The 57,671-nt window shown below is 68.6% G+C and carries 57 protein-coding genes and 1 pseudogene (1 of these 58 running past the window's edge); 46 read left to right on the forward strand and 12 right to left on the reverse strand.

What is annotated here, in order from left to right:
• From ON30_RS41900 to ON30_RS33040, 5 genes are all read right to left on the reverse strand, one after another.
• Positions 1-2,623: caspase family protein (locus ON30_RS41900; RefSeq protein ID WP_174387632.1), on the reverse strand; the 2,623-nt coding region annotated here is incomplete at its 3' end.
• Complete coding sequence (locus tag ON30_RS33025; RefSeq protein ID WP_245554327.1) at positions 2,613-3,506, reverse strand: lipase family protein; 894 nt, start codon at positions 3,504-3,506, stop codon at positions 2,613-2,615. The genes ON30_RS41900 and ON30_RS33025, both read right to left, overlap by 11 nt.
• A 72-nt stretch (positions 3,507-3,578) precedes the next feature.
• Entirely contained in the window at positions 3,579-4,250 is a 672-nt protein-coding gene (locus tag ON30_RS33030) for an 8-oxoguanine DNA glycosylase OGG fold protein (protein ID WP_040714233.1), read from the reverse strand.
• A 206-nt stretch (positions 4,251-4,456) separates the two neighbouring features.
• Positions 4,457-5,428 (reverse strand): hypothetical protein, encoded by a 972-nt coding sequence (locus ON30_RS33035; RefSeq protein WP_040714141.1) that lies wholly within the window; start codon positions 5,426-5,428, stop codon positions 4,457-4,459.
• Positions 5,425-6,498 carry a hypothetical protein gene (locus ON30_RS33040; protein WP_040714143.1) on the reverse strand — a complete coding sequence of 358 codons (1,074 nt, stop codon included), beginning with the start codon at positions 6,496-6,498 and terminating at the stop codon, positions 5,425-5,427. Before ON30_RS33040 ends, ON30_RS33035 begins: the two co-directional genes overlap by 4 nt.
• 82 nt (positions 6,499-6,580) lie before the next feature.
• Between ON30_RS33040 and ON30_RS42470 the strand changes: the two genes are divergently transcribed.
• Positions 6,581-6,661 (forward strand): hypothetical protein, encoded by an 81-nt coding sequence (locus ON30_RS42470; RefSeq protein WP_373282670.1) that lies wholly within the window; start codon positions 6,581-6,583, stop codon positions 6,659-6,661.
• A gap of 265 nt (positions 6,662-6,926) precedes the next feature.
• On the opposite strand, the gene ON30_RS33045 is transcribed toward ON30_RS42470, so the two are convergent.
• Positions 6,927-7,385: a hypothetical protein gene (locus tag ON30_RS33045; RefSeq protein WP_040714145.1), complete on the reverse strand. Its 459-nt coding sequence runs from the start codon at positions 7,383-7,385 to the stop codon at positions 6,927-6,929.
• Positions 7,386-7,856: 471 nt separating this feature from the next.
• Between ON30_RS33045 and ON30_RS33050 the strand changes: the two genes are divergently transcribed.
• The 4 genes from ON30_RS33050 (at position 7,857) to ON30_RS33065 (ending at position 10,899) form a co-directional block, all read left to right on the forward strand.
• Complete coding sequence (locus ON30_RS33050) at positions 7,857-8,246, forward strand: hypothetical protein (protein ID WP_051030332.1); 390 nt, start codon at positions 7,857-7,859, stop codon at positions 8,244-8,246.
• A gap of 366 nt (positions 8,247-8,612) precedes the next feature.
• Entirely contained in the window at positions 8,613-9,347 is a 735-nt protein-coding gene (locus ON30_RS33055) for an SDR family oxidoreductase (RefSeq protein WP_083911881.1), read from the forward strand.
• Positions 9,348-9,358: 11 nt separating this feature from the next.
• Positions 9,359-10,462, forward strand: coding sequence for a hypothetical protein (locus ON30_RS33060; RefSeq protein ID WP_040714148.1), 1,104 nt, complete (start codon positions 9,359-9,361; stop codon positions 10,460-10,462).
• A gap of 227 nt (positions 10,463-10,689) precedes the next feature.
• Positions 10,690-10,899, forward strand: coding sequence for a hypothetical protein (locus ON30_RS33065; protein ID WP_157184033.1), 210 nt, complete (start codon positions 10,690-10,692; stop codon positions 10,897-10,899).
• Between the two features lie 139 nt (positions 10,900-11,038).
• Here ON30_RS33065 and ON30_RS33070 read toward each other — a convergent pair whose 3' ends face one another.
• Together ON30_RS33070 and ON30_RS39880 are read right to left on the reverse strand one after the other, a co-directional pair.
• A complete protein-coding gene (locus tag ON30_RS33070; protein WP_040714153.1) occupies positions 11,039-11,629 on the reverse strand; it encodes a DUF6907 domain-containing protein in 591 nt (196 codons plus the stop codon).
• A gap of 646 nt (positions 11,630-12,275) precedes the next feature.
• A complete protein-coding gene (locus ON30_RS39880) occupies positions 12,276-12,464 on the reverse strand; it encodes a hypothetical protein (RefSeq protein ID WP_157184034.1) in 189 nt (62 codons plus the stop codon).
• Here ON30_RS39880 and ON30_RS33075 point away from each other — a divergent pair.
• Positions 12,463-13,380: a hypothetical protein gene (locus ON30_RS33075; protein WP_040714156.1), complete on the forward strand. Its 918-nt coding sequence runs from the start codon at positions 12,463-12,465 to the stop codon at positions 13,378-13,380. The two genes, ON30_RS39880 and ON30_RS33075, sit on opposite strands and share 2 nt — an antisense overlap.
• 133 nt (positions 13,381-13,513) lie before the next feature.
• Here the strand turns inward: ON30_RS33075 and ON30_RS33080 are convergent, their stop codons facing one another.
• From ON30_RS33080 to ON30_RS33090, 3 genes are all read right to left on the reverse strand, one after another.
• Positions 13,514-14,755, reverse strand: a complete 1,242-nt coding sequence (locus ON30_RS33080; RefSeq protein ID WP_040714158.1) for an IS110 family RNA-guided transposase — start codon at positions 14,753-14,755, stop codon at positions 13,514-13,516.
• Between the two features lie 812 nt (positions 14,756-15,567).
• On the reverse strand, positions 15,568-16,650 hold the full coding sequence (locus ON30_RS33085) for a tyrosine-type recombinase/integrase (protein ID WP_051030333.1): 1,083 nt from the start codon (positions 16,648-16,650) through the stop codon (positions 15,568-15,570).
• Positions 16,647-16,982, reverse strand: coding sequence for an AbrB/MazE/SpoVT family DNA-binding domain-containing protein (locus ON30_RS33090; RefSeq protein ID WP_040714160.1), 336 nt, complete (start codon positions 16,980-16,982; stop codon positions 16,647-16,649). The genes ON30_RS33085 and ON30_RS33090 overlap by 4 nt, the downstream gene beginning before the upstream one ends.
• Before the next feature lie 684 nt (positions 16,983-17,666).
• Here ON30_RS33090 and ON30_RS33095 point away from each other — a divergent pair.
• Positions 17,667-18,557, forward strand: coding sequence for an alpha/beta hydrolase (locus tag ON30_RS33095; RefSeq protein ID WP_040714162.1), 891 nt, complete (start codon positions 17,667-17,669; stop codon positions 18,555-18,557).
• A gap of 505 nt (positions 18,558-19,062) precedes the next feature.
• On the opposite strand, the gene ON30_RS33100 is transcribed toward ON30_RS33095, so the two are convergent.
• Positions 19,063-19,884, reverse strand: a complete 822-nt coding sequence (locus ON30_RS33100) for a helix-turn-helix domain-containing protein (RefSeq protein WP_083911874.1) — start codon at positions 19,882-19,884, stop codon at positions 19,063-19,065.
• Between the two features lie 682 nt (positions 19,885-20,566).
• Here ON30_RS33100 and ON30_RS33105 point away from each other — a divergent pair.
• The 39 genes and pseudogenes from ON30_RS33105 to ON30_RS33285 form a co-directional block, all read left to right on the forward strand.
• Positions 20,567-21,433, forward strand: a complete 867-nt coding sequence (locus ON30_RS33105) for a hypothetical protein (protein ID WP_157184035.1) — start codon at positions 20,567-20,569, stop codon at positions 21,431-21,433.
• Positions 21,430-22,653, forward strand: a complete 1,224-nt coding sequence (locus ON30_RS33110) for a cutinase family protein (protein ID WP_245554328.1) — start codon at positions 21,430-21,432, stop codon at positions 22,651-22,653. The genes ON30_RS33105 and ON30_RS33110 overlap by 4 nt, the downstream gene beginning before the upstream one ends.
• Positions 22,653-23,777 (forward strand): lipase family protein, encoded by a 1,125-nt coding sequence (locus tag ON30_RS38275; protein WP_157184036.1) that lies wholly within the window; start codon positions 22,653-22,655, stop codon positions 23,775-23,777. The genes ON30_RS33110 and ON30_RS38275 overlap by 1 nt, the downstream gene beginning before the upstream one ends.
• A gap of 202 nt (positions 23,778-23,979) precedes the next feature.
• Positions 23,980-24,225, forward strand: a complete 246-nt coding sequence (locus tag ON30_RS39885; RefSeq protein ID WP_157184037.1) for a hypothetical protein — start codon at positions 23,980-23,982, stop codon at positions 24,223-24,225.
• Positions 24,226-24,444: 219 nt separating this feature from the next.
• Positions 24,445-25,755 carry a hypothetical protein gene (locus ON30_RS33120; protein WP_169334976.1) on the forward strand — a complete coding sequence of 437 codons (1,311 nt, stop codon included), beginning with the start codon at positions 24,445-24,447 and terminating at the stop codon, positions 25,753-25,755.
• 136 nt (positions 25,756-25,891) lie between these two features.
• Positions 25,892-26,626, forward strand: coding sequence for a DUF8176 domain-containing protein (locus ON30_RS39890; protein ID WP_157184038.1), 735 nt, complete (start codon positions 25,892-25,894; stop codon positions 26,624-26,626).
• A 1-nt stretch (position 26,627) separates the two neighbouring features.
• Positions 26,628-27,275, forward strand: coding sequence for a hypothetical protein (locus ON30_RS36765; protein ID WP_157184039.1), 648 nt, complete (start codon positions 26,628-26,630; stop codon positions 27,273-27,275).
• Entirely contained in the window at positions 27,272-27,571 is a 300-nt protein-coding gene (locus ON30_RS33135; protein ID WP_051030338.1) for a hypothetical protein, read from the forward strand. Before ON30_RS36765 ends, ON30_RS33135 begins: the two co-directional genes overlap by 4 nt.
• Complete coding sequence (locus ON30_RS33140) at positions 27,571-27,831, forward strand: hypothetical protein (RefSeq protein WP_157184040.1); 261 nt, start codon at positions 27,571-27,573, stop codon at positions 27,829-27,831. Before ON30_RS33135 ends, ON30_RS33140 begins: the two co-directional genes overlap by 1 nt.
• A gap of 54 nt (positions 27,832-27,885) precedes the next feature.
• A complete protein-coding gene (locus tag ON30_RS33145; RefSeq protein ID WP_157184041.1) occupies positions 27,886-28,512 on the forward strand; it encodes a DUF8175 domain-containg protein in 627 nt (208 codons plus the stop codon).
• A 15-nt stretch (positions 28,513-28,527) separates the two neighbouring features.
• Positions 28,528-29,316: a DUF8175 domain-containg protein gene (locus ON30_RS36770; RefSeq protein WP_051030340.1), complete on the forward strand. Its 789-nt coding sequence runs from the start codon at positions 28,528-28,530 to the stop codon at positions 29,314-29,316.
• Entirely contained in the window at positions 29,313-30,764 is a 1,452-nt protein-coding gene (locus ON30_RS33155; protein WP_157184042.1) for a hypothetical protein, read from the forward strand. Before ON30_RS36770 ends, ON30_RS33155 begins: the two co-directional genes overlap by 4 nt.
• Positions 30,761-32,233 carry an SCO6880 family protein gene (locus ON30_RS33160; RefSeq protein WP_040714173.1) on the forward strand — a complete coding sequence of 491 codons (1,473 nt, stop codon included), beginning with the start codon at positions 30,761-30,763 and terminating at the stop codon, positions 32,231-32,233. The genes ON30_RS33155 and ON30_RS33160 overlap by 4 nt, the downstream gene beginning before the upstream one ends.
• Positions 32,230-33,945, forward strand: a complete 1,716-nt coding sequence (locus ON30_RS33165; protein ID WP_051030341.1) for a putative type IV secretion/conjugal transfer ATPase — start codon at positions 32,230-32,232, stop codon at positions 33,943-33,945. Before ON30_RS33160 ends, ON30_RS33165 begins: the two co-directional genes overlap by 4 nt.
• Positions 33,942-35,087, forward strand: coding sequence for a C40 family peptidase (locus ON30_RS33170; protein WP_040714174.1), 1,146 nt, complete (start codon positions 33,942-33,944; stop codon positions 35,085-35,087). Before ON30_RS33165 ends, ON30_RS33170 begins: the two co-directional genes overlap by 4 nt.
• Positions 35,080-35,826 (forward strand): hypothetical protein, encoded by a 747-nt coding sequence (locus tag ON30_RS33175; protein ID WP_157184043.1) that lies wholly within the window; start codon positions 35,080-35,082, stop codon positions 35,824-35,826. The genes ON30_RS33170 and ON30_RS33175 overlap by 8 nt, the downstream gene beginning before the upstream one ends.
• Entirely contained in the window at positions 35,823-36,365 is a 543-nt protein-coding gene (locus tag ON30_RS33180) for a hypothetical protein (protein ID WP_157184044.1), read from the forward strand. The genes ON30_RS33175 and ON30_RS33180 overlap by 4 nt, the downstream gene beginning before the upstream one ends.
• The gene (locus ON30_RS33185) at positions 36,362-37,552 is read left to right on the forward strand and encodes a hypothetical protein (RefSeq protein ID WP_040714178.1); all 1,191 of its coding nucleotides are present in this window, start codon (positions 36,362-36,364) and stop codon (positions 37,550-37,552) included. The genes ON30_RS33180 and ON30_RS33185 overlap by 4 nt, the downstream gene beginning before the upstream one ends.
• A gap of 52 nt (positions 37,553-37,604) precedes the next feature.
• On the forward strand, positions 37,605-38,480 hold the full coding sequence (locus tag ON30_RS33190) for a hypothetical protein (RefSeq protein WP_157184045.1): 876 nt from the start codon (positions 37,605-37,607) through the stop codon (positions 38,478-38,480).
• Positions 38,481-38,541: 61 nt separating this feature from the next.
• Positions 38,542-39,456: a hypothetical protein gene (locus tag ON30_RS33195; RefSeq protein ID WP_040714181.1), complete on the forward strand. Its 915-nt coding sequence runs from the start codon at positions 38,542-38,544 to the stop codon at positions 39,454-39,456.
• Positions 39,457-39,474: 18 nt separating this feature from the next.
• Positions 39,475-40,455 carry a hypothetical protein gene (locus ON30_RS33200; RefSeq protein ID WP_157184046.1) on the forward strand — a complete coding sequence of 327 codons (981 nt, stop codon included), beginning with the start codon at positions 39,475-39,477 and terminating at the stop codon, positions 40,453-40,455.
• A gap of 124 nt (positions 40,456-40,579) precedes the next feature.
• Complete coding sequence (locus tag ON30_RS33205) at positions 40,580-41,569, forward strand: hypothetical protein (RefSeq protein WP_040714186.1); 990 nt, start codon at positions 40,580-40,582, stop codon at positions 41,567-41,569.
• A gap of 46 nt (positions 41,570-41,615) precedes the next feature.
• Complete coding sequence (locus ON30_RS41905; RefSeq protein WP_051030342.1) at positions 41,616-43,493, forward strand: type IV secretory system conjugative DNA transfer family protein; 1,878 nt, start codon at positions 41,616-41,618, stop codon at positions 43,491-43,493.
• Complete coding sequence (locus ON30_RS36775) at positions 43,490-44,428, forward strand: DUF4913 domain-containing protein (protein WP_051030343.1); 939 nt, start codon at positions 43,490-43,492, stop codon at positions 44,426-44,428. The genes ON30_RS41905 and ON30_RS36775 overlap by 4 nt, the downstream gene beginning before the upstream one ends.
• A complete protein-coding gene (locus ON30_RS33220; protein WP_040714188.1) occupies positions 44,425-45,309 on the forward strand; it encodes a hypothetical protein in 885 nt (294 codons plus the stop codon). The genes ON30_RS36775 and ON30_RS33220 overlap by 4 nt, the downstream gene beginning before the upstream one ends.
• A complete protein-coding gene (locus ON30_RS33225) occupies positions 45,306-46,229 on the forward strand; it encodes a hypothetical protein (RefSeq protein ID WP_040714190.1) in 924 nt (307 codons plus the stop codon). The genes ON30_RS33220 and ON30_RS33225 overlap by 4 nt, the downstream gene beginning before the upstream one ends.
• A 122-nt stretch (positions 46,230-46,351) precedes the next feature.
• On the forward strand, positions 46,352-47,209 hold the full coding sequence (locus ON30_RS33230; RefSeq protein ID WP_051030344.1) for an MBL fold metallo-hydrolase: 858 nt from the start codon (positions 46,352-46,354) through the stop codon (positions 47,207-47,209).
• 56 nt (positions 47,210-47,265) lie between these two features.
• Positions 47,266-47,919, forward strand: a complete 654-nt coding sequence (locus tag ON30_RS33235; protein WP_157184047.1) for a GNAT family N-acetyltransferase — start codon at positions 47,266-47,268, stop codon at positions 47,917-47,919.
• A 127-nt stretch (positions 47,920-48,046) separates the two neighbouring features.
• The gene (locus ON30_RS33240) at positions 48,047-48,712 is read left to right on the forward strand and encodes a GNAT family N-acetyltransferase (RefSeq protein ID WP_040714194.1); all 666 of its coding nucleotides are present in this window, start codon (positions 48,047-48,049) and stop codon (positions 48,710-48,712) included.
• Between the two features lie 120 nt (positions 48,713-48,832).
• Positions 48,833-49,453 (forward strand): NYN domain-containing protein, encoded by a 621-nt coding sequence (locus tag ON30_RS33245; protein WP_051030345.1) that lies wholly within the window; start codon positions 48,833-48,835, stop codon positions 49,451-49,453.
• Between the two features lie 269 nt (positions 49,454-49,722).
• Positions 49,723-49,941: pseudogene (locus tag ON30_RS42475) on the forward strand (helix-turn-helix transcriptional regulator); the annotation flags it as partial.
• 135 nt (positions 49,942-50,076) lie between these two features.
• Positions 50,077-51,144 (forward strand): hypothetical protein, encoded by a 1,068-nt coding sequence (locus tag ON30_RS33250; RefSeq protein WP_245554329.1) that lies wholly within the window; start codon positions 50,077-50,079, stop codon positions 51,142-51,144.
• Positions 51,145-51,163: 19 nt separating this feature from the next.
• A complete protein-coding gene (locus tag ON30_RS33255; protein ID WP_040714198.1) occupies positions 51,164-52,264 on the forward strand; it encodes a hypothetical protein in 1,101 nt (366 codons plus the stop codon).
• Positions 52,265-52,337: 73 nt separating this feature from the next.
• A complete protein-coding gene (locus ON30_RS33260) occupies positions 52,338-53,348 on the forward strand; it encodes an NAD-dependent epimerase/dehydratase family protein (protein WP_063720001.1) in 1,011 nt (336 codons plus the stop codon).
• Positions 53,345-54,307 carry a thymidylate synthase gene (locus ON30_RS33265; protein ID WP_040714200.1) on the forward strand — a complete coding sequence of 321 codons (963 nt, stop codon included), beginning with the start codon at positions 53,345-53,347 and terminating at the stop codon, positions 54,305-54,307. Before ON30_RS33260 ends, ON30_RS33265 begins: the two co-directional genes overlap by 4 nt.
• Positions 54,304-56,037, forward strand: coding sequence for a carbamoyltransferase family protein (locus tag ON30_RS33270; protein WP_169334975.1), 1,734 nt, complete (start codon positions 54,304-54,306; stop codon positions 56,035-56,037). The genes ON30_RS33265 and ON30_RS33270 overlap by 4 nt, the downstream gene beginning before the upstream one ends.
• Positions 56,019-57,074: a CgeB family protein gene (locus ON30_RS33275; RefSeq protein ID WP_085999456.1), complete on the forward strand. Its 1,056-nt coding sequence runs from the start codon at positions 56,019-56,021 to the stop codon at positions 57,072-57,074. The genes ON30_RS33270 and ON30_RS33275 overlap by 19 nt, the downstream gene beginning before the upstream one ends.
• Positions 57,075-57,121: 47 nt before the next feature.
• Positions 57,122-57,643: a P-loop NTPase family protein gene (locus ON30_RS33280; RefSeq protein ID WP_040714202.1), complete on the forward strand. Its 522-nt coding sequence runs from the start codon at positions 57,122-57,124 to the stop codon at positions 57,641-57,643.
• Positions 57,644-57,667: 24 nt separating this feature from the next.
• Positions 57,668-57,671: the 5' end (the start) of a class I SAM-dependent methyltransferase gene (locus ON30_RS33285; protein ID WP_040714204.1), read on the forward strand. It continues 821 nt past the right edge of the window; only the first 4 of its 825 coding nucleotides appear in the window; its start codon is at positions 57,668-57,670; its stop codon lies beyond the right edge, outside the window.

The raw sequence follows: 57,671 nt of genomic DNA on the forward strand, positions 1-57,671 counted from the left end.
TGAGTTGTTGTCCGGTGGTCAGGTCCCATACCCGCACCGATTCGTCGTGGCTGCCGGTGATGGTGACGGGTCGGCCGTCGAGGTGAGTGCACGCCACTGCGTTCACTGGGCCGGTGTGTCCGGTGAGGTGGGTGAGTTGTTGTCCGGTGGTCAGGTCCCATACACGCACCGACTCGTCGTCGCTGCCGGTGACGGCGACGGGTCGGCCGTCGATCTCGGTGCACGCCACCGCCAACACCGCGCTGGTGTGTCCGAGGGTGGTGCGGTGGGCGTGGTGGGTTTGGGTGCCGGTGGCCCAGCGGACGGGCCAGTCCAGGCTGCGGTTGAGTTGGTGTTGCTGGTGTGTGGCGTTGAAGCGTGCGGCGTCGATGGCCAGGAGTTGGCGCCGCCGTGTCGGGGTGAGGTGGCGGTGGTGGTCGGCTGAGCAGCGGTAGATCGAGCGGGTGAGCAGTCCGGTCGGGGTGGTGACGGTGTGTAGGGCGTCGAGCAGGGGTGCGGGTTCGGCGTGGACGAGGTAGTCGGTGTCGGTGACGAGGTCGTCGACGAGTCGGGCGTGTGTGGCGTGGGTGGCGAGGTGGTGGCGGGTGTAGGGGTGCGCGCGGGACCAGTCGGTGTCCGGGTCGCCGGTGGTCAGGGCGTGTCGGCGCAGTGTGTGGGTGAAGACGGTGTGGATGTGGTGCGGGTCGAGGTTTTCGGTGAGGTGTTCGGCGAGGGCTTGGTGGTAGAGGCGGTAGGCGGAGCGGCCGTGTTCGACGGCTTCGACGATGTAGGAGCCGGCGGTGTGGCGTAGCCACATGAGGTCGTGGTCGGTGTAGTCGTGCCCGGACATGGCGGAGGCGATGGCTGCCCACAGGTTCTCCCACGGCAGTCCTTGGCCTTGCGCGAACGCCAGGGGCCGCAGCAGATCCCGGGCCCGTCGCGCGTTTTCGCCGAGGCGGGAGTCCAGGTCGTGGCGCATCGCCTCGCCGGGCAGCCGTGGCAGTCCGGCGCGCCATTCGGGGTCGTCGGGGTCGTCGGGGACGGTGGACTCGGCGGCCAGGGTCGCGGCGACGATGCGGGCGACCAGGAACGAGGGGTGGGCTTGTTCGGCGACCGCGTGTGCGACCGAACGCAGCACCTGCGAACCCGCATGGCGGTAGATGCCCTCGGGGTCGGTGCCGAGTAGTCCCCGCGCGGCGTAGGTGGCCAACGCGTCACGGTCGGCGTATCGCGGTGCGTCGAGGTCGATTTCGTGGGCGCGGTCGGTGCCGAGTCGGTCGAGCAGGTAGGGGCGTGTCCCGATCAGCAGTCGTATGCGCCCGTTCGCGTGGTCGATCAACGGTCGCAGGAGGGCGTCGATGAGTTGTTCGGGGTCGGTGGCTTCGTCGAGGCCGTCGATGAGGACCGTGAACACTGTTGCTCGCCCGGTGAGTCGGTCCAGGAGTTCTCCGACGGTGGCCGCCGAGTGGTGTGCGGCGGCGGCGATCCCGTCGCGGACCTGGTCGAGGGTGAGGTTCTGGGCGTAGATCACCGCGTCCAGGGCGCCGATGGCGGGGATGGCTTCGGTGGGCAGGGCGAGGGTGTCGGTGGGGACGGTGCGACGGTATTCGGGGTGGGCCAGGGTGGCGATGAGGCCGAGGACGGCGGTTTTGCCGGAGCCGGGTCCGGCGGTGACGGCCAGCAACGGCCGGGCCGGGTCCGGGCCGCGCAGCCAGGCGGTGATCTCGGTCAGGGCGGTGTGGCGCCCGGAGAACCACCAGCTGCGGCCGTCGGTGCTGCCCATCGCCCGCAGCAGCAGTCGGTCACGGAACTCGACCTCGCGGCGTTGTTCGTGTTCTGCGCGTTGCGCGGCCAACTGCACGGCCAGGTCGACCTCGTTGAGGGTCGGGTCGTGACGCGGGTTGGGCAGAAACGGCGGGATCGCGCCATTCACTCGCGCCAGTGTCGCCTCGATCGATTGTCCCTCGGCGCGACCGCCGGCGTTGCTGATCGTGGTGATCACCGAGTCCAACGGCAGGGTCGGTGGGCTGTAGCCGGCGACGGCCAACGAGTCGACGGCGTCGGTGAACAGTCGTGGGAACATTCCCGCTCGCGCCCACTGCGTCGGTTGGGTGGAACTGATCACCACCACCCCGTTGCCGGGTTCTTCTGCCCAGTCCCCGGTGTAGGAGCGCAGGGCCGCCGCCGCGAAATCCGCGCCGCCCTGCCCGGAATAGCAGGTGTCGAGCAGGACCAGTAGCCGTCGCACCGGTGTGCCGAGCAGCATCTGTCGCGCCAGCGCCGCGGTCGCGACCGCGCCCTCGACATCGTTCGGGTCGGTGTCGGCGGTGATCAGCACGTGCTCACCGGTGGCATCGAGGCGTTCGCCGTGGCCGGTGTGATACAGCACGATCAGATCGTCGGGGCGCCGGTCCGGGGACTTGCAGAAGGCCCGCAACTCCCGCACCAACTGGGTCGAGGTCGGGTTCATCCCCAGTGTGTCGACCAGGGTGTAGCCGAACCGATCGGTGAACAACGCGATCATCGCCGCGCGCGCGTCCGCCAAACCCGGGGTGTCCCACCCGGGTTCGTCGGTGTGGGCGGCGACCGCGGTCGCGATCAGGAACCGACGCGGCCCCGGTTGGGGTGTGTGTTCAGTGGGCATGCAGGCCGTCGGTGATCGCTTGCCCGGTCAACCGGTCGGTCAGATACGGCGACGCGTCGTGGGCTGTGGCCCCGTTGTGGACGACCGCGTCCCACACCCGATGGGTGAAATCGGTGCCGAACAACGGATCCAGCTTCTTCACCAACGCCACTACATCGCCGCCGTCGGCGATGTTCGTCCACACCAACCCCGGCCCGCCCGGCCACACCCCGACCCCCTCGACCGGCGCCGGGTGCAGGCGATCGAAGATCAGGTTCGGGATCCCCAACGGCGAGCCCACCGTCACCAACGCCCGCACCGGGTGCCCCGGCATCGAACACAACGTCTCGTAGGCGACGACCGAACCCAGCGAATGCGCCACCACCACCCGCGTGTCCGCGGTGATCACCGCCCGGACACGGTCCTGGATCTGTTCGCGCAGGTCGGGTTCGAGCAGGTAGCGGCGCACCTGTTTCACCTTCCCGATCATCGACCGGGTCGCGACACCGGCGAAGAACCGCGACCGCGACAACTGATGCAGGATCGCCTGCACCGGAACAGGTGTCGGCAACAAACTGTCTCCGCCCGGCACACGCACCGCCGCATCGATCTCGGCGGCGGCTTCCCACCATGCCGCCAACAGCTCCTGCTCGAAACCGGCCTCCACATCAGCGGGCCCGTAATACGGCTCCCCGGGCGACAGGAACGCGCCCTGGCGCCGGAACAGGTCACCGTAGAATCCGGCCGCGACTTCCGAGGCGTCCAGAGGTGGTGTGCCGCAGCGTGTCAGCCCGCTGTTGAGCGAGGGTAGCCACTGCGAGAGCATCTTCGGCTCGCCCGAGTTCTGCGCACCGATACCGTGCACCACCACCACACGCGCCACCACACACCCCTTGCCCGGCATCTCGAAACGGTCGGTCGAACCCCTCCGACAACCTATCGCGGCCACCGGTACTGGATGTGACCAACCGATGATTCAACGCCCGAACAGCCACCGCTCGACCATGTCACCGCGCGCCAGTCCCGCCGACGCGGTCCAGGACCGCAGCAGATCGTTGTAACGCTGGTAGGCCGACGCCGACCAGCCCCGCGGCGGCAAGGACACCCAACCCCGGGCACGCAGGGCCCGCGCGACGCGTTCATCGAGGATGTGACAGGGATGGTCCGGGTCACCGCCACCGGCGAAATAGAGGAACTTGGTGAAGAACGACGGACCGAGGAAGCTGATCGCGTTGGCGCGATCACCGGGCCGCAACACCGCATACGCTCCCGCGGGATCGGTACGCGAGGATCGCGCGGCGGCGTGTAGCAGGTCGGCGGCGCGGTCCGGATCGGCGGCCACGGCACGGATCCGGTGGCGCCCGTGCCGGACACGGCCGCCGGTACCCCACGCCAAGACGTTCCACAGCAGCCGCAACATCTCCTCGCGGCCGTCGATATCGGATGCGAGCGCGAACAGATCACCCCGCGAAATCCTCGACCCGAGCACGCCGTCGGCGTCGAAGCCGTGCACAGCCAACTCCGCACGCCACCAATCCGCCACCACCCCGATGGTGTGGTCGTGGATGTAGTCGGCGGGCACGACCCCGGACAGCTCGACACGTAATCGCCGGGGTACCGCGAGGCTGTTCAAATCGGTAGCGGTCACCTCCACCCCTTCGCCGACCACCGCGACAGCGTTACCCCGCACGCCACGCACATCAGCCCGGCCCGAACACCGACATTCGGCGCGTTCGTCGCCTATGACCTCAGTGACACAGCCACGCGGCCCCAGCGGTCCTGACTCCTTCGCCTCCACATAGCGCGTCGGTACTGCCTGTGCCTCGGAAAGTGTCATGCCTGACGATGCCCGTATCAACTCTGTCGGTGGGCTTTCACCGCCGCGACGGCCAGGCGGCGGGTTTCGGCGCAGGAGTGGCCGGCGACCTCGATGGTCTCGATCCATTGCTCGGTCTCGCCGCGGTAGTCGACCACGAGGAACGGGTGGTCGGCGCCGGTGGCGATGGTGATCTTGCAGTAGTCGTCGCTGCCGGATTCCTCGGTCGCGGCGACGCCGAGGACGCGCAGCTGTCGGTCCTCCGGGCGCGGGAAGTCCAGCAGGGATTTCTGCCAGTTGACGTAGGTGACGTGGTAGCGGCTGGTGTCGGAGCTGGTGAAGTCGAGGCGGAAGTCGCACTCGAACGGGTTGAAGCTGAGGATGTCGAAGCGTTGGCCGGGGTCGTAGGCGAGGTTCAGTGCCGCGCACGGGTCCTTGGTCGATCCCGGTGTGGCGGGCAGTCGCCGTGACTGCGAGCGCGGCGCCGGGTTGTTCAGCGCGGGTTCGGAGGCGGTCACGATCCGGATCAGCGGCCCGCACAGGTCCGCGCCTTCTTTGCCGCTGAGGATGTAGTGGAACGAGCGCCCCCGCTCGAACGGCAGTGCGATGCTGCACATTCCACTGTTGTCGGAGACGGTGCCGGTGCGGGCACCGAACCGCGTCTTCTGCCCGAAGCCGTCCTCGATCACCGACAACCCGACGGTGACGTATCCGATGCGGGCGGGGGTGGCGTCGGGATCGAACCGGACTTCGCATTCGTCGAGGTCGTGGTTGGCCCCGAAATGGCGTGGGGCGCCGATGGCGTCGCGGATCGCGGGTTCGTCGAGCATGGCGCACGGGTCGATCAGGCGGACCCGGTCGCGTTCGGCCGCATCCGCCAACGCCTGGCCGCGGTCGGGGCCCATCATGGCCCGGTATCCGCCGTCGGCGGGGACCGCGGTGCCGTGCACGGTGCAGGCGGAGCCGAGCAGGACCGCGGCCGCGAGAACGGCCAGACGTGCGCGGGTCATCGGTTGGCTCCCACGAGTTCGAGGGCGGCGGGCAGCACCGCGCGGGTGACCTCGCAGATCCCGGACAGGGTGGCGCGGGGTTGGATGTGGGCGCTGCTGTCGGCGCCGACCCGGTTACCGTCCACGGACGCACCGACGGGGAAATGGAACAGGCATCGCCGGTCACCGACCACGTCGACCTTGTCCTCGGCCAACACCTGGTATCCCTGGATCGTCTCGAGGTGGTAGTCCAGGATCGGGGTCATCGCCGAACGCGCCGCGCTCGCGGCGAAGGAGAAACCGACGATGTCGTCACCGGCCCAGAACTTGCACTCGTAGGGGGCGGTGGTGACATCGAAACGCTCGGGCCGATACCGGTCGGGGAACCGCTCGAGCAGTTCACACGGGCTGCGCTCGGCCAACCCGATCCGGGTCACGGCCTGCGCCCGGCGCGGCACCCGATCCTGGGCGAACGCGGCCACGATCCGCCCGACCACCTCCCCGGCGACCTGGCAGGCGCCGCCGGTCGAGGACGGGAAGTAGTCGGTCGAGACCCGCAGGTAGGGTACCGGCGGCAGTTCCACCACCTCGGGCACCACCGTGGTCGCCGGGTCGGTGACCGGCGCGGTGGAGGACGGGAACCGCATCGGTACCCGGTATCCGCAGGAGGAGCCGCGGGTGCGGACTTTGTCGACGTGGACGGTCTCCCCGGCCACCACCACCGCCCCCTCGTCCGACAGCGGCCCGCTGTCGTCGAGGTCCACGGTCACATCGGCCGCCACCCGGTTCCCCGGAATCGCTATGCGCACCACACATTCGGCCAGTCCCTGCCACGGCGACACCGACACGATCGGCCCGTAGCGTGAGAGCTGTTGGTCGGGTTCGAGCAGCGCGCACGGATCGATCGAGCGCACCTGCTCGGCGGTCTGGAGTTTCGCGTAATCCGCCGAGGCGACCGCGCGCCCGAACACCTCGACGCTCTGCTCCGGCGGCGCGGGCCGCGGCGTCCACACCGGCGGCTCACCACCCGAACACGACGCCACCACCACCGCCGTCAACACCGCGGGCACCACCCGCCCCAGCACGCGCATATCGAAACCCCTCCCGCCGCGTCCACCAGCGAGCATAACCACCCGACACCGTCACCCCGCACCGGGCGCCGGGCCCGGGCCAGTGTTCTCGGTGGCGTTGAGCCCGGACGGCGCCACGCTGGCCACCGCCAGCTACGACAGCACGGTGCGGTTATGGATCTGAAGTGGGACTATCTCGACTGGCCACCAGGCACGACTTCAGCGAGGAATCTGGTGTGGGGCAGCGGCCCGATCCGGAGTCCATTCGGACTGAATTCGGCTGGCCGGGAGCAGTTTTCGGCCACGCAGGGTGCCATCTTCGCAGTCTGCACTGCGGCGTCGACACAGGGATTGTGCCTCGCTGGCGATTCTCGGACTGCATGGGTTTGTCGCCAACGGGCGCGGCAGGCCCATGTCCGCCTGTCGAGCACGCGCACAGTCGGGGTGAATCAGTTGTACTGAGTCGACGAAGATCGTGGCCGGCGTTCTACGGGTACTGCCATCCAGTCCGGCTTTCCCTTCTTCTTCGGTCCTTCCGCCCACCGCACGTAGAGGTGGGTGGGCAGGTCCGGCTGGCCGCTGCCGCCCATCATGGTGAAGCGATGTCCGTCCTTGTGGATGTCAGCACCAACCCCGATGGTGACCTTGACCGGCAGGTTCGAGGTGTGGCATTCGATCCGGGCGGCGTCGACCTCCACCCCGCTCGCGGCGAATTGCGACACGTTCAACAACTTCCAGTGGGTGTCGGTCTCATCGACGACCCGCCATCGCTGACCCGCCGCGAGCTGGTTGGCGTATTCGGAGGCAGCCGCCTGTCGGCGCGAAAACTGGGCCGCCAGGATAGAGACGATCAACGCCAGACCTGAGGCGACAGCAGCGAAAGTAGCGATCCAGTCCGAGGTATCCATCCGTGCATCGTAGGACTGTGGACCGAATCGACTCGGTCGCAACCGGCTGCGACGCATCGGAGTTCCTGCGGCCACCAGGCCGGCGCGTCGGCTGTTCGGTGTGCTTGAGGTCGGCGCCAAGTTGTCCAGAGCCGGAGAGCATTTGGCCGAGTTCGAGGCGAGCACCGAGGCGTACCGCACCAGCGGCGTGGCCTGGTCGGCGGTGGGAATGATGTGGTCGAGGTCGGTGGTGGCGGTCCAGGCCAGATCCCTGGACTACCGAACACACCGATGTCACGGCGCCCTGCCGGCCGGCGGCCCTGCTGGAGGGTCGTGGGGCACGACTGCCTGGGGTGTGTCACCCACGGCGCGGCCGCCGTGGTCGAACGAACGCGTGGAGCTGTCCCCGCCCCGCGCGGACCCACCATCTCTCGTCGACGGTGTTCTCGATCGTCATGGCATAGTCGGACGGCGGTGAGGCACGATCGGGGAATGAAGACGTATGGGCCCGTTGACGATCGGCCGCACAAGGATCCTCTCGAGCAGACCGACCGGGAGTTCTTCGCCGGATTCGCCGCGCGCACCGGCCTGTATATCGGCTACACCGATCTGCGCGGTGTCGTGACCTACCTCGAGGGCTACGACATGGCCTCGCGTCGCTGCGGCCGTCCGGGCCTGGAGGGATGGCGCGAGTGGCTGATGACCCATCACGAGGTCGGGTCGAATCTGGTCTGGTCGGCCCAGATCAAACAGATCGCCCTGCCCGAGTGGGACGGTGGGACACCGCTGAGCGTCGAGCAGGAAAAGCTGGTACTCACCCCGCTGTTCGGGCTACTGGACGCCTTCCTCGCCGAGCGCGAGTCCACACCGCCGCCGGACTGACCGATGGCCCTCGACGCGGGGCCGACCGTGTGCGGGGGTGGCTGAACAATCGGGTGTGGACGAAACCTCGCATGAGCTCTACCTCCAGCAGGACCATCGTCAGGGTCGTCGGGATCGTCGAATTCGACGCGGCTTCACCTACCAGCACCGGTATTCACCCCACCCGGACGGGTTCACCGCGCGCTGGGTGCTTCCGGGACGTCGACCGAGCCCGGTCGCGCTCGGGGTGTGATGTGAGGATCCCTCATATTTCGGTGCTCGTTGTTGGGGGAACCCGCTGATGCCGAACCGCTCGCGCGGCGGAGGGCTCGACAGGACCCGGCGTTCCCCGCCCGGGGAACCCTTTCGATGAGAGTGAGGATGTGGATGGCGAAACCGATCACCCCGCGTTCGGTCCTGGTCACCGGCGGTAACCGTGGTATCGGGTTGGCGGTCGCGCGCCGGTTGGCCGAGGACGGTCACCGGGTCGCGGTCACCCACCGCGGCGGCGAGGGCCCGGACGGTCTGCTCGGGGTCCGCTGCGATGTCACCGACACCGCCTCGATCGACACCGCGTTCACCGAGATCGCCGAGCAACATGGTGAGGTGGAGGTCGTGGTCGCCAACGCCGGGATCACCGACGACATGCTGTTCACGTTGATGAGCGAGGACAGTTTCGCGCGCACCCTGGACACCTATCTCACCGGTGCGTTCCGGGTCGCCAAACGCGCCAGCCGCACCATGCTGCGCGCACGGTGGGGACGGTTGATCTTCCTCGGCTCGGTCGTCGGGATGCTCGGCACCCCGGGACAGGCCAACTACGGCTCCTCCAAAGCAGGGCTGATCGGCCTGGCCCGCTCGATCACCCGTGAACTCGGGTCCCGTTCGATCACCGCCAACGTCGTGGCACCGGGTTTCATCGACACCGACATGACCCAGGCCCTCGACGACAAATACCATCAGCTCGCCCAGCAGGCGATCCCGATGCAACGCATCGGCAATCCCGAAGAGGTCGCCGCGGTGATCAGTTTCCTGTCCGAATTGTCACGCCCGTGTCAAAGACGAGTTTCGACGCGCGCGGGCATCCAAAACGGTTCGCACCAACGACCGTGGCGCGAGTAGCGTGATCCGCCGTGAACAAGGCACTCATCGAGGCCACCGCCCTCCGGCACATCAACCATGTCCTCGGCGGCGGGAAGATCGAGGACTCCACCGTCGAGGCGAAGCGCGCCTGGCCGGGCGTCGACAAGGCGAAGCAGCTCGCCGGGTTGGCGAACGCCGCACTCGGCCACCCCGTCATGCTGCTCATCGGACTCTGCGAGGCAACGCACACCGTGGTCCCGATCGATGACAAAGTCGATCTGGCGACTTGGTGGCCGCAGGTGAAGAGCAAGTTCCTGTACGGCGCGGTGCCGCGGCTGACCGACCTGACCGTCCACACGAACCACGGTGCAGTCGTGTGCTTGTACTTCGAGACCGATCAGCCGCCGTACATGGTGGCAGGCACGGGCTGGGTGAATGGGGGCGTTCCTTGGAGGGACGGGACCGACACACGCTCCGCGACTCGCGCCGACCTGCTGTTAATGCTGAGCCAAACCGTAAGTGTCCCAGTTCTCGAACTCATAAAGCCTGAAGCGATCCTCTATGAGCACCAACCGAGAACGTTTCAAAACATCGTTCCTCAACCCACACCTGCCCCTCAACCAGAGCCCGGCCCGCCGTCCTACAACTTCGGGATCCGTGGCGGGCTGTTCATCGACGCAGAGCCTGACAAGCATGTGGTGTTCCCAGAACATCGTTGGTCGGTAGTCGCACACATCCAGGGCGTGGAACCCATTCGATTCACGGAGATCCAGTTCACCTCAGCCAGGCAGCACGCCAACCAGTGGGTGCGCATGAACTCTGGTGAGCCGCGACCGATCCCGCCGGACAAGTCGGTAGACCCTTTCGGAGTAACCGATCGCCCGGTCGGCTTGGTGGTCCGCGGCCCCGACTCGGTAACTTTCCACGGCTCGGTCGAGATCGACGCGGTCGATGCATCGCGGGTCCGCTGGGCGGACACGGTAGAAATCGAGATGCATTTTCCGATCGGCGCCGGTGACCGTGCCGCCCGGATCGTCACCAAGTTGGCGATGACCGCGCACCCTCCGACACGCGAGTCTGCCGTCGCAAGGTGGATTCTGCCGGAGGTGGTGGAGCAGGGGAGGTCCGCGTATGAAGGTGAGCGTCGCTGCTGACGCCCACCCCGGTAACGGACTGATACGCGATCTATGTTCGTCGTTTCGGCTCGCGCGGCGCGGGTTCGATGCCGTGTTCGCGGGCTATGCGCCGGAGGTAGGTGGCGCCGAAGGGGGATGCTCGGGCGACGTCGGCGGGTTGTTCGCCGTCGCGTAGTGCATCGAGTGCCGCGGCGAATGGTCTGCCCTACGCGTTGGGTTCCAGTCGGGGTGGCTAGCCGGCAGCGGTGATGGTCGAGTCGCGATCCGGCTTCGCGGCGGCAGGCGGTATCGAAGTGCAGTGGGACGAAGCGTCGAGTTCGGTGTCGTTGCCGGATTTCGGTCGCGACTTGGCCGAGGTCGCGTACCTGTTCGAGGAACAGGGCGTGTTGGGTGCTTGGGAGCCGGACAGGGAACTCGGAGTGGGCGTCCGCCGTGGTGTGATGGTCGATTGGTAGACCCGTGGGGGAGCAGTAGCGGCGGCAGGCTTGCGCGTGTTCGGGACGGCCTGGTCAGGACCGGCCTGGATTGACGTTGTACACGGTCTTCCGCAGCCCGGACGAACATTTTCGGTTTCCCCGCCGGAGTCGTGCACCTCTACCGGTTGTTCCAGCTATCGATGGCTTCGAGGAGGTTGCCTGCGATCTTGCAGGCCTCGGGTACATCGATGGGAGTGCGGGAACCCGACAACACCAATTCCAGGTAGGACTGTCGCAGACCGTCGACGTCGAGTGCGGCGATGTAGATCGAGACCTCGGTGTCGGTCGCGGTCGGTCCGGTGATCGGCACTGTCAGGGGCGCACTGGTGTGTGCGGCGTTGCCGTCGGCGTCGAGTTCGTCTGCGGATGTCGTGTCGTGGTCGTCGATGCACCATGTCGGGCATCCTCGCCCGAGCGGGTCGGTTGCGGCGTGGATCTCGGTGGCCTGCAGAAGGTTCGCCGCGGTGGCCTCGGCCTGCTGGTCGGTCATCTGCGCGATTCCGCGTCCAGGGTTGTCGAGATAGATCATGGTCTCTCGCCTGCCGCGGTAGTCGTGGGCGGCGACCTGAACCACGAAGGGCTGATCGGCCACCAGGCCGGGGCGTTTGGTGACCAGGACCGACATCTGCTTTCCGAAGTGCGCGCCCTGGTCGCCGGGTTCGCTCGGATCCGGGGACAGGTGCCTGCGACACCATGTCGGGCACGACATCGTTTCGACCACCGTAATCGGCCTTCCCGCCCCGAGGTCCGCTCGGGGGAGCGCACCCTGTCCCCAGAGCATAGCCGTAAGGAACTCCGGACCGATCCGATCGGCCTGTTCGACTCGGATGCGACGACGACCCGCAATTGCAGGCCGGACCGGGGGCTACGAGACGGGCTGGCGGGTAGAATTATGCCGTGAACGGAGCCGGAAGGGAACCTCGTCCAGGGCCCGATTCTCATTTGTGGCAAGCGTGACGGGGCGATTCGCTACTCAAGTGTTCGAGGAGGGACTCGATCGCACGAGGGGTTTCACCTGTGACCAAAAGTGGTGCCAGAGAGGCTTCTATCGTAGGTTGCCGTGGAGGCGTCCGTCAAACTGTGGCATCGAGTCGATTCGAGAGTCGTTGCTAGGCAATGAATTCCACGGGCGATTGACAGTTGTCTCTGAGCGCTGGGAGTGTGCGGTGACTTGTGCCGGGACACATCGCCCTGTGGGAGCGCTTTGGGCTGTTCAATTGGAGGGGTATCACTGGCGGATGGTTGTTGGGCCGGCTGTGTTGGCGCTCGTGGCCGGAGTCATTCCAGGCTGAGGGTTCGCTGGATTGGGCGATTCACGACTACGCACTTCACGCGACGCTGCTTTCGATCACGTGCTAGCGTCGTTGAGCGTGGATCTCTTTCGTTGATCCCGGCAGCAGTCCGTGCTCCTCTTCCGGACTGAGAATCTCAACCACGCCGGCTCCGGGCCGCTTGCGGCCGTCCTCGGCATTGATCTCGATACCACCGGAGACCACAGTGACACAGCCTTTTTCGTTCGACGCCTGCCCGTTGCGGGTCGGCATGACAGTTGTCCAGTTCACCGATCCCGATACCGGCACGCCTCACGATCACGAGATCGTGGCAGGCGATGCGCGCGCTGAGGTGATGCTCGCGAGCTTGTTGATGAAAGCCGTCATCGATCCGACTGCGCTCGACGCCGTCGGAGGTGTTCCTCGCCGTCGCCGGCACCATCCCGAGGATTGTCCGTTGTGCGCGCTGCACTCCCGACCCGGACCGCGGATGTGGGGAAAGTGGATCGTCGCTGCCTGGCAGGGCGCAGTCGATTACCGTGACACCACCGGCGGCGGGCGGCCTCACCGCGGCGTCGAGTTGTTCGCCAGTACCGAGCATGCGCGCGAGGTCGTGGATGTGCTGTGTGGGCTGTGGAACGCGCACTCCCGCGACAGATTCGACGGTTGCGTGTCGGTCAGTGACCTGTCCGCCTTCGTCGATGAGCCGCCACGGATCGGCACCCGACTGGTCACTTCCGAGTCTCAGCTGTGGTTATGGGATCACGAACCGCACGGCTGGTGGCCGGATCGGGTACTACGCTTCGGGCACGACGGTGTCGAGGAATCGACCGGCATCGACATCCAGCGGATGCACGAGACCGGAGAGGTGCGCTCCGGCGTTCTCGGCGACCCGCCGCGGCCCCGCCCGGGGCATATCGAGGTAGGTCATCTCGTGATCCGAGCCACTGGTGACAGTCCTCATCTTCAGTTGGTGTCGATCCTGGACCGATCCTCGACCGCCCCTGCCCGGCGGGTTCTGCCCGACGGCCGGACCGAATCACTCGGTGAGACCACTCACGGATTGACCGTCTACGGTCGCCATGCGGGTGACCGTCCTGCGGTCGAGGAACTGGCGCGCCTGACTCCGGAATACGCCGACCTCGTCACAGCGATCCACCGAGAATTCCACCGAGGGACTCGAGTGTGAGTCTAGCGCGACCGACCACCGAACCGGCCTGCCGTCCATCGGCATCCGTCATCGTGGGGAATGCCGCGCAGTCGCGCGTCTACATCGTTGGGTCCGCCGTCGCCGACGCGGTCGTGTTCGCCTGCGTTCGGCATCAGTCGGTGTGCGGGGGCTTGTCGTGGGTCGGGGTGTAGACGCGGTGGTCGCGGACCAGCGCCCAGAGCAGTCTGCTGATCTGGCGGGACAGACACAGCAGGGCTTGGCCGTGGAGTTTGCCCTCCGCGCGTTTGCGTTCGTAGTAGGCGCGCCCGGGGCCGTCGGTGGTGCGGATCGCGGCTGTGGAGGCGAGGTAGAACATCTGGCGCAGGGCGTGGTTGTAGCGCACGGGCCGGTGCTGTTTGGCCAGGGTGGTGCCCGAGGATCGTGGGACCGGGCTCAGCCCGGCGTAGGAGGCCAGCCGGTTCTCGGTGCCGAAGCGTGCCTGGAGGTCGCCTCCTGTCTCGACCAGGTAGCGGGCGGCGAGCAGCACGCCGATCCCGGGGACGCTGGTCAGGATCGGCGACCACGGGTGGGTCGCGAACTGTGTCTGGATCCGGGTGGTGCAGGTGGCGATCTCCTCGCGCAGTTCCAGTAGCCGCGCCGCGTGCCGTCCGATCAGCTCGGCGGTGATCTGCTGAGCCGGCAGGACGGTGCGTTGACGGGCCGCGGCGGCGACTGCGCGGTGGGCCATCGCCTCGACCCCGCCGGGAATCACTCCCCGTGCGCCGTGACGACGCAGCAACGCGGCGACCCGCCCGGCCGCACCTCGGCGGCGCAGCGGGCCGGGGGTCTGGTAGGCGGTGAGCAGGATCAGCGCCGAACGGGTCGAGTAGTCGAATTCGGCCTCGAGGGCCGGGAATATCGCGGCGAGGTGTTGACGGAGACGGTTGATCCCGGCGACCCACTCGCCGACGAGGTCGTCGCGGTGTGCCAGCAACACGCGCAGTTCGGCCACCAGCAGTGTGTCGGTGGTGACCGGTCGTAGGTCGGTGCGCATCCGCGCGATCTCGGCGATCGTGCGCGCATCGCGGGCGTCGGTCTTGGCCGCCCCGCCCGCGAGCCCGCTACCGATCCGCGACACCAGCCGTCCCGGCACGTACACGACCTGCTGCCGCGCGCCGAGCAACAGCGTGATCACCAGCGTTGTCGCACCGGAGGTCATGTCCAACGCCCAGCCCACCCGGCGACGCCGGGGTCCACGCACCTGCGCGATCACCTCACGAATCATGTCCTCGTCGTTGCTGATTCGCCGTTGCCACAACACGTGTCCGCTGCGATCGATGGCGCACAGATGCAGTGTCGCTTTCGATACATCGATCCCGATCCATACCCCGGACCGCCCGACGGAGTCACCCACCGGTCTGCCGCACCCGAATAGCGCGCGGGCGCGGTGGTTCGGTCACTGCGACAACCACCGCACGCTCGGCGCCCGCTGCGCCGTCCGCGGGCGTGTCGGAAGTGCGTGGTGGGTGGCCTGTCTCGCCCAGCGTCGGAACCGCAAGAATCTCACAGCCGCGTCCCACCACGCGGAGGTCGACGCTAGCACGTGGGTGAGCTCTCGATCCCGTTGATGGTGTCGCAGAGCGTCTTCGCTCTAGGAGCACTGGTCGAGGCCGATGGGCCACAGGGGTGGTCGCAGAGGTCTGGACCAGGAACATGAGAGAAGGCACGGGGCTAACTCCGACAGCAGCGAGGGGAGGGCATCATCGGCGAGCCAACCGACCGGTCGTCGGATACCCCCCCGATGATGAATCGAGCGGATCACGTAGCCGGCCGGGCGCAGCTGAATTCGGCATGGCACAGCACAGTTGAATGATCAGATTCTCGCGGCGGAGCGCGCTGCGATCGCACCAGGGCGATCGGTGCTCAGCCTATATCGCGCATGAGCTCCTGGTGCGGCGGGTTCGATCTCAGGTCGCTCACTCGGAGGTAGGGCAAGCCGACCTGAGCGTCGCACTACCGCTCGGATACGGTCTCTGCGGGGACCGCCGTAGCGGACGGCGGGCGACATCGATCCAAGCGATCAGCGATTGGATCCCATTATTGTTGATTCCTCGCTGAAATTCGGTGCCGTGGCTCTCGATGGGCGGGGTGTCGTTCGGGTGCAAGCGGCGAACCGGCCGGGAGGGGGCCGGTGACGTGGTTGCGCTCCAGTGGGTGTCCAGGGACTCATCGGTCATTTATGGTGTCGAGCGACATAAGCCCAGCGAACGGGTTGGCTCGTGTCTCTTCGGGTGCCTCGGCGTCGACCGTTGTGAGGGGGTGTGCTTCACCGGTCAGTTCAGAGACCGCTGCGGCGACTTCTTCGAGGGAGGCGCGAACGTAGGTCAGTGTTGCTCCGTCCTGTCCGCTGGGTTCGGAATGGGCGGCGTAGCCTCGTGCGATCGCGTAACCGAATTTACGTTCTACCCAGGTCAGGGTGGTATGGCGGAGCCAGTGGGTGCTGATCTGTTGAGTGCTGACCCAGGGGAGGAGGCGTCCGACTTGAGACCACAGGTGGTCGTAACGTCGTCGAGTGATGGGACGGCCATTGGTGTAGCGCAGGAGTTGAGCGTCCTCGTCGGAGCCGCGGAGGCTGTGGGTGATCAGGCTGAACATGAGAGTAGGAGAGATGGGTTGCCAGTGCACGGTTCCGCCTTTGCCGAACAGTCGGATGAGGCAGAGATCGGTGTCGAGGTCACACGGTCTCAGGCCGAGGGCGCTGCCGGTGCGGCATGCGGTCTCGATGTGGATGCGGAGCAGTAGATAGTCGAGTTCCTTGTCATTGCCGGTGGTGGTGGCCACGTGAATTATCTGTTCGAGTTGATGCGTGGACAGGGCCCGGCGGGTGCTGGGGAGTCGCCGTGGCTTGATGAGGCCGCGGACCGGGCTGGCCGCGGCGGGGACGAACCCGTCGGCGTCGGCAGCTCGATACAGGCAGCGCAATGCGCTGACCATGTGTTCGGCGGCGGACCGTCCCCCGCGGTGGTTGCGGCGGACAACCGCACTGCGGCCGGTGGTTTCGACCAGCTGTTGGAGTTCGAGGGAGGTGGGTTCGTTGAGGCGGCGTTCGCCCCAGACCTCGACGACGCGGTCCCAGTAGTTCTGGTAGGTCCGCCTGGCCCCGACTGGAGTCGCGTCGGCCAAGGCTGGGATGTAATCGGCGAAAGTAGGGATCGACAGTGCGGTGCGGGCGGTGGGTAGTAGTTCTTCGGGCGTGATGCCCATCCGCTCCAGTAGCCGCCTCGCTGCCTCGAGGTCCGCGCCGGTCATCGGCCATCCTTAGGGGCGGACAGCTGACCCGCGAGTGCGCTGATCACCACTGGCAGGGGAACGATCGCCACAACGCCGCGGTCTGCCAGTGCGACGATCAGCAGGTAGTCGCCGGCGCTTATTCCCGTTGCTTGTTGGAACTCGGCCGGGAGTCGAATCTGTCCGCGAGGACCGATGGTGCGTCTCCGACTGCCGCCAGTGGTGTCGACGGTGATGATGCGCCCGTCGGTCCAGAACCCGATCCTGGTTCCGGCGTGCCAACCCATCGCCTCGAACATGCGGCGTGCGGTGATGCGCGCACGATCGGTGATGATCGATACGCCGATCGCCATGTCAGGGCGGATCAGGACCGTCGATGGCCGTGGGGCCGGGGGAGTGGCAACGGAAGGCCACCGTGGTCAGCCGAGGTCGAAGCCATCGGTGGCCGTGGGGTCGGAGGGAGTGGCAGCGGAAGGCCACCGTGGCCAGTCGAGGTTGATCTGTCGCCGTTTCGGCGGTGTGGTGCAGGCATGGGGGTCTTCTTCCCTGCCAGCGTGCTGATTCGCCCACCATCCATTAGACCGAAAAGCAGCCGCGGCGGCCAGTATTCGAGGACTCGGGTCTGTCACGGTGTCGGGTCTGGGCATTCGCTGTCGAGTGGGCTGACCTACCCGACCATGCTGGACTGGTTTGGTCAGCCCCAGTCGATGATCTTGATTATGTCGATCAGAGAGTGGTGGGCATCGACGCCAGGAGCAGTCGAAGACGCAGTCGTCGTGCGGTGATCGAAGTGACGGTCGAGTATCCGCTGCCGGGGGTAGAAGTGGGACAGATTGGGACAGCAGGCGGGTTTGACCACCTGTCGTGTGGTGCGCGACACTCGACTCGTCGATCGAGCGGGGCCTTCGGGAAGGCGGGCCGCGAGTCCCCGCTTGACCGTCTTGGCTTCTGTCGGGTGTTCATTTTGGGGATCGTTCGCGCGTGGGGAGGGACCAGCGTAGTTTCTGGAGACGGCGAGTTTCAGAAGGGGAGCCGAGATGCGAGAAGAAGTCGGGTTCGTCAGCGGCGGAGTGACGTTGCGGGGGTGGTTGTTTCGACCGGCGGAAGGGAGCGGACCGGCGCCGCTGGTGGTGATGACGCACGGGTTCGCCGGGGTGAAGGAATGGGTGGTTCCCTTCGCTGAGGTCTTCGGCGCGGCGGGGCTGGCCTGCCTGGTGTACGACCATCCCGGTTTCGGTTCCTCGGACGGGGAGCCTCGGTTCGAGGTGAATCCGAACGCGCAGATCGAGGGGTATCGGGACGCGATCACCTACGCGAGATCACTGGACGGCATCGATCCGGAGCGGATCGGTGTCTGGGGGACGAGTTTCTCCGGCGGGCACGTCCTTGTGGTCGCCGCGATCGATCGTCGGGTGCGTGCGGTGGTGTCGCAGGTGCCGACTACCGACGGGTGGGCCAACCTGCGTTCGCTGGTGCCGACGGTGATGCTGCCGATGGTGCACGCGGCCATCGCCGCGGATCGCCAGGGCAGACTGGCAGGGCAGGCGCCGCTGACGATCAAAGCGGCCTCCGATGTGCCGACCGACATGGTGGCCATGCCCGGCCCGGAGGCGTACCGGTGGCTGATGGACAACGGCCCCCAGGTCCCGGGGTGGCGTAACGAGGTGACGCTGTCGAGTATCGACCACTTCCAGTCGTATGCGCCCGAGGCGTTCGTGCGGCGGGTCTCGCCGACACCGTTGTTGATGATCGTCGCCGATCAGGACACGTTGACCCCCACCGATATCGCGCTGCGCGGCTACGCCGAGGCGTTGGAACCGAAGCGGTTGGTCCTGATATCCGGGCCGCATTTCGTGGTGTACGAGGAGGGTTTCGAGCAGGCGGCCGCGGCGGCGTGTGACTTCTTCGTCGAGGTGTTGGGTCGGTAGTCGCTGTCGGGAACATCAGAGACGGCGGACGGGTGCGGCGTCGTGGTTGGCCTGTTCGACAGGGCCGTTCCGAAACGACGTCGTGTACGTCGGCGGCGGGTGTGAAGGGCACGTGCCTGCCTCGTTTTCTGCGAAGCCGTGGGGCGCTGTGCGCTGGCACCGTGCGTCGCACGGCTTCGTGCCAGGGGCCCACGTCTTGGTGCGGCGCGGATTTCTGTGTGCGACTGGACGTTCAGCTGTTTCGCTCAACTCTTTCCACATGGAGGAGGCTCACGATGCCGCCTGCCCGTGTCAGACGAGACGTCGGCGGGCTTCTCGTCGAGAGAACTCGATCGGAGTCGGGGTGCGATCGGAGTCGCTGAATTGTGAACGCAAAAGTGCGAGTGAAAGAATGACGTGAGTGCTGCACCATAGCTGCGTTGAATGACTCGATGATGCTGTCGGTTTACCGATATCGCTGCACTGATAGCCAGCCGGTGTTTGCAAGCGCCCGAGACGGATTGCGTCACGACGACTGGTTCCTGCGAGGGACCGTGATGCGACGAGGTGGGACAGGTCCGGAGTAGGTCTTTGCGATCGCTGTGACCAACTGCACTACTCCCGTCTCGTCCATCGGGGCGATGCTGAGGCGGTACGAGGTCAGCGTGCCGGTCTCGAAGTCTCGGTGGTGGAGCAGGTCGTCTGTGTCGCGACCGTAGGCCACGGTCAGGCTCGAGGCCCACAGTCGACGGAAGTCGGGGTGCTCGGCGAGGTGGCCGATTATCTCGCGTGCCTGCGACGAGTCGCGAAACAAGCCCAGCATCGCCTTGTCGAAGGCCACGTTGTGCGCTGCCTCGCGTTCCCACTCGACGAAGACCCGTTTGGCTCGGGGCCCGAAGATCCATCTGGCGATCGACATCGTCTCTTCGATTCCGGGAAGTGCGGCAAGCCAGGTTGTGTTGCAGGCCAGAATATTCCAGAGTGGGTCGACGTAGGCGGCCAGAGTGTGACGAGCCTCGAGGTCCTCGAGATGGCTCATCCAGTCGGCATTCGTGGTGACTCGGCGGCGGATCTGCGACAACGACTCGAGTTCGACTGCCGGAGAGCGTAGTTCGCGTAGATGTCTAGCCAGCAAGGGGTCCACGTTGTACCCCTCGATCATGGCCTCCAATGTCTCGATCTTCGGCAGCTTGGCGTCCGACTCGATCTCGTAGAGGTAGGAAGGGCTCACGCCGTGAAGTCTGGTTGCCTCGTGTCGCGCGAGGTTGGCGTCTTCCCTGATCAGACGCAATATTGTCCCCATCGTCGGGATGCCTGGCGTCGGTACGGTTTTGGGAATCCAGCCCATGCTGGGTCCCCCCTTTCGTAGGTCTTCCGCTGACAGATCGGGTGAAGATACGATGGCCTGTTCGCCCCCAGGCTCTGGGTCAATTTCCTACCAGACCGGATAGGGCACGGCAACACATCCCGGCGGTGCTTGAGTTCGAACCCTTGGGCCGCTTCGCGGCGGCAGCGAAGCGGCGGGGGTGTCCAGAAGCTGATCTGCTTATCATTCGATAACTTTCGGGTTCACGCCCCAGGCGTGAACCCGGGCACATAAGCGCTGCTAGGGGCACCTTCGGCGATTCACGCCCGGAGCGTTAACGGAAAGCAAGGCAACCGAAACGCTGGTAGGGCAGCAGGTTTGGTGTGTTGAATACGAGCTGTCAGGTTGGCTCGATTGAAAGGAAATCCGATGGATCCATTCGTTGTTTTGGGGTGGGTGAATTCCGGATTGACTGTGCTGTCGCACGGTCTGGCGGTAGCCGCGCAGGCGCTGTCGCTGGTTCTTCCGTTCCTCTGAACAAAGTCAGACGCACGTCGTAAATGCGGTTTCTCGGTCAGTTCTCGCCGAGAAGCCGCTTCGCGGAGATAATCCCCCGGAATTTGCAGGACCTTGAAAGGGGCTATTTGCCATGTCCAAAACTCGTAGCGGCAACGGGTCGTCTAACACCGATCGCCTCCCTGGTCTGTCGCGTAGACGAAAGCAATTGGAGTCCAACGCCGCTCGTGTGTCGCTGGCTGCTGTGGTCGGCGTGGTTCCCGTAGCACTCGTGATGATGACCGCTTCCCCGGCGGTCGCGGTCGCGGAAAGTGCCGGGCTGATCGCCGATCAGCCCGGAGTGTTCACGGGACCAGCGCAGCCGGGCACCTCAGCTCCCACGCTGCCCCCGCCACCGGATGCCGAGCCCGAACCTCAAGCCGAGTTGCTCTCGCCGCAGCCGCCGGTGTTCTACGCCCAGCCGCCGCAGGTGCGCAACGACAGCTCGTCGCGACCTGCGCCGGAGTTCGCGGCGCCTGTGGCGCCGTTCAAGATCGAGGACCTGCATCTTCCCGAGCCGGTCGAGCCGGTCGCCCCGATCGAAGCGCCGCCGGACACGGTGCGAGTGGGGCAGTGGTCGGCTCCGCGTCCTGACTGGCTGCCACCGGAGTGCGCGGAGGCGATTAACGACGCCGCCGCGCAAGCGGAAGCGCAGGTAGCGACGGCCCTGGATTCGATCGGGATCGAGGCCGGCCGATCCGATCGCGTTGCGGGGGCGACTCTGGCTGGTGCGGGCATCGGCGGTGCGGCGGGTGCTGTGGTAGCTGGTGTTCCGGCTGCGGCGGCCGGCGCGGTAGTCGGGGGCCTGGTCGGCGGCACGATCGGCGGCATTGCCGGAGCTGCTGTGGGCACGGTCATCTCGGTGCCGGTCGTCGGCCCTGTCACCTCGGGCGTGGCGGGCACCGTGCTGGGCGCGGCAGCCGGTGCGGCAGCCGGTGCGGCAGTCGCTGGACTTCCGGTAGCGGCAGTCGGGGCGGTGGCCGCCGGGACGGTGGGTGCCGGATTCGGTGCCGGGGTCGGAGTCGGACAGCCATGACTTGGACCGTGGGACTACGCCGGGGGGTACTTGCTGCCAGTTTGGCGATCGTGACGGCGGGGCCGGTGTTGGCCGCCGGGGGCACCGCCACCGCGGTACCGATCGGACCCGAGTGTCCGGCGTTGTACATCCTCGGTGTGCAAGGCACCGGGCAGTCTTCGCCGACGGCGGACCCGCTCGCCGACACCGGGATGGTCGGTGAGTTGGTGGCGCCTGTACTCGCTGCTGCCCCAGGATTGGTACAGCGGGCCTACATCGGATACCCGGCGGGATTCGGTGGAGCTGTGCCAGGCGGAGGCACTGATCCCTACGTGGAATCGGTGCGCGATGCGCGGCGTGGTTTGGATGAGGCCGCCCGCGCGATCGTCGCAGCCTGCGCGGAAACGATGGTCGCCGCAGTTGGTTATTCTCAAGGCGCACAGGCGGTGTCGAACTGGGCAGTCGAGATAGGCGAGGGAGTCGGGGTGATCCCCCCGGAGCGAATCGCGGGTGTGGCGCTGTACTCCAATCCAGATCGTGCGCCTGGTTCGCCGACGATTCCGGGACGACCAGGGCAGTTGGTGCCCGATCCCGCACCGGGTACCACCGGTGCGGCGGTGTCGCAGGTATCGATGACCAATCCGCCGGCAGGCGGCGGGGGGATCGCCGGGGCGAGCAGCTACGGTGCGCTGACCGGCCGTGTCGCCGACATCTGCTCGGAAGGCGATCTGGCCTGCTCAGCGCCTGACCACGCAGCGTTGCTGCGGTTCTTCGCCGAAGTCGCGGCTCAAGCGGACCTCCGTGACCCGGTCGCTGCATTGTCCACCTTGAACTCTGCTCTCCACGCAGCCCTGGGGCGAGGATGGAACAGCGTGCTGATCAACGACTTTGCACTCGATGGCAATCGCGTCGACTATTCACCGCAACGCGGGTTGGCCGATCGGCTGGTGGAGGCGGCTGATCCGCGAAGCGCGGTGCCGGACGCTTCTGCCGCCGCAGCGCGGTGGAACGAGATCGTCGGCACGATCACGAACGACCCGGTCGCGCTGCTACCCAACCTCTTCGGGCAGTTGTCCTCAGCCTTCGGACAGCTGTTGGCCGACAACGCCGACTTGGTCAACCCGACGGTGTGGCTGCGGTATGTGGACACAGTCGCTCGCCACACCGGCTATGCACACGGCCAACTCGCCACTGGAATCGCCTGGCTGATCGCTTTGGCCCACGATGTCGGGAGCCGATGATGGACCTCTCCGAAACTCAGAAGTTCTACCGCGGCGAAGAACTCGATGTCGTGCCTCGCCCAGGGCGGATACTACGTCGCCGCTCAGTGACACTTCCCTGGCTGGGCGCCGAACATCGTGCTTGGCAGCTCGTTTACACCTCGCGGACCGCTCACCGGGCGCCGATTGCATCGTCGGGTATTGTCATTGCCCCTGAAGCGCGCCCACCCGTCGTTCCGGCCCCGATCCTGGCGTATTGTCCCGCCTTTCATGGGCTGGGCGGCGATGGTGTGCCGTCACAGATAGTCACCCGCAGCCACCGCCCAACCTTCAGGCCGTCCCTCGAATTGGCGCTATGGCGCGGATGGACCGTTGTAGTCCCAGACGGCCAGGGACTCGGACTGACTGGGCTCGGACCACATGCCTGGTTGGCTGGCCGAGCAGCTGCACACGCCACGCTGGACTTGGTGCGGGCGGTCCAACGAATGCCCGACCTCGAAGCCGCCGAGGCACCCTGCGTGGTGTGGGGATATGCGGACGGCGGGCGGGCAGCGGTGTGGAGTGCTGAGGTCCAACCTGCCTACGCGCCCGAACTGGACCTGCGTGGGATCGCCGCGGGGGCCGTCGTCGCCGATCCGGGGGCCTTGGTAGTGGAACTGGACGGCGGACCGCTGGCGGGACTTGTTCTGGCGGGCTTGGTGGGACTGGGGCGTGCGTACGCCCACCTGCCCGTCTTCCATTTGCTCTCCGATCAGGGAAGGTCCGCGATCGAGCAGGGAAAGACTATGAGCCGCAGCCAGCTTCGGCGGGCCTTCGCGACCACAGGTCTCGGACAGTGGTGCGAACGTCCGGACCCGTGGAACGACCCGGTGTGGCGGTACGTGCTGGCACACGAGATCGCAGGGCGGGCGACGCCATACGCGAAAGTTCACCTGTACCACGGCGTTGAAGACACTGTCGTACCTGTTGCTATGGGACGTCAGCTCGTTACCGATTACCGCGCCCGCGGAGCCGACTTGAGCTGGCGCGAGTACAGCGGCGGGCACAGTCGCGCTGCGGCAGCGGGAGCCAGCGACGCTGTCGAACGGCTTGCGGCTCACCTGAGAGAACCCAGGCCATCACCTCGGGTCTTCTCGGCCGATTGAGACCTTCCTGAATCTGATCAAGGGGGCATCCGCCGTTTCTCGATCCACTGCTTCCCCGCCGCGTCGCGCCCTGCCTCCTAGGCGCACCGATGCACTGAGACCCCTTCGGGCGGGCGCCGGGTCGGCCACCTCATCAATTTCCAGTGGCTGATTCGCCCCATGGCGAACCGCCCGGAGGGCCCCACCCAGGAGACGAAGTCCGATGAACAATGCGACCGACCCGCTTGGGCGCGGGTGGCTCGAATATGACAGCGAACCGGTGATCTCGTGTCCTGATACCGACGACGACTGCGTGGTCGGAGAGGCGGATGCGCCTGTCGGTCGCCCAGAGCTCGACCACCCCACCATGACTCTCTCACCGCTGCCGTCGTCGGCTTGCGACCTGACTCGAACGGCGGAGCCGCAGCCGGAACATACCCCATTGACCCTTCTTGTCGGACTGAGGTGACATCCGATGCATTCCAATCGAATCCATCCGCGTTTGGCGGCGGCTGTCACGGCGATCGCCGCCGTATTGATGACTGCAACTGGGACAGCCGTGGCCGAGCCCGGTATCAGGATCACCGGCTCTTGTCCGGCGTTGTTCGCGCTCGGTGTCCAAGGAGCCGAGGAGGGCTCGGTCGAGTCAGGTAGTGACACCGGCGCGCTAGGGCGGGTGTTCGGGCGCGTGTCCGCTGCTGTCGGTGACCGTGTCGAACGCGCCTACATCTCGTTCGGTAGCGCCGAGAACGGGGCCACGCTGCCCTACGAGTCCGCGGTGGCCGAGGCTGCAACGAAACTTGGAGACGCTGCGGGCAACATTGTGGCCCGCTGTCCGACAACGTATCTGGCCGTCGTCGGTTACGGCCATGGCGCGGCTGCGGCCGCGCGATTCGCCGAACGCGTCGGCGCTCCCCAACCCGGGCTCGGGGCCGGTCGCGTCGATGCCGGTCGCGTCGCGGTGGTGGCGTTGGTGGCCAATCCCGATCGCGCGTCGAACACTCCGGTCCTGCCGGGAAGGCCCCAAGCGAGCACGCCCTCGCCGGCACCGGGAACCTCGGGTGAGGAAGTCTCGAATCTCGCCCTGCTCAACCCGGCCACCTCCGGCTCCGGAATCGCGGTACCCGCCGGTTCCGCGGGCCGAGCGCCCCGCTACGGGAGCCTGGTGGGTCGGGTCGCGGAGCTGTGCGTTCCTGGTGACGCCACGTGCGACACCCCTGCGGGCAGTCCGTTGACGACCACGGTCGCCAACATCGCGGCCCGCACCGACACCCGCGATCCGATCGCGGCGATCTCCACGGTCGCCACCGCCCTGTCGGCGACGATCTTCGGCACCGCAGTCGAGGTGGTCGATCAGGATCTGTCCGGCACCAGCCTCGACCAGCTGTCCTACCAGCCGACCAAATCGCTCGGGCAGCGACTGGCCGAAGCCTCCGACCCCGCCACCGCACCGCCGAGCCAGGCCGAGGCGCTGGGCGCGCTGATCAAACTCGGCACCATCGGATTCAACGCCGTGATCACGGTGATACGCAAGGTGATCACTCCTGCCACGATCGCCGAACTCGCGACCGTCGGCATGACCAACCCCGCCGCGGCGATCGCCGTGCTGGGCGCGAAACTCGCCGGCGCGGCCGTCGAACTGATCCCGCCACAGACCGCGAACCGGTGGGTGAACGAGGCGTTCACCGCGATCACCGGCACCGTCACCGCCCCCGAGCAGCTCTACACCCTGGCCGGGACCGCCCAGTACAGCGACACCACCGGCCGCCACGGCTCCTACGACACTGTCGCGGCCACCCCCGCTGGCGAATCCACCCTGCGTACGGTCGCGAACTGGCTCATCGCCGCCACCCACGACATCCCCGCCACGCCGCCGGTCACACCGTCGCCCCCTACTTCACCGGCGAGCACGCCGTCGGCGTCGACCACGTCACCGGATCCCACGACCAAACCCCGATCATCGCCGGGTGAACCCCAGCCGCACTCCAGCCCGCGATGACCTCCAGACCCCTTCGGGCAGGAGCCCGATCAGCTGACGTACCCCACCCGGTCTGCTGATCCCCGTCCCTGGCGGCCTGCCCGAAGGGTCCACCCCACCACCCACATTCGCGCCTCGGTAGGAGGTGACACCGACCATGCCCAACCGACCCCCACTCGACGACGCCCACGGCGCGGGCTGGCTGCGCCCCGAACCCACCCTGCAACCGGTTCCCCCCGCCGCCGACCCCGCCCGTGACACCACCACCGATCGTGCCCCGAAGGGGCACCGCGCACAGCAGCCGGAGCAACCAGCTGTCCGGCCGTCGACCGAGTTTCCTGCACGCCGACAGGCAGGGCAGCGCGCGGTGTGGATCGCGTTGGCCGTGGCGTTAACGCTGGCCGCTGGGCTCGCTGGCGTCGGGATCCGGTCGGTGACCGACGCCAGCGACACGACCGTGGTGATCGCGCCCCCAATCACCGCTTCTTCGATCACAGCGGGCGTGAGCGCCACGACCGCGGTCGCCGGCGGGGCATGTGCCGGCCTGACCGGGGCGGCGGTGACCGACGGACCGGGCGAAACTCGCAGCGGTGTAGGGGTGATCGCGGCGTTCGAGTACCGCTATTACGTCCTGCGTGATGCCGCCGCCGCGTTGGCGGTGGTCGCTCCCGAGGCCGGACTGGTCGAACCGGTGTTGGCCGAGGGAATCGCGTCCATTCCGGCCGGGACCAGGCACTGCGTCGCGGTCACTCCGCTCGACGATTTCGCGGCCGAGGTGCACCTGGTCGAACGTCACGGTGACGGAACCCGGATGGACTATCTGCAACTGATCAACACCCGTCCCACCCCGAACGGGGACTTTCAGATCCTCAACATCCAGAAGCGGAGCTGACATGAGCACCGCTGTAGTACATCTGGCCGATACTCCGCCCGCCGACGATGGCCGCCTCGACCCGGACACCATGACGGTCCAGACAGGTCGGCGTGCACTGATCCGCACCCAGGCGCTGGTCAGCGGTGGCGAACACGCGCCGTTGTGGGCAGTGTTGGGCGCGCACGGTGGCGCGGGCGCGTCGACGTTGGCGCGCTGGTGGGCCCCGGCCGCCGACACCGGACCGGCCTGGCCCGCCTCGGCTGCGAGCACCCAGGACGTGGTGATCGCGGCACGGTTGTGCATCCCGGGCCTGGTCGCCGCCGCCGAGCGACTGCGGGAATGGCACGCCGGCCTGGCCCCTGCCGGGGTGCGGGTGATCGGGCTGGTCCTGACCGCCGCTCGTCCCGGCACGGTGCCGAAGGCCGTGCGCCGCTACCGGTCGGTGATCGCCGAGCTGGTGCGCGAGGTCCACGAGATCGCCTGGCACGACGAACTGCTCGCCACCGAACTGCCCGATCTGGCCCAGTTCCGGCCCTACGACCCGGCCCCGCCGCGCCGAGCTCGACTGTCCGAGGCGGTGCCTACCGATGTCCACCGTGTCGGCGCCGCGATCTTCACCCACCTCGCCGCTGCGGCGGCCCCGATCGATACGGAGAACCTGTCATGAGCCCGACCGCAGTACTCGGTGACGCCGTGGTCACCGTGCTGGCCCAGGACATCACGATCACCCCGACCGCCCCGCCCGGGTCGGGTAGCGCCATTGTCATCGTCAACTTCCTGGCCTGGTTCGTCACCCTGGCCGGGATCGCGGCGATCATCTACGCGGGCGGCAAATTCGGCTGGGAGCGCTGGCACGGGGGCTCGGTCGAGTCCCCGAAGATCCTGCTGGGCGCACTGGTCGGCGGGGTCGTGGCCACCAGCGCAGGCCCCATCATGACCGCCGTGGTCGCCGGAGGCTCCTGATGCCCGGCCACGCAAACGCCGCAGCGATGCTGGCGTTGCCGTTGCCCGCGAACGTCATGTCGCCGTTGACCCAACTGTTGGGTTATCTGGCCTGGTGTGTGCTGGTGCTGTGCATCGCACGCGCGGTCTGGATCGGCGCGCTGCTGGGCATCCGCTCCTACCGCGAGGAAAGCCTCGAAGGACTCCTGGGCGCCCTGCTCGGCGCGGTCCTGCTCGGCATGGCCAGCTCCCTGGCCGTGGCCGTCCTCCCACCCACCTGAATCTAGCGAGGAGAACCGATTCCCATGCGCTCGAACCGAACCCACCGTCTCTCGGTGACCGCCGTGATTGCCTTCACCGGCCCCGTCATGGCGGCCGCCTTGCTGGGGTGCGGCGCCCCTACGTCCGAATCCGAGCAGAGTGCCCCGGTCACCACGAGCGTGGAGGTCCACGCCGCTCCTACCGGGGGCCGCTGGCAGCGCTTCCAAGGAGTCGAGTTGCCGGTGACCGATCAAGGCCCCCGCAGTGACGAAGGCGCGGTGGTCTCGGGGTTCGAGCGCTCACCGGCCGGAGCCGCCGTCGCCGCAGCCCAGGCCAGCGCCCGGATCTCGGTCGCCACCGACAGCCAATGGCCGCAGGTCGGCGCCGACATGGTCGCCCCCGGCCCGGGACGCGACGCCTGGTCGGTCGCCCGCGCACAGCTCTCGGTCACCGCGCCGCTGGACGCCGACACCGCGCCGCGACTGCTCGGCTACGTCCTGACGCGCTACAGCCCTGAGGCCGCCGAGCTCGACCTCTACGCCCAACATCCCGACCGCTCAATCACCGGCCACCACACCAGCGTGGTCTGGCAACACGACGACTGGCGACTGAGCCTGCCCGACCCGGCCACCTCGGCCCCGCCCACCGTCACCACCCTCGACACCCCGCCCGCCGAACTCGTCGCCTTCGCGGCCCGCTGAAAGCGACTGTGCGTCATGGGATCCCATCGCCTCCTGATCATCCTGCTCACCGTCATCGCCGTGGTCGTGGCCGTCGTGTTCGTCGTGACGGTCACCCGCGACGAAGACTCGACCCCGCCACACCCGGACCAGTCGAGCGCCGCGTCGTCCTCGAGCGCGGTGGCGGGTTCGGGTGGGTCGAGTTCGGACATGTTCGGCAACCGCCTCGACATCCCGGCGACCGAGACCGGCACTCCGGCACCGCAGGATCCCGCCGCCCGTCCGGACCCGGCCGCCCCGGGCTACCTGAACACGCCACCGGTGGGACTGCGCTGGCAGCGCGGGTGGGGCGGCGCCGCGCTGCCGGTCTCTGCCAGCGACGGCCCTGCCACGATCACCGACGGGATCGCCTCCGGCTTCGCCCGCACACCCCAAGGCGCGGTCCTGTCCGCGGCGGACGCCCTCGGGCGGGTCCTGGCCGCGCCGGAACAGATCTGGCAGCAGGTGGTCGCCGAGCGCTACCACGGCGGCGGCGAGGCCCTGGTGGATCGGTATGCGCGGTCGCGGGCGCGCACACCGGATGCCGCCCGTTATGTGACCGTCCCCGACGGTGTCCGGGTCGCGCCCGGCTACAGCCCCGACTACGCGGTCGTCGAGTTCGCGGTGCGCGATCAGCTGGGCTACCGGATCGCCCGCTGGCCGATGACCTGGTTCGACGGAGACTGGCGGGTCGCCGTACCCGCCGACCTCGAGATCCTCTGGGGGCCAGGAACCTACGTCGCATCGCTGACCGGGTTCAGCACGGCGTGGAGGACCGGCGCATGAGCACCGACACGATCGCCGGCCCCCGCCTCGGCGGTGTCCGCGAACAGCTGCCGGTGCCCGGCATCTGCGACATCCCGCTGGGACCGCAGCAGGCGTGCCAGGGCATCCAACTCGCCGAGGACGTCGCGAACTCGGCCTACGACAAACTCGTCGACGTCGTGCTCGAAGGGTTTGCCCGCACGGTTCGAATAGGTATGGCGTGGTGGACGAACTTGCCGTCGCCGCAGCTCAGCGACGGCACGTCGGGTCCTGGTCCGGTGTTGAGCGCGGTGCGCGAGTACAGCGGCGGTTTGCAGGTGCTGTTCCTGACCGCGGGGATCATGTTCGCCGCCGCGCGCTTGGCGTTGGCCAAGCGCGGCGGTGTCGCGGGGGAGGCACAGGAGAGCTTCCTGATGCTGGGGCGGGCAAGTTTCCTGTCGATGGCCATCGCGGTGCTGGTCACCACCGGCACCCGCGCCGGAGACAACTTCTCCAACTGGGTGATATTCGAGGCCAGCGAAGGCGACTGGCTCGGTGCGGTCGACCGGATCACCGCATTCGACCAGAACCGCACGACCGTGGCCGGGCTGGGCACGGGGATTCTGATTGTCGTCGGAACTCTAGGGTTGGTCAGCTCGCTGCTCCAGTTGGTGATGCTGGTCGTCCGCCAAGCGCTGCTGATCCTGGTGGTCGCGGTGATCCCGATCGCTGCCGCCGCGGCGGGGACCGGTCCGGGATCGCAGGCATATAAGAAGCTGGTGTCGTGGACGGTGGCGTTCGTCCTCTACAAACCCGTCGGCGGCCTGGTCTACGCGGTCGCGTTCACCGTCATCGGCGATCAGAAACAGACCGATTCCCAGCAGGTCCTGCTCGGGCTGATCCTGCTGGTGATGAGCGTGCTGATCCTGCCCGCGCTCATGCGCCTGGTCGCACCCGCCGTGGCGACCCTCGGCGGCGGGGGTGGCGCGACCGCGGTCCTGGCCGGCGGCGCGGCCGGCGTTGCGATGGGCTCGGCCGGCGAGCGCGGCAGCGCCCGCAAACTCAGCGAAGGCGAAGACGCCGCGAACGGCACCGGCCCCGCTGGCGGCGCGAACCCGGGCGGCGGCAACAACACCGGAGGCGGTGGCGGTGGTGGGGGGCGTCCGCTCGGTGGCGGCGGCGAGAGTGACTCCTCGCCCGCGGGTGCACCAGGCGGGGGCAAGGCGGGCAGCGGTACGTCGAGCACCTCCGGTGGCGGTGCCTCGCGTTCGGGTGCCCCGTCGGGTCGGGCCTCCTCGCCGGGCGAGGGTGCGCCATCCGGCGGTGGTTCCGAGGCCGGCGGCGGTGCCGGTGGGGGGGCGGTGCTGGCCGGGCACGCGGTCAAGGCCGCGGGCGAGCAGGCGGTGTCGGAGGCCGGGGAGCAGACCCGGGAGGCCGCCGAGGGCGGTGGGGATCCGGATTCGCTGAGCCCGGGGGAGGTGCGGCGATGAGCACCCGCATGTACGGGCGATGGGAACGGCCCCGCAGCGCCGGTTTCTTCGGCCTGACCTGGGGTGTGACGCTGTTCGGGTTGGCGTTGATCGTGACGGTCATGGTCGGGTTCCTGCTCACCCGATCCCTGCCCGTCGTCGCTGCAATGATCCTCGCCGCCGCGACCGTGTTCGCGCCGCTGGCGATCACCGTCAACGGGCGCACCGGGTGGGAGTCGGCCGTACTACGGGCCCAGTTCGCCGCGGCGCGGGCGCGCGGTGAACTCGTCTACCGGTCGGGGCGTTTCGCGCGTATTCCCGGGGTCGCGAAACTGCCTGGGCTGTTGGCGGATTCGCGGCTCTCGGAGTACGAGACCGCGGGCGGGCGACGGTTCGGCATGCTGCACATCCGCCGCTCCGATCACTACACCGTCGTGCTGCGGGTGATCCCGCGCGGAAAGGAACTGGTCGACCAACCACAGATCGACGCGTGGGTGGAAGGCTACGGGCACTTCCTGGCGACCCAGAGCCGCGGCGGAGAGGTCGTGGCGGTGACCGCGGTCCTGGACAACGTCGTCGAGACACGACTGCGCCAAGCTCGGGAAGTCACCCGGTTGGTCCGCGATCAGGCCCCCGAGTTCGCGAAAGCGGTGATGCGCGAGGCCGCCGCCGATATCGGCGGGGTCGGCGTGCGGATCGAAGCACGGATCGCCATCACCTACCGCGCCATCGGCAAAGGCCGGGTCCGTCGCGACGAAGCAGAACAGGCCCGCGAGATCGGCCAACGCCTACAAGGGGTCATGTCCCAACTCGCCCGCGCCGGACTGCCCGCCACGCCATTGCAGGCGTGGGAAGTGGTGGGGCTGGTTCGAACTCGCTACGACCTGGCCTCTCAACGCGACGTCGAAGCGGCCGGCGCCGCGGTGCTCGAGACCCAGTCCTGGGATTCGGTCGGTCCGATCTCGCACCTGGACCGGTGGGACCACTACGTGCACGACGGCGCCCGCTCGATCACCTGGGAGATGGACGCCGCCCCGCGCGGCGCGGTCATGGAGAGCGTGCTCGAGGAACTACTGCGCCCCCGCGCGGATGTGCCGCGCAAGCGGGTGGCGATCGTGTACCGGCTGCATTCGGCCGCCGAAGCCACCTCCCTGGTCGACGCGGACTTCCGCGACGCGATCGCCGCGGAGCAGACCGAACGCGGCATCGCCAGTGCTTCGGCGCGGATCCGGGTCGGCAACACCAACGCCGCCCGGGAGGAACAGGCCCGCGGCGCGGGCTTGACCCGCTTCGGTGTGTTGGTGACGGTCACCGATCACCTCGACGGTGACCTGCCCGGCATCGAAGCCTCGATCAAGGCGATGAGCGCGGCGTCGCGGCTGTCGGTGCGCCGCTGCTACGGCTACCAGGCCGCCGCCTTCGCCGCCTCCCTCGGGATCGGGCTCGTTTTACCCGAGCACACCTCGATCTCGGCGGGGGTGTCGCGATGAACCGCTCGACCGGCTCGCGGGCGCGTCGGCGTCGCGAGAGTGTCGCCGGGATCCGCGTGCTCACTCCCACCGCGCGAGCGGCGACCGAAGCCGCCGCCGCCCGGCCCGGACCGCGCGGTTGGTGGGCACGGCTGGCGATATCGAGCGACGATCATCGACGGGCCACCGCCGCCCGACGCACCGAAACACTCGATGCGGGGGATGGCTTCGACCGATCACCGGCCACCCTGACCGACCGCGGCTACCGCGGGCCGGGCGGCGGCCGCGCCGCAGTGGTCCCCTCCACCCCGGAATGGCGGGCCACCACCGTCCAGGTCGCCGGCCTGTGGCCCTTCGCGGTCGGCGCCAGCGCCCCCACAGTCGGCACGCCGGTCGGCGCGCACTACATCACCGGCGCGCCCGTGCATTTCGACCCGATGTCGTGGTTTCTCAAAGGATTCATCACCGCGCCGATCGCGTTCGTGTTGGCGCTCAACGGATTCGGCAAATCGAGCCTGATCCGGCGGATGGTGACCGGGGCAGTCGCCGCCGGGGAGACCGTGCTGTGCATGGGCGACACCAAACCCGACTACCGCGACCTCGTGCAACACCTGGGCGGGCAGGTCGTCGAGGTCGGGCACGGGCACGGCACCGTCAACCCCCTCGACGTCGGCGCGCTCGCGGCGACCATCGCGCGCCTGCCCGACCCCGACCAGCGCCGCCAGGTCCGCGCCCGCGTCGAGGCCGGGCAGGTCAACATCGTGGCCGGGTTGATCGAACTGGTCCGCGGCGCGCGGGTCGCCGACTACGAGGAAGTCCTCATCGCCGCCGGGCTGCGCGAACTCTACAGCCCCGCGAGCGGGTTCGACTACGACAATGCGCCGCTGCTCGGTGACCTGCTCGAGGTGATCTCCACCGGCGGCGAACGATTGCGGCGCTTCGCCGAAGAGGACGGCGTCGCCTCCTACCGGGCCGGCACCAAGACGCTGCGGCGCTCGCTGCGGGCGCTGGTGGAAGGCCCGTTCGGCGCCATCTTCAACGGCCCCACCAGTACACGTCTGGATCTGGACAGCCCCGCGGTGTGCGTGGACGTCTCGCGCATCCCCGAGGGCGACACGAAACTGTTGGCCGCAGTGCTGATGGTGTGTTGGTCGGACGGGTTCGGCGCGGTCGCCGCCGCTCACGCCTTGGCCGACGCCGGCCTGGCGCCCGCGCGCACGTTCGAGGTCGTCATGGACGAGATCTGGCGCGTGCTCGGTGTCGGGGACTTCATGGTCGATCGCGTCGACGCCCTGACCCGGCTCAACCGGACCCTCGGCACCGGGCTGATCATGTGCAGCCACACCGTCAAAGACCTCGCCGCCTTCGACTCACCCGCCGCCCAAGCCAAAGCACTCGGGTTCTTCGAACGCGCCCGCGCCAAGATCATCGGCCCGGTCGGCCCCGAGGAAGTCGACCGCATCCGCGCCGTCGTCGGCATCACCGACACCGAGAAACTACTGCTCACCTCCTGGGCCGCCCCCCGCCCGCCCAGCGACGACGACCTCGACCCCACCCGCCGCGAAACACCCCCCGGCACCGGCTGCTACCTGCTCAAAACCGGCGAAGCCGCCGAACCTGGCGTCGCATTCCGCATGAACTTCACCCCCACCGAACGCGCCTCCCAGATCCACAACACCAACCGACGCTTCGACCACCTCACCCACGGCACGCAGGCCGGTGACCGGTCATGACGACATCGAAAACCACCGTCGTGGTGCTGATCTCGCTGCCTGTCCTGCTGCTGGTGATCCTGCTCGCCGTCGTCGGACTCGAAGATCGGTCCTCGTGCGCGACCCCGATCCCCGGCGGGGCGCTCGACGGCGCACCGACCGGATACAGCGTCGCCGGGCTGTCGGAAGCCCAACTACGGCTGGCGCGCGAAGGCGTGGTGATCGGCAAACGACGGGGGATGCCGGAGTCGGTGATCATCGCCGAACTCGCCGCCCAAGCCACCGAATCCAGCTTCCGTAACCTCGCCAACCCCGCGGTACCGGAATCGCTGGGCTTCGCCAACGACGGCCTCGGCTACGACCACGACTCGGTCGGACCACACCAGATGCGCGCCAGCGTCTGGGGATCGGTCGGCATCGCCGCCCTGATGGACCCGGTGTATCAGATCAACTGGTTCTACTCTCACGCCGAACAACTCGGCGTCGCCGCGACGGAGATGGCACCCGCCGAACTGGCCCAGGCCATCGAACGCAGCGCCCCCAACGCCTACGCCGGCCAACTCACCCTTGCTCAACGGCTCTACGCGCTCTTCGCCGACCTCGACCCCGGCCCACGGACAGGGGCGGGGTCGGCGAAGAGCGCGGTGGAGGGATGTGGGTCGCGCTCGGGCACGCCGCTGAGTCCAGCCGAGGCGAGCGCGTTCGGGCGCGCGGTCATCGACCACGCCTCGCGCTGGATCGGCACCCCCTACGAGTGGGGCGGCGGAGATTTCGAGGGCCCGACCGGCGGCGGATTCGACTGCTCCGGGCTGACCCGCTACGCGATCTACCACGCGTCGGGCGGGCAGATCCAGCTCCCGCACTACACCCAGGCCCAACAGGACCACCCGTCCGCCGAGGTCGTCGCGTTCGACCAGCGTGAACCCGGGGACCTGATCTTCTTCACCGCCCCCGGCGACGCCGATTCCCACCACGTCGGGATCTACCTCGGCCGCGACGAGCAGGGCCGGGACCTGCTGCTGCACGCCCCACAGACCGGCCAGACCGTCACCACCACACCGCTGTCGGCGTGGGAGGGCGAACGCATGGACGTGCGCCGCTACTCCCACGCCCTCACTCCCACCGTTCCCGTGTCGCCGGAAAGGAGTCCCGATCATGGGTGAAGATCCCCTCGCCACGCACCGGCGACCCATCGTCGGATACGTCACCGCTCGAGTCCGAAACACACCCGCCGGCCGTCGACCGGGACACGTCGCGAGCGTGGTCAGGACCAGCGGCGAGGTGGTGGCGTTGGTGCGGGCCCACGGGGTCCGGCTGCGCGGGATGACCCGCCTGCTCGACTTCGAGCGGTTCGCCGCCGAACACGGGCTGCGCCGTGAGGTCGAGATCGCCCGCTTCGTCCGGGCGTTGTGGTGGGTCCTCGGAGTCGACCTCGCCGCGATCCGCGCGCTGACCGTGGCCCAGCTGCAACTGGACCCGTCCTTCGCCGCCCAGGCCCGCCGAGGCCCGCAGATGGCGTTGTCGTGCGCGGGCACCGCCACCCACTTCGCCGTCGCCGGCCCCGACGGGAACCTGATCTGGCACGACCGCTATCCCCACGACGCCATCCACACCGCCATCGGCGGCGCGGAACACGCCGCCCGACGAGCGATCTGGGTCGCCTTCTATGCCCGCGTCGGATGGGGTGCGCGGGCGGCGCGGCTGCGGCTGACCGTGGCTCGCGGTCACGGACTGGACCTGCTCGAACTACACCATCACGCCCTCGCCGCCGATGTGCTGCTGGAGCTGGTCGCCGATCCCGTGGACAACCCCGCCGCCGCCCGGGTCGGCGACGCGCCGACCCTCGTGTGGCGCGGCTGCGACCCGGCCACTCTTCTCGCCTCGAACGGGGAATCGCTATGAGACGTACTCGGATCGCGATCGTCCTGGCCGCCGTCACGACGGCGATGTCGGGGTGCGCGGCGAACACGCCCGTCGTCCTCGGCCCACCACCGCCACCACAATGCCGCGCCGAAGCCCTTCCGCCCCCCTGGGTCGAGGTCGATCCCTGTGCGGGAGAACAGGTTCTGTTGGCCGCGGTGCGGGCGGTGTTCACCTACCGCCCGGCCGAGCAACCCGACACCTCCGAGGCGGTGCGGCAGGCGGGTGCGCTGCTGGAGCAGCGGTTCGCCGCCGACGCGGTGAGCACCTCGCTGGTGTGGGGGCCGGTCACTCCCGTCCGGTGGCAGCAGTGGCGTGAGGCCGGTGTGCGGGTGGACGCGCGGGTACAGCTCGGCGCTGACGACCACCCGGCGGACACGGCGACCTCGCTGGCCCGGGTGGTGCAGGTCGAACTCGTCCCCAGCACGAACGCACCGATCGTGTTCCCCGTCTACGCCACCGTCGCGCGCACCGGGCCCACGACCGGGTGGCGGCTGGCCGGGATGCGGGTGCGGTCATGAGCGGGGATCCGGTCGAGGAGAGCGGCCAGCAACTGCGCCAAGGTGCGATCCAGGCATTCCAGATGGCCCACACCACCGCCGCGCTGATGCGCGGACGCGGAAGCGAGAGCCGCTCGGCGGCCGAACACACCCAACGTCTCACCCATGCCGACCAGCGAGAAGCCCGCTCGGCGGCCGAACATCAGGTGCGAGTCGAGGCAACGGTTTTCGAGACGAACTCCAAGGTCGCCGTCAATACCGCTCGCATCAGCGAGATCGAGGGCCGCATGAAGATCAACACCCAGGCCCACCAACTTGCCGAAGAAGAGACCAGAGCCCGGATGGACCGCGCCGACACCGACCTGGAACGCCGAGACCTGTTGGCCTTCCAGCAGTTCGACCACAGTGAGGACGTCCAGGACGAGAAACTCGGCGCCTACGAGGCGCGGGAAGAACGCGCCGAGGAGCTGCATCGACTCGAGGTCGAGTACAAGCAACTGCTGATCGACGCGCGTCGCCGTGCCGCCGGGTTCGTGGATTCGCTGTCCGAGCACGGACCGGCAGGGGCGGCGGGGGAGTCGGCGGCGGCGTTCGCCGCGGCCGAGGCCGAACGAGTCAGTTCAGAGGCAGCCGCCGATGCCGCGGTGTCGGCAGCGGCCAAGGCGGCCGCGGACGCCAAGACAGCCGCGGATGCCCGGGCGGCAGCGGCTCGGGCGGCAATGGCCAGGGCGGCCGCGGATGCCTACGCGCAGCGCTTCGCCGAGGATGTCGGGCGGGCCTTCGACGAGGTCTTCGGCGACCTCGCGTCGCCGCCGGTCACGGCCGGCGGTGCCGATGCGCGGGACGTCCTGGATGTCGAGTTCTTCGACATCGTCGACGACGTCACCGAATCGGTTAGTGAGACAGCGACGGTCGAGGCCGCCGAACCCGAGTACCCGACCGCGCGCAACCTGGTCGATGCCGTACGCGACCTCGCCGGGGAACTGACCGTGGATACCGATCTCGCCCACACCCTCGGTGAGGCGGGGCTCGATCTCGCGCAGGACCTCTCACCCGCGGCGGCGGTGGCGGACGCGGTCGAGGCCGCTCTCGACGGCGACGCCGAGCCGAGCGCGTCGGTCCAGGCGGGCGCGCGGGCCGAGGTCGACGGCGCCGAGGTGCTCACCGCGCCCCTCGGCTCCGGAGCCGATTGGGGGCCGCAGCCGTGATCCTCGTCGCGTCCGATGCTTGCTGGTCCCTGCCGCGGGTGGGAGGCCGGTGATGGCCGCCCCGACTCCGCTCCAGCGGCACCTGCTCAGGGGCGTGCAGAACGTGGCATTGGACAACCGCCTGCACCGCGCGTTGCGCGGCGATGCCGCCGAGGGGGTGGTCGACGAGCGTGAATGGATCGGGCAGCGGTCGTTGGCCCAGCTCGAGCAGGTCGCGCTCGGGGTCGGGGTGCCCAAGGCGTGGGTCGACTACGCCCGTGCGGCCGGTGAGCGTGGAGAGCGGTGGCAGCCGGGCACGACGATGCTGGGCTCGGGCCACGTCGACCGCGACCAGCTGCTGGCCGGGCTCGCCCATGAGGTCCGCGCGTTGCAGGACATCGCCGGGATCGGGGCGGTCTTCCTCGACAGAGGCGGTCTGGACGAGGACGCCGACAGCAGGTTCCGGCGCGTGGCCGGCATGACCTGGCAGCGGGTGGGAGCGATCTCGCACGCCCTACGGCTGAGCACCGAGGAACGACATCAAGCGTGGCGGCGCGGTCAGCAGCACTGGGCCACCGCCGTCGCGACCCGGCTGTCGAGTGCCGAGCCGAAAGAACTGGCACAGCAATGGAACCGGATCGTCGCCGCCGACTTCAGCGCTCTCGCGATCCCCGTGATGGTGCTCCAGGGCGCCGGCATCACCGCCGAGGACACCACTGCGGCGATGCCGACCACCGCTGACGACATGTCCGCGCAGGTCGCCGAAGCCCTGACCGGACTCGACCAGGCAGGCGGGCCGGCACGGGCGGGCACGGTCGCCGCGATCGAGAACGCCGTACGGGCCGCCGGTCCCGCAACCGACGCGGGCCTCGACGCCCACGCCGCGGGCACGGACCCGCCACCACCCGCGCCGCACTCACCCGAACCTTCGTCAGGAGTCGACCCATGACCAGGCATCACCCGTCGAAACACTCTGCTGCACAACGTAACTCGAAAGCCAGGAGAGTCGTGTGAGCGCGCCCGAGGACCGCGGTGATCTCGCCGGCTGGAAAGCCGGGCTGCTGGCCAAGATCCAAGCGCGTTCCCTCGAGCTCGCGCGGGTGCTGTCGCGGGGATATCCCGAATACGTTCCCGCCGCCGGACGTGGGGAGGTGGCGTTGGCGAACTGGCGTGCGCACCTGAGCGATCTGGAGGCCGATCGCCACGAGGTGATCCTGCGCGCGTCCGCCAGCGGCATCCCGGCGGCGATGATCACCGAGGCGATCGAGAACGGTTCCCAGGGCAGGGTGTGGGGTGAGAGCGCCCGCAACCCGCCGACCAGCCGATACGGGGACTCCTCGGAGCGCACGGAGTCGATCGCCCGGCTCGCCGAGGACGTGTGGACCCTCGAGCACATGGCGGTGATCGCCGTGGAACACCGAGCACGCGGATTCGACAACGACCGCGACCACGCCGTTCGCGACCAGTACCGGCGCAACATGGACGCGCTGTGGACGCGCGCGGACCGCACCGCCGCCCTCGTCGACCCCGACTCCGCCGAAGCCCGCGAGTTGTTCGGCCGTGACGTCGCCGGCTGGCGTCGCCTGGCCGCGATCACCGTGACCGCCTACAGCGACTCCCTGCTCGAACAGCTCTGGCGCGTACACGCCTGGGGCGGCGTCGAACCCGCCGTCGAACGCACCCTCGAATACCTCCCCGACACCGGCGCCGAGTCTCATCACGCGCGTCCCCCGACGCCGGCGGTGCTGTTCGAGCACGCCGGTATGGCGCTGGACGTCGTGCACCACGGCGTGTACGGCGGCGCCGGCGGTGTCGAGGATGCCGCCCGCACCGCGCTGAGCGGCGAGCGCGAGACGACTCCGAGTCCCGAGGTCGCCGCGGTCGAGCCCGCCACCCACGAATCGACGATCGAACCCGAATTCTGAAGTGAGGGAGCGTATTCGATGACCACACCGCAACAAGAACCGGAGTCAGTGCCGCAGTGGCAGACAAGGCTGCTGCTGACCATCGGACACCTGGCAGCCGAACGCGAGCGCATCTTCGAGGCCGGTTGGGAGGGTTTCGAGGACAACGACGGCCGTGGACCCGAAGCCGCCTGGGAACAGCACATGGTCGCCCTCGACGGGGAACGCGAACGCGTCGAGCAGACCGCGCTCACCGCCGGGATCGATCCGGGAGCGGTCGCCGACGCCGCCGCCCTGGGACGCGACCGGCCACGCCCACGCGTGGATGCCCCCACCCGGGAGCTGTCCTCACCCGCGCGCGACGACGCCGCCCGAGGTTTCTACCTCGACATGCTCTCGGTGGATCTGTGGCGGCTCGAACGCATGGCGGCGGTGACCGCCGAACGGGAGGACCGGATCGCCACCGGCCGCTACAGCTTCGGCCTCGACTCGCCGACCGGCGCGCGTTTCGCCGCGAACATGACGCTGTTCCATCAGCGCGCCGCCACGCTGGCCGCCGCCGCCGGAATCAGCCCCGCCGAGGCCGAGGAGCTGTGGGGCGCGGGCGCGGAGACGATGCGCCGCCAACACGCCCGACATCTGGCCGGACACACCGAACTCGACCTGATCCAGGAATGGCAGACCTACGCCCGCCCTACCGGGGAACCCGCGACCCCCGGCTACGTTCCCCACGACCCCGCCACCGGCATCCCCACCGCCACCGCGACCGCGGCCCCGCCGGGACCGCGGCAGATGATCGCCGCAGCCCAGACCTCGCTGCGCGCCCATTTCCTCGACACCGCGTTGGGCGCGGCCGGCACCGGGGGCGGGACCGAGATCACCACCGCGTTCGGCGCGCTGAGCGCCGCCGTCGACGACGCGCTGCCCGTCACCGGTGTCGCCGTCGACGACCTCGCCCCGCGCGTCGATCCCGGGATCGACGGCGCGCCGCCCGGGCCCTACGTCGGCTACGACCCCTGAACCGGTAACCGGCCACAGCCCGCCGTTCACGTCGATCCCGCGGTCACGGGTACTGACCGCCGGCATCGATCCCGCCTCGCCAGGGACAACGACCACCTCCTCCAGCCCAACCCGGAGGCCCGCGATGTCCGTCCCCCTCTCCCCGACCGACCCCGCCTACTACCACGACACCGACCCGCGCGAAGCGCGCCTCCGCGCTGACTTCACCCGCTCGCGCTACCTGCGCGAGATCGCGCCGTACGGCGAAACTCCTGACCAAGTAGTCGAATTCCGCTCCCAGGCCAACGGCTTGCGCACCCAGTGGATCCGATCCGAAGACCCGGCCGAGCGTCGACTGTGGTCCGAACTCGACGCGGCGACCCGACAATGGACCGACGACCCGGAAGCCACGCTCACGCAGTACTTCCGGCTGGCCGAGGCCGTCTCGGCCGGGCACGTGGCCGCCGAGGACCCGACCTGGCGCAACCTGCACCACACCGCGGTCATCACCGGCCGCATCGAACCCGCCGTCACCGGATCGATCCAGGACGCCGCACGCTCACGCCCGCACGACGAAACCCGTGCGGTCGCGGCCGACCCCACCAGCGTGCTCGACCGCGCCCTGGGCGGACGCGGCCCCGACATCGGCTCGATCACCGAGGTCGAGGAGATCATCGCCGCCGCCGACGCCCTGCTCGAAGCAGAGGAGCAGGTGGGTGACAGCGGCGCCGACCAGCCGCTCGCGCGCAGCAGCGCGCTGCGCCTGGTCCAGGACAGCACCGCCGAGCACGCCCGCACCTCGGAACGCTTCGCCGGGATCACCAGCCACGACCTGGACCTGATCGAGCGTCTGGACGAACTGCTCGGCCAGGCCCGCGACGCGCGTGCGGCCGCGTTCGATGCCGGTGCCACCTCGGAACAGATCCACACCGCCTACCTGTCCGGGCGCGACGGCACCTACTCCCACGACACCGCCACCGACGGTGCGCTGGCCCGCCCCGAGTCCGCGGTGGCCGTCGACGCCGCGGTGGCCGCCGCGATCGGTCCCGGGCCCGACAGCGCTGTCGCCGAACCACCTCCATTGGGGCCGGACCTCGACGCGGGTCCGCGTCCCGAGATCGGGGTGTCGTTGTGAAAACCGGTGCTGAACCTATTTATTCGTTCTATCGAGGAGTTCTCTGATGATCTCGACCCGGGAAACCCGTCGCCGCACCAAGGGCGGGCTCGGCGAGGAAACCACCCTGCTGCTGGTGGCGCTCGCGGTCCTGGTCGCGGTGCTGACCGCGTGGGCGGCGTTGGCGGTGGGCAGCTGGTGGGCCGGGCTGCCGGTCACCGGGCACCCCGCCGCGGCGATGGCCGGTGCGGTGATGGGCACGGTGGCGTGGCCGTGGCAGGCCACCGCGGTCGCGGTCGTGCTCTACGCCCTTGAGGCCGCCGCGCTGATCCTCGGGCGGCGCTGGTTGCGCTCGCCGAGCGAGATCGACGCCGCCGCGCGAACGATGCAGCGCCCCAGCGAGATCCGTATCGCGCGCGCGGTCGACAACGCCGCCGCCAACGACAGGTTGTTGGCCGACGCCCCGGAGACGGTGCGGGCGTTGAAGGGGCCGCCGTTGGGACGCACGGTGATCGGCGGGGTCGAGTTGTTCGTGCCGACCGAGCTCGGGGTCACGATCGCCGCCGGCACCCGCACCGGAAAGACGATGGCGTGGGCGATCCCGGCGGTGTTGGCGGCGTGGGGGCCGTGTCTGGCCACCAGCAACAAGCCGGACCTCTACCGCCACACCGCCCACGGCCGCGAACAGCGCGGTCGGCTGTGGCTCTCGGACCTGCAAGGCGTCACCGGTGCCCCGACCTGCGGGTTCTGGGTGAACCTGCTCACCCAGGTCACCGGCCTGCCCGCCGCCCGAAAACTCGCCGGGTTCTTCGTCTCGGCAGCGTCGGGATCAGCGTCTCAAGCCGCGAATGCCAAGGTCGACTCCTATTTCGACGGCGGGGCGCAAGAACTGCTCGCCTTGTACATGCTGGCCGCGGCATTGGCGGACGGGGATCTGCTGCACGTGGCCGAATGGCTCGGGCGTGATCAGGATCAGACCCCGGCGCTGATCCTGGACGCGCACGGTCAATCGCGCCCGGCCGATCGGATCCGGGAGTCCCAGGCCCTCTACGCCCGCCAGCGCGACGGCCTCTACGACATGGCGCGCCGGTTCCTCAATGTCGTGGCCGACGCCGACTACGCGCGCATGGTCACCCCGCCCGCCCGCAAGCACCTGCGGGTCCGCGAGAACGCCGAGCGCGGCGGTGACGGGGGAGCGGGGGTGGTGATCGAGGCCGAGACCCGGCCGCGCACCCATGATCTGCCGGAGTTCGATCCCCAGCGGTTCATCGACTCGAACGACACCCTCTACGCGCTGTCGATGGCCGGCCCGGACGGTGCGACACCGCTGACCAGCGCACTGGTCGGAGAAATCATCGAAGCCGCGCTGAGCGCGGCGCGGGCACGTCCGGACGGGCGCCTGGCGGTCCCGCTGCTCGGGGTCCTGGACGAGGCCGCCAACTGCGCCCGCATCTCCGAACTCCCCTCCTACTACACCTACGCCGGGGGCTGCGGAATCATCCTCATCACCATTCTCCAGGTCCTCGAGCAGGGCGAAGACCTCTGGGGCGCGAACGGGTTGAAGACGATGCGCGCTCAGTCCATCGAGGTCTACGGCGGCGGGATCGCCGCGGTGGACTACCTCCAGCACTGGTCGCAGATGGCCGGGCAACACGATGTCGCCGATCGCTCCCGCAGCCGCGGCGCGGGCGGCACCAACCGGACATTGTCGTGGCGGGCCGAACCGATCCTGGAAGTCGCCCCGCTGGCCGCGCTGCCCAAAGACCGCGCCCTGGTCCGGCTCCCCGGCCACGGGCCGGTCGTGGTCGCCAAGGTCTGGTGGCAGGACACCGAATACGCGCCGCTCATCGAGGAATCGTTGCGGCGCTTCGCCGGCAGCGCCACCGCGATCGAGACCGTGGCCCCCGGCGAGGGAGACCACGACACCGAGACCGAGGACCGGTGACCGGCGCGGCGCCCGCCGGCGGCGGGACAGGGGCGCGCGCGCAGGCGCAGGGTCCGGCGTATCCGGATTTCGTGTCCTTCGCGCAGACGTGGCTGCTGCCGGTCGTCAGTGTGCGTCTGTCGCGTGGCCAGCGGGAGAACACCTACACCTGGTGCGCGCGCTGGTGGGACCACCGACCCGTCGCGGTGCGGATCGCGCACCTGCACAACGCCTTCGAGACGCTGCGCGGCCCGGGCGCGAGCGGGTTCGTCACCGGCCACCTCGACCCGCACCTGCGGGTGATCCTCGACGCCGCCCAAGGCCCCCTGCACCGCTGCACACCCGCCGAACACGTCCCCACCCCGACCCTGCCGTTCGAACCGGTCCCCGCGGGATGGATCACCGAACCCGAACCCGAACCCGAACCCGAACCCGAACCCGAACCCGCACCCGAGGCCAAGGCCGAAGCGGGAGCAGAGGCCGTCGGCGAGGCCGGCTCCGCGAAGAAGCCCCCGCCGCCTCCGCGGTTTCGCCACTACGCGCTGTGGGTCCAGCAGTGGCTGCTGCCGGTGACCTCGGTGCGGATCGCCGCGCAGCAGCGTGAGGGCACCTACACCTGGTGCGTCCGCTGGTTCGAGCACCACGGGGTCGCTGTCCGCTTCGCGCTGATGCACGCGGCGTTCGAGGCAGCGGTCGTCTCCGCGGACAAGACCGCGATGTCGAATCTGTTCCTGCGCCAGATCGACCCGACGATGCGGGTGGTGCTCGACGCCGCCCACGGGCCACTGCACCGCTGCACACCCACCGAACACACGCACCTGCCCGGCCTGTCCGGCTCCCGGGTCCCGCGGCACTGGTTCGGCGCGGCGGGCGCGCGGACCCCGATCGAGCGTGCCGGGTTCGGCCCCGACTTCCGCGCGTTCGTCCCATCCCGTGACGAGGGAACACAGCCATGAGTTACCCCAACAACAGCCAGATCCGGGTGTTGGAGGCGTTGAGCCATCATCATCTGCGCGCCACCGACTTCCGCGAAAGCATCGACGACCTCGAGGGGCCGCCACCGGATTACTGGCAGCGGGCCCACCGCCGACACCTCGACGCCGCCACAGACCTGACCGAGTTCGCCCTCGCGGCCGGTATCCCCCGCACCTGGATCGACGAGGTCGCCGCCGACGCCCAGAAGCGCAACTTCTGGGTGCCGGGCTTTCCGCTTCCCCACGGGCGCACCGACTACGACCGGGTCCTGACCGACCTGACCAGCGACGTCACCCGCATCCAGGACTTCGAGGCCCTCGACGCCGCAGCCCGGCGTCTGCGTGCCCCCGACCCGCACCCCACACAACTGCGCGCCACCCTGGACGTGTTGTGGCGCCGCACCACCGGAGTCGCCAACGTCCTGGAACTCACCGACCGACAAGGCCGGATGATGTGGGGCCAAGCTGCGGACTGGGCGCGCTACGGGGTCGACGCACTGCACGAGGCGTCGCCCGAGCAGATCCTGGACCGCTGGGCACAGGCCGCGACCACCGACGTGGCCGCCCTGTCCCGCCAAACCGTCGTCCTGGCCACCGACGCCGCGATCGGGGTCGACCTCACCACCGCGTTGCCGCTACCCGATCGGGTGCGCGCCGCCATCGAAACCGAACTCGACCGCGCCGGATCACCGGTGCGGGGACCGTCCCCGACCCTGGACAGCGCCGTCCAGACCGCACTGGCCGGGCGCGGCGATACCGCACTGTTCAGCCATCCCGAGGCCGAGGCCGCCTGGCTCGACACCAGCGACCGCGCCGCCGCACCGGCGGAATTCTCCAGCCGCGACAACGGAGTCGAGGGATGAGCCCGGTCCCGATGCCCCAGCGGGTCCGCGAACTCCGCCCCACCGACGCCGAGGGCCTACGCGCAATCCACGGCCTGGCCGCCGACGCCGCCGCCCGCCACCACACACTCACCGACCCCGCACTGCCCCCACCCGAGCGTTTGGCGCTGCGCGAACAGATCGCCACCCTCGATCGCGGGCGCGCACTGGCCGAGATCACGCTGCGCGGCAACGGAGTACCCGCGATCTGGATCGACACCGCACGACGCCAGGGCGCCACCGGACAACCCTGGACCGGCGAGCAGATCCTGCCGCCGATACCCCGCGAGCGGATGCGGTCCAGCCCCCGCCGTGTCGCCGAGGACATCCACCTGCTCGCGGACATGGCCGCGGTGAGCGCGGTGCGCGACCATCTCTCACGAGAGGGCGTCCCCAACGATCCCGCTGCCGTGGACGCTGTCCAGTTCCGACGCAACGCGGATGCGGTCTGGCGCCGCGGCGCCCAGACCGCCCACGCGCTCGGACTCCGCGACAGCGACCACACACGCATCACCCGGCACGCCTCGATCGACCTCGAGCGGCGAATCCACCGCTACCTCGACCTGAGCCCCGCCGACATCGACGTGCTCTGGCACGCCCACACCCGCGCCGGGATCGCCGAGACCTACCGACGCTCGATCACCGCCAACGCCCCCTCCGGGTATCGCCTGACCACCACCCTCACCGGCCCCCCGGACCCGCAGTACTGGCTCGACCGCGCCCACACCACCGTCGCCGACGCCGTCGCAGGTCGCGACGCCGCGAACCCGGCGAGCGCGGACATCGACCGCGCCGCCGCGGCCGCACTGTGCACGGTCGAGGACACCCAGGCCCTCACCACACCGCAACCGCCCGTCCTCGAACCCGGGCCGCGCGCGATCGAGGCCGGGCCGGACCCATGACCCGGCCACCCGGCCGCCACGACCCCACCCGCCCCGCCACCCGGCGCGGACCCTCTCGTCCCGCCCGCCCGAACCCGATCCGCGACAACCGATCCCGGACCCGACCCCCACCAGGAGAACCGATGATCACCCGCGACCGCCTCACCCGTGAAGCCGACCTGCGCAGCATCGACCTCGGCGACCACCGCCTGACCTACCTGCCCGACGGGATCGCCCGCATCGAACCGCGCCTGTGGCTGCCCGACGCCGGCGAACACATCTGGGAACAACACGCCGACCTCATCGACGCCGACGGCTACCTCGCCGCCAGCGTCGGCGCCCTGCTCGTCGAATACGGAAACCGGGCCATGCTCATCGACGCCGGCTTCGGGCCGCTCGCGGTCCCCACCAACGTCGGACTGCTGCGCGGCGGACGACTGCTCGACAGCCTCACCGCCGCCGGACGACAGGTCTGCGACATCGAACTCGTCGCGTTGACCCACCTGCACATGGACCACCTCGGCTGGTTGTGGCAGTCCTACCCCGACACCACCACCAACATCTTCGCCGGAATCCCGATCCTGGTCGGCCACACCGAATGGCGCACCCCCGACCAGGCGATCGCCGACGGCACACCCCCGGAAGTCCTCGACCTGATCGCGGCACAGGTCCGCACCCTCGGCGACGGCGAATTCTTCCCCGGCGTCACCGCGATCGCCACCCCCGGCCACACCCTCGGCCACACCGCCTACCAGATCGCCAGTGGCCGAAAGCGACTACTGGCCTTCGGGGACGCCCTCACCACCCCCATCCAGATCAGCCACCCGCAGCTGACCAGCGCCGGCGACGACGCCCCCGACCAATCCCGCATCACCGCCCGATGGCTCATCGACCAACTCACCCACCCCGACGTCCTCGGCTTCGGCATCCACTTCGCCGACGTCCAATTCGGCCATGTCGACACCGTCGGCGGCACCCACCGCTGGCAGCCCCTCACATGACCCGCGACCTCAACACACCCATCACCCCGCATCACAACCAGAAAGAGAGCAATTCGATGACCGAACAGAGCACCAGCCCCGCCGCCCCCATCCCCGTCTCGCGCGTCACCGTTCGACCGGTGACCAGCGAGACCGAACTGCACGAGCACGTCCGCCGTTGGTCCGAGATGTCGGGCAGAGACCCCGAATACACCGACACGCTGATCGAGTTCCACCGCCAGGGCCTGCTCGGCACCGGACCCGAGACCCTGTCCGCCGCCTACGCCGGGCACGGCCTGCCCGCCGCCGCGGCCACCGCCACGATCGTGCTGCTCGCCGCGATGGACGGCGTTCCCGTCGGCGGGGTGATCACCGCGCCTCCGGTCGGCAAGGCCGTGCAGGCCATCGTGGACAGCGATGACTCGGACGCCGGACTGCCGGAGTTGCAACACACCACCGTCGTGCAGGTGCTCTCGGTCGACCCCGAACACCGGTACCGCGGAATCGGCACCGCCCTCATCCAGGCCGCCCTGTCCGCGGCCGCCGCGATGGGAGCCCGCGTCATCGTCGGGGACTTCCCCGACGACCCGGAACTGACCAGCTTCTTCCGCGGCGCCGGGCTGACGGTTCCCGTTCCCGGCCCGGGCGTCGACCGAACCAAACCCGCAGATCCAGACCTCGACGACGCACCCGAGAGCGGGTGGCGGGTCTTCACCCAGTCCCTCACCTGACCCACGAACGACACGTTTCCGGCCGGGGACGGACCCGTCCTCGGCCGGGACTACCTGTACCGCATCGCCTGTGCGGGCAGCCCTCGTCAATGCGGCTGCTCACGACCGTCGGCCCGGAAGAGGAACCATGATCGAAGACCACCCCACCCACGCCCGCTCCGCGACAGTGCCCCGACGTGTGGCCGTGCGCGCGATCGACAGCGAAGCCGAGATCCACCAACTCACCCGCTGGGCCGCGATGAGCGGGATCGGCGACCCCGATCACCTCGTGGAGGATCTGCTCGAACACCACGTCGACGGACTGCTCGGCCTCGATCCCGCCATTTCTCCCGCGGTCGTAAGCCGCACCCTCGACACCCACGGCGTTCCCGCCGCGGCGGCCACTCGCACCACCGCCCTGGTCGCCGTCGCCGATGGACGCATCGTTGGCGGGATCCTGTCCGGCCCCACCCTGTGGCTGCTCACCCGCGCCGTCGCTGCCGGACACGACCACCTGCTCCAAGCCCTGCTACGCACCACCGAGATCCAGGTCCTGGCGGTCGATGAACTCCACCGGCGCAACGGGATCGGCACCGCCTTGATCCGTGCCGCCGTCGCCGCCGCGCGAACCATGAGCACCCGCGTCCTCTACACCCGAATCCCCGACACGCCCGCGCATACCAATTTCGTCCGAGCGAGCGGACTCACCGTGCACCCACCCGGCGCCGAACTCGACCTTTACGAACTCGCCGGACTCGACCTGACCCTCACTCCCGCCCCCGCCGAGCGGATCTGCACCCTCCGCCTCCGATGAACGACCGCCGCCCGCCCATCGGCCCCTCGGACACCGGCAGCGGTGCACCGACACAGATGGCTCCCCCCGCCGCCGGCCGATCGCGGCGCCACCCTCGTCGACAGTGAAGGACCAACCCCGATGACGCTCTACGTCTACGTCGATCAATCAGGTCTCTGGATCGAGGGCAAGCGCCTGCAAGCCGTGCGCGCCGGACTCGCGCCGGATGCGCAGATCGCCCGGGAGCAGGATCGAATCGCCCCCTGGGCCTACAACTTCGGCCGGTTCTACGAATTGCTGTGCCCGCAGGGCGAGCGTGTCGGTCGGTCGATCGTGTTCGGTTCCACCCCGGTCGGCGACGACACTATCTGGACCAAGTTCCGAGAAGCCGACTTCGAGGTCCGGACCTTCCACCGCAATTCACACAATCAGGAGAAGCAGGTCGATATCGCCCTGAGCACCCTGATGATGGAGGACTCGTTCCTGCACATGAACCCCGACGCCGGCGACACCGCGGTCCTGGTCGCCGGCGACGCCGACTTCGTGCCCACCGTGCAATCCCTGCGCCGACGCGACCTGGCGGTACGGGTGGTCTTCTGGGCCCACGGAATCAGCCGAGAACTGCGCAAAGCGGCCACGGAAATCGTCGATCTCGAACCTCATTTCGACCACCTGACCCACGGTGACGATCGCTACCCATACCAGAGCCGTGCGCGTCGCCTGACCGGTTCGGATGCGCCGCGAAGTCACCGTACGGCGTGAATCAGCGCGGTATCGGCCACTGCACACAGCAGACAAATCGAGGTCCTGCACGTGTGGAGCTGGGGTGTCCGGACGAGATGGAGTTCGATCGCGCCGGAGGGTCCGGATCCTGAGCGCTGGTCGATTCGGCCGTGGACTGGTGATCTGGTGCCAAAGGTGGTCGTGTAGCTGGAAGCGCGTTCGGCTCCCGAGGTTCTTGCCGATTGTTGCCACAACCGTTCGGATTGGGTGGGTACGGTTCGGGTGAGTCGAAGGGCTGTGGGGTAGCGATGACTGATTCGATCTGGCTTCGGCGTGGGTCGGCGGCCGAGTCCGCGAGAGTGGTGGGCACTGTGGTGCGGGAGTACAGGTTGGGTGCCCGATTGAGTCAGTCGGCAGTCGCTGAGGCCGTGGGAGTGTCGCAGCAGTTCCTCAGCCAGCTCGAGATGGGCAGGCGGAACGCGACGCTGGAGCAACGGTTCGCGCTGGCGAATGTTCTGGGTGTGCCTCCCGAGGACCTGGGGCTGGCGACCCGCCAACCGGCGGGAGCGGGATCGGTTCTGTCGGCTGCTGTGGCGACGAGCCGTGGACGGTGGAGGGTGCAACGGCACTGGCTGAACTCGCACAGGGCGGATCTGGGCAGGGTGGCAGCCGAGCTGTACGAACCGCAGTCCCGGGTCGATCGCACGTCATTGATCGCGGCCGAGGGATGGATTGCGGATCAACCGATCGACTTGGATTCGCTCGAGTTGCGCCTGTCGGAGGGGCGGCGACCGGCGGTAGTCGACGGCACCGGGTCTGCCACCGAGGCGTTGCGCCCTTGGCGGACGGACACCGAGCGGTTCGAGAGCTATTCGGCTGCCATCCGGCATCTGGATCGGCCGCGTCTGTTCGACTCCAGACCGAGCTACCGACTTCTCAGCGGAGATCCGCGGGGCAGGGTGCTGGAGTTCGGTCTGGCGGAGTACTTCGACAAGGTCGACTTGTGCGAAGCGGTCGCACACGAGTTGGCGGCGGAATGCATGGAGCGCGGGCTTCGGGGGTCGGACGTTCGGGGACGGTTGCGTTTCCGATCCGAGGTGGGCGATCCGTTCGACGCGCGCCGGCGGGCGTTGATACCGGCGGTGACGACGTTGACGATCCGGTTGCGACGCCATCCCGAGCCCGCGTCGTTCCTGCTGCACTGGCGTGATCCGGCGCGGGTTGTCACCGCGTCGGGCATGTACGACGTGATCCCGGCGGGTGAATTCCAGCCGTCGAGTATCGCTCTGTGGGACCGACGCAATGACTTCTCGCTGTGGCGCAACATCGTTCGTGAGTACTCCGAAGAACTCCTCGGTCAGCCCGAGCACGATGGCAGTCGCGCGATCGACTACGAGTCGTGGCCGCTGTATCAAGCACTCGGGGAGGCCCGCCAGCAGGGCAAGGTCACCGCGCACGTGCTGGGACTGGGGTTGGACGCGTTGAGTCTGGCGGCGACGATCTTGACGGTCGTGGTCATCGACGACGATGTGTTCGAGGACATCTTCGGCGCCACCGTGCGGTTCAACGACGAGGGCGAGGTCGTGGCGATCGGCGACGGGCGCGCCGCCGACGGTGTGCCGTTCACCCGGGAGGCTGTGGACCGACTGCTCGACACCGAACCGGTCGCCGCGCCGGGCGCGGCATGTCTGTGGCTGGCGTGGCAGCATCGACACACCTTGATCGACTGAACAGTTCGGGAGACGACCTATGGGCGCGAACACCGGCACGCTGAGCCCGAGCGAGCAGCGATGGGTGCAGACACGAACCTATCTCCGGGAGAATCGGCGACAGCTCGATCTCGCCGCCGCCGCGGAGTTCCCCGAACTCGACCGGGCAGCCGGTACCGCGTTGCTGACCCGTCCGCAGTGGATGCCGGCGCGCGCCGTGCCGCTGGAGCATATCAGGCTGGAATTGACGGTTGCCCCTTCGTCCTCGCCGACTCCCCGCAGCGCGGCGCTGCCGCAACGGGCCTCGGGGGCGATGTACAGCGACTACGCCGAGGTGGTGGGCGAGATCGCGGCTCCTGCGGTGTTCGAGAACAGGCGCACCTATCGGCTGCTGGAGGCGGACCTGGCCGGGCACAGCCCACGCATGAGGTTCACGACGGGGCGCTATTTCGACAGCGTCAACATCGGTGAAGCCGCGGCCCATGAGTTCGCCGACCGTATCCAGGGCCGCGCGACGACATCGGGGGTGCGCGAGGCGGTCACCGACCCGTGCGACCCGACACAGCGGGCGATCAACCTCGCCATCAGCACGATGACCATTCGACGAGACCCCGCCTCCGGCGCGAGCGAGTTCCTGCTGCACTGGCGAGACCCTCGCAAGGTCGGGCACGCGGGCGGGCTGTATCAGGTGGTTCCGGTGGGGATCTTCCAGCCCTCCGGCAACGCCGACTGGAACCTGGACAACGACTTCTCGTTGTGGCACAACATTGTTCGTGAGTTCGCCGAAGAACTCTGCGGAGTCGAGGAGGACCACGGCAGCGAGCGCGCGCCGATCGACTACGCCACCTGGGATTTCGCCGCGCAGCTCACGCAAGGCCGCAGCGACGGCACCGTGAGAGCGTACTGCCTCGGACTCGGAGTGGACCCGCTCACCTTCGCCACCGATCTGCTCACCGCCGTGGTCATCGACGCGCCGCTGTTCGATTCCGTGTTCGCGCGCGTGATCGACAGCAACGCCGAAGGTCGAGTCCTTCAGTGGCAGCCCTTCACAACCGCGCACATCCGGGCCCTGGCCGGCGGTCACCCGATGCAGGCCGCCGGCGCCGCCACGGTGGAACTGGCACTCGGGCTGACGGCCTGACCGGTTCACCACTCGGTGTTGTACAACCCGGTGTTGTTGGCGTGACACCGTTCACGGCGGCGACGCTGAACAGGTGAAACTCTCCACGACACCGAGCCGGGTGGTGGTCACCGGCGCGGGCGGATTCGTCGGCTCGAACCTCGTCGACGCATTGTTGCTTCGCGGCTGTGATGTCGTCGGCATCGATAGCCGTGACCTCGCGGACCCGATCGTCGCGAGCAATCTGGGCGCGGCGTCATCGAACGGTCGGTTCTCGTGGCACCACCGTGACCTGCTGGATGCCGGTCTGGACGCAGCGCTCGACTCGGCCGATATCGTGTTTCATCTGGCCGCCGTCGCTGGAGTGCGGGATTCATGGGGCAGTCACCGATTCAGTGAATACGTCAGGGCCAACATACTGGCGACCCAACGGGTTATCGACGCCTGCGAGCACACCGGCGTGCGACGCCTCGTGGTCGCGTCGTCATCGAGCGTCTACGGCGAAACACGCTGGGCCAGTAAAGAGTCGGACGTGCTCGCACCCGCTTCGCCGTACGGGGTGAGCAAACTCGCTGCCGAGCAGCTGTGCCTTGCTCACGCCCGCCGCCGAGACACCGCGCTGACCGTTGTCGCGTTGCGCTACTTCACTGTCTTCGGGCCGCGTCAACGCGCCGGCATGGGCATCAATCAAGCGCTGCTGAGCGCGCTGTCCGGCAGCACGATGCCGCTCTACGGCGACGGGGAACAGCGTCGCGAGTTCACCTTCATCGACGACATCGTCACCGCCACCATCGCCGCCGCACATGTCGACGTGGAATCGGCGGTCGTCAACGTCGGCGGCGGCGCGAACCCCTCGATGCGCGAAGTCCTGAACCTCGCCAGTTCACTCACCGGCGCTCCGGTGCCGGTGAGCCAACAGGCTCCGCGCGCCGGCGACGTCGGATCGACCAGCGCCGACCTGACCGCTGCCCGACACCTGCTGGGATACCGGCCCACCGTCGGACTCGAAGAAGGCATGGCCCGCCAACTTGCATGGCTCACCGAACTGTCGCCCCCGCTGCGACAAAACCTTCTCTGCCACAACCTCACGGGGAGTAACCGATGATCGACATCACGGCCGGATCCGCCAACGAACTGTTCGCACTCGCCTGCCACGCACTGCTGAACACCGGAACCAAGGTCAGCCCGCGGTCGATGCCCACCATCGAAACGATGGGCGCGCACCTGCACCTGACCGACCCGCGGCGACGGCTGGTCGACCTGGCACCCACCCGGGTGATCAATCCGGCGTTCGCGGTCGCCGAGACGATGTGGATCCTGTCCGGCTCCGATGACCCATGGATCTTCGACTACAACCGAAACCTTCTGCGCTACACCGACGACGGTCGCCTGCAAGGAGCCTACGGTCCACGAATGCGCCGATGGGGCGGCCGCATCGATCAACTCGCTGGTGTCCGCGACATCCTGACCCGCGACCGGGACTCACGCCAGGCCGTGATCCAGCTCTACGACCCGGCCCGCGACACCCGTGGGCACCGGGACGTGCCGTGCACGTTGAACTACCGGTTCTTCGTCCGGGAGAACCGGCTCGACATGCACACCACGATGCGCAGCCAGGATCTGTGGCTGGGATTCCCCTACGACGTGTTCGCTGCCACGACGCTGCACGAGCTGATGGCGGGATGGCTGGGCGTCGAGTTGGGGGACTACCACCATCACCTCGACTCGCTGCACCTCTACGACAGCCACCTCGCACTGGCACGGACCGTCGACCAGCACAGTTCGGCGTCGGCGGCGATGGAACCGATCCACGTCGAATGGGACCGATTCGACGCTGTCCTCGACGATGTCGTACGAGGCAGGCCCCCAAGCACCCACTGCCCGGTTTGGGAGGAGTTCTCGGCCGTCATGGACAGCTACGCCCGATGGAGAGCCGGAGACCGCCCCGGCGCGATCGCGCGCGCCGGCGTGGTGCCGAACGTTCTCGGCGCTGCCCTCGAGCGCTGGTACGAACGCCTCTCGTTCTCCGTCGAGGCGGACATGGCGATCGGAGTTCCACAGTGATCGGCCGCACCCGCCCGGCCTGGCTCGACAGGCACGTGACACTGGGACTGTGCGCCTACACCCACGATTCGGCCGCGGGACTGATCGTGGACGGTGAACTCGTCGGATTCGTCGAGGAAGAGCGGCTGAGCGGGATCAAGCACACCCGCGACTACCCGCGACAGGCCGTGGACTGGCTGCTGGACAGCCAGCAGATGCAGCCCGGGGACGTCACCGACGTCTGCTACAACTTCCAACCGCAGCGCTACCTCGACAGCCTGCGCCAACTCCCCGAACAGCTACGGTCGCAACCGACACGCGCCCGCGCCGCGGCACGCGCGGGCAGTTTCGTGCGGGTCGCCGCCCGCACCCGCTCCCGGCTCCATCGCCTCGGCGCGCGTTTTCCTCGAGCGCGGGTTCATGCGATCCGCCATCACCGCGCGCACGGGCTGTACGCGTTCGCCTCCTCCGGCTACGACGAGGCCGCGGTGCTGGTGGTGGACAGTCTCGGAGAGGTCGAGACCACCACGATCGGGCACGCGCGCCGCGATCCGGCTTCGTTGCGGATTATCGACTCGGTCGCGGACCCGGCGTCGCTGGGTTATGTGTACGGGGCGGTCACCGAGCACCTGGGCTGGCGGCGCGGGGACGAGGAAGGCACCGTCATGGCCTTGGCCGCGCTCGGCGACCCGGACCGCTTCGCCGAGGTCTTCGCTCAGGCGATACCGGTCACCGATGACGGATTCGCCGTCGACTCCGCCTGGTTCCCGCTACGCGTCCTGTCCAGCCGATCGCTCCGCATCGGTCTGAGGTTCGTCGCCGCGACGTGCCCGCCGCGAGCTGCGGGCGAGCCCATCGATCAGGCCCACCGCGACCTGGCCGCAGCACTGCAACAACGCACCGAGCAGGTCATGGTGGCCCTGGCCGTACGCGCCCGCGCGCTGACCGGCTCTCGTCTGCTGTGCCTGGGCGGTGGGGTAGCGGCCAACTGCGTGGCCGCGGCCAAGATCGTCGAGACCGGACTGTTCGACGAAGTCCACATACCTCCCGCACCAGGGGACTCCGGCACCGCGATCGGCGCCGCCGTCGAGACCGAGCTGGCTCGTACCGGCACACTGCCCACAGGGATCGGACAACGCTGCTACCTGGGCCCCGACTATCCCGCCCTGGAACTGCCGCTCACACCGCGACCTGGACTACGAGCGGAATCAGTCAAGGACCCGGCCCGGCTGGTCGCCGAACAGCTCGCCGCCGGGCGCGTCGTGGGGATCTTCCACGGCCGCGTCGAGGCAGGGCCGCGCGCGCTGGGCAATCGATCCATCCTCGCCTCACCCCTGCACCCCGAGGTCGTCGACCGGCTCAACGCGACCGTGAAGTACCGCGAACCGTTCAGACCGTTCGCGCCCGTCGTCCTGGCCGGCGAGGCCGAGAAGTACTTCACTCTCACCCAGCCGGCTCCGTTCATGTCGTTCGCCTCGGGGGTGACCGACCTGGCGCGAGCCGCGGTGGGGGCGATCGTGCACGCCAACGACACCGCGCGCCTCCAGACCGTCGACGCACGAGCCAACCCGTTGTTGAGCGCGATCTTGACCGAATTCGCCTCGCTCACCGGGGTTCCGGTACTCATCAACACCTCCCTCAACGTCAAAGGCTCCCCGATCTGCGGAACACCGGAGATGGCGTTGGACTGTCTGCTCGGCAGTGGACTGGACGCGCTGATGATGCAGGGCTGGTGGGTGACAAAATGCTGATCGGCTACAGCTTCTGGGGCTTCCTCGGCCCCGGCATCACCGACACCCCCGACGGTGGACGCAGCCACCGCGCGACCCTCGTCGACGGTTTGCTGCGACGTGGACACGACGTGGTGTTCCTGCAAGTCGACCGCGACCGCCTCGAAGCCGGACACGACCTCACCGATACCTACCGTTGGGACTCCGGTTTCCCGCAGATCGACGTGCTGTTCCTCGAATGGCGCTGGCCGATCTCCGGCCGCAACACCACCGACTGCGGCACCGCCGGGCACACCTGCGACCTGCACCGCCAAGCCGAGCTGCTCGCGCACTACACTGACCGCGGTGTCCGCACGATCGTCTGGGACAAAGACCGGCGGCTGCCTGCCGAGCACCCGCTGCGCACCGCGCGACACGTCGTGATCTGCGAAGCGGCGCTGTATCCGAGCCACGGCTCGACGCGACTGCTGTTCCCGGTCGATGACAGCGTGCTCGACGCCGTCGATCCGACCGCTCTGGCCCGCGGCGATCGTGACCTGGACCTGGTCTACGTCGGTAACCAATACGATCGCGACGACGCCTTCAGCACCTATTTCCTGCCCGCCGCACGAGTTCATCCCCGCCATCTCGTCGCCGGAAAATGGACCGACACCACCGCCTGGCCGCGTGTCCGGTTCGTTGGCCGGGTCGGTTTCACCGAGGTCGAGCTCCTGCACCGTCGGGCGGTGAGCACCATCCTGTTGCTGCCCGAGCGCTACGCCGCCGTCGGCCAGATGACCCAGCGGATCATCGAAGCCGTCACGACCGGGTGCCTGCCCCTGACCCCTACCAACATTCGTGGGGCAGGAACGTTCGTTCCGAAACCACTGCTGATCAGCAGTGGAGAGGAGACCGCGGGCCGCGTCGCGGTGATGCGCGGGCTCTACGGACGTGCTCGGCACGTCGAATTGCTCGCCGACTGCGTCGCACGGCTCGAGCCGTTCAGACTGTCGCGACAACTCGACGTCCTGGACATGATCCTGGAATCGGACCGACACGCCTCGACGGTGACGGCATGACGGACACGCCCACCGGCGACGGACCGAGGCCGATAGGGTCTGCGCGCATGGACAGGATCGCGATTCTCGGCTGCGGCGGCTCGGGCAAGACCTTCCTCGCCAATCAGCTCGCCGAACTGCTGACGCTACCGTTGACCCACCTCGATGCCGTCTACTACGACGCCGACTGGAACCCGCTGCCCACCGACGAGTTCGCCGCCCGCCAACGCGAACTCACCGCCGCCCCCCGGTGGCTGCTGGAAGGCAACTACGCCGCCACGCTGCCGATCCGCCTCGCGGCCGCCGACACCGTCATATTCCTCGACCTGCCTGCCACGACATGCCTGCTCGGCATCGCGCAGCGACGCTGGCGATACCGGGGCGGCCAGCACGAACGCGACGGCGTCTACGACCGGATCACCTTGGGATTCCTGCGCTACATCTGGAGCTACCGCAAAACCATGCGTCCGCGCGTCACCCAGCTGCTCATCGAACACGGCACCGGCACTCAACTGATCACCCTGACCAGCCGCCGCGCCACGGCGCGCTTCCTGCGAGCGCTGCGCGATCAACACACCACGCGACACTGACACGCCAGTGGGGAGGCACCCCTCTTGT

It is taken from the genome of Nocardia takedensis NBRC 100417, assembly GCF_000308695.1.
GTDB classification, from domain to species: domain Bacteria; phylum Actinomycetota; class Actinomycetes; order Mycobacteriales; family Mycobacteriaceae; genus Nocardia; species Nocardia takedensis.

Coding starts and splice junctions, on each gene's coding strand:
- ON30_RS33025 (WP_245554327.1), bottom strand. CDS start 3,506: ATGCCGGGCAAGGGGTGTGTGGTGGCGCGTGTGGTGGTGGTGCACGGT.
- ON30_RS33035 (WP_040714141.1), bottom strand. CDS start 5,428: ATGACCCGCGCACGTCTGGCCGTTCTCGCGGCCGCGGTCCTGCTCGGC.
- ON30_RS33040 (WP_040714143.1), bottom strand. CDS start 6,498: ATGCGCGTGCTGGGGCGGGTGGTGCCCGCGGTGTTGACGGCGGTGGTG.
- ON30_RS33045 (WP_040714145.1), bottom strand. CDS start 7,385: ATGGATACCTCGGACTGGATCGCTACTTTCGCTGCTGTCGCCTCAGGT.
- ON30_RS33050 (WP_051030332.1), top strand. CDS start 7,857: ATGAAGACGTATGGGCCCGTTGACGATCGGCCGCACAAGGATCCTCTC.
- ON30_RS33055 (WP_083911881.1), top strand. CDS start 8,613: ATGGCGAAACCGATCACCCCGCGTTCGGTCCTGGTCACCGGCGGTAAC.
- ON30_RS33070 (WP_040714153.1), bottom strand. CDS start 11,629: ATGTCGTGCCCGACATGGTGTCGCAGGCACCTGTCCCCGGATCCGAGC.
- ON30_RS33075 (WP_040714156.1), top strand. CDS start 12,463: ATGACAGTTGTCCAGTTCACCGATCCCGATACCGGCACGCCTCACGAT.
- ON30_RS39880 (WP_157184034.1), bottom strand. CDS start 12,464: ATGCCGACCCGCAACGGGCAGGCGTCGAACGAAAAAGGCTGTGTCACT.
- ON30_RS33085 (WP_051030333.1), bottom strand. CDS start 16,650: ATGACCGGCGCGGACCTCGAGGCAGCGAGGCGGCTACTGGAGCGGATG.
- ON30_RS33090 (WP_040714160.1), bottom strand. CDS start 16,982: ATGGCGATCGGCGTATCGATCATCACCGATCGTGCGCGCATCACCGCA.
- ON30_RS33095 (WP_040714162.1), top strand. CDS start 17,667: ATGCGAGAAGAAGTCGGGTTCGTCAGCGGCGGAGTGACGTTGCGGGGG.
- ON30_RS33100 (WP_083911874.1), bottom strand. CDS start 19,884: ATGGGCTGGATTCCCAAAACCGTACCGACGCCAGGCATCCCGACGATG.
- ON30_RS33110 (WP_245554328.1), top strand. CDS start 21,430: ATGACTTGGACCGTGGGACTACGCCGGGGGGTACTTGCTGCCAGTTTG.
- ON30_RS38275 (WP_157184036.1), top strand. CDS start 22,653: ATGGACCTCTCCGAAACTCAGAAGTTCTACCGCGGCGAAGAACTCGAT.
- ON30_RS39885 (WP_157184037.1), top strand. CDS start 23,980: ATGAACAATGCGACCGACCCGCTTGGGCGCGGGTGGCTCGAATATGAC.
- ON30_RS39890 (WP_157184038.1), top strand. CDS start 25,892: ATGCCCAACCGACCCCCACTCGACGACGCCCACGGCGCGGGCTGGCTG.
- ON30_RS36765 (WP_157184039.1), top strand. CDS start 26,628: ATGAGCACCGCTGTAGTACATCTGGCCGATACTCCGCCCGCCGACGAT.
- ON30_RS33135 (WP_051030338.1), top strand. CDS start 27,272: ATGAGCCCGACCGCAGTACTCGGTGACGCCGTGGTCACCGTGCTGGCC.
- ON30_RS33140 (WP_157184040.1), top strand. CDS start 27,571: ATGCCCGGCCACGCAAACGCCGCAGCGATGCTGGCGTTGCCGTTGCCC.
- ON30_RS36770 (WP_051030340.1), top strand. CDS start 28,528: ATGGGATCCCATCGCCTCCTGATCATCCTGCTCACCGTCATCGCCGTG.
- ON30_RS33155 (WP_157184042.1), top strand. CDS start 29,313: ATGAGCACCGACACGATCGCCGGCCCCCGCCTCGGCGGTGTCCGCGAA.
- ON30_RS33160 (WP_040714173.1), top strand. CDS start 30,761: ATGAGCACCCGCATGTACGGGCGATGGGAACGGCCCCGCAGCGCCGGT.
- ON30_RS33165 (WP_051030341.1), top strand. CDS start 32,230: ATGAACCGCTCGACCGGCTCGCGGGCGCGTCGGCGTCGCGAGAGTGTC.
- ON30_RS33170 (WP_040714174.1), top strand. CDS start 33,942: ATGACGACATCGAAAACCACCGTCGTGGTGCTGATCTCGCTGCCTGTC.
- ON30_RS33175 (WP_157184043.1), top strand. CDS start 35,080: ATGGGTGAAGATCCCCTCGCCACGCACCGGCGACCCATCGTCGGATAC.
- ON30_RS33180 (WP_157184044.1), top strand. CDS start 35,823: ATGAGACGTACTCGGATCGCGATCGTCCTGGCCGCCGTCACGACGGCG.
- ON30_RS33185 (WP_040714178.1), top strand. CDS start 36,362: ATGAGCGGGGATCCGGTCGAGGAGAGCGGCCAGCAACTGCGCCAAGGT.
- ON30_RS33190 (WP_157184045.1), top strand. CDS start 37,605: ATGGCCGCCCCGACTCCGCTCCAGCGGCACCTGCTCAGGGGCGTGCAG.
- ON30_RS33200 (WP_157184046.1), top strand. CDS start 39,475: ATGACCACACCGCAACAAGAACCGGAGTCAGTGCCGCAGTGGCAGACA.
- ON30_RS33205 (WP_040714186.1), top strand. CDS start 40,580: ATGTCCGTCCCCCTCTCCCCGACCGACCCCGCCTACTACCACGACACC.
- ON30_RS41905 (WP_051030342.1), top strand. CDS start 41,616: ATGATCTCGACCCGGGAAACCCGTCGCCGCACCAAGGGCGGGCTCGGC.
- ON30_RS33220 (WP_040714188.1), top strand. CDS start 44,425: ATGAGTTACCCCAACAACAGCCAGATCCGGGTGTTGGAGGCGTTGAGC.
- ON30_RS33225 (WP_040714190.1), top strand. CDS start 45,306: ATGAGCCCGGTCCCGATGCCCCAGCGGGTCCGCGAACTCCGCCCCACC.
- ON30_RS33230 (WP_051030344.1), top strand. CDS start 46,352: ATGATCACCCGCGACCGCCTCACCCGTGAAGCCGACCTGCGCAGCATC.
- ON30_RS33235 (WP_157184047.1), top strand. CDS start 47,266: ATGACCGAACAGAGCACCAGCCCCGCCGCCCCCATCCCCGTCTCGCGC.
- ON30_RS33240 (WP_040714194.1), top strand. CDS start 48,047: ATGATCGAAGACCACCCCACCCACGCCCGCTCCGCGACAGTGCCCCGA.
- ON30_RS33245 (WP_051030345.1), top strand. CDS start 48,833: ATGACGCTCTACGTCTACGTCGATCAATCAGGTCTCTGGATCGAGGGC.
- ON30_RS33255 (WP_040714198.1), top strand. CDS start 51,164: ATGGGCGCGAACACCGGCACGCTGAGCCCGAGCGAGCAGCGATGGGTG.
- ON30_RS33265 (WP_040714200.1), top strand. CDS start 53,345: ATGATCGACATCACGGCCGGATCCGCCAACGAACTGTTCGCACTCGCC.
- ON30_RS33280 (WP_040714202.1), top strand. CDS start 57,122: ATGGACAGGATCGCGATTCTCGGCTGCGGCGGCTCGGGCAAGACCTTC.